Raw genomic sequence first — 57,671 nt, 5'->3', positions numbered from 1 at the left:
GTTATCTGGGCCTGCTGATGTTCGTGGCCGCGCCGCTGCGCCGATCCGGCGCCTACACCGTGCCGGACTTCGCCGAATTCCGGTTGGGTTCGATTCGATTGCGGCGCATGGCCGCCGGTCTCGTCGTCTTGGTCTGCGCGGTGTATCTGATTCCGCAGTTCCAAGGAGCCGGACTCACGCTGCACATTCTGCTCGGAGTACCCGCCTGGGTAGGTGCGGTCTCGGTCGGCGCGATCGTATCGGCGAATGTGATCGGCGGCGGAATGCGCTCTGTGACCTTGGTGCAGGCCTTCCAGTACTGGCTGAAGTTGACGGCGGTGGCGGTGCCCGCGCTGGTGCTCGGAATGCATTTCCTCGGCGACGAACGACCGGTCGCCACCCCGGTACCGCCCACGGTCGACGCGCGCACCACCGTCGACATCTCCACCGATGTCGTCGTGCACCTGGATGTTTCACAACAGGTCACGATCACCGGAACACTCGACGGGCAACCCAGCGCGGGACCGGTGGTGCTGACACCGGGCGATCACACCCTCACCGAAGGCAGCGAACTGGTCCTCGCGCCGGGCTCGGCCGTTCCGGTGGTGGCCGGAGCACCGGCCGACGGCGCGAGCTGGGTGGCGCCCGGCGGCGGCTTCGGCGGACAACATCCGCAGTACCAGGTGTTCTCGCTGATCGTGGCGACCTTCCTCGGCACCATGGGACTGCCGCATGTGCTCGTTCGCTTCTATACCAATCGTGACGGCCCGTCCGCGCGGCGGACCGCGCTCACCGTGATCGGGCTGGTCGGCGTCTTCTACCTGTTCCCGATCCTGCTCGGCGTCTTCGCCCGCCTCTACGTGCCCCAATTGCTGATCACCGGCGCCTCCGACGCGGCGGTGGTGCTGCTACCGGGCGCGGTGCTCGGCGGACTCGGCGGACAACTGCTGGCCGCGCTGGCGGCCGCCGGGGCGATCGCGGCATTCCTGTCCACCTCGTCGGGGCTGCTGGTCAGCTTGGCGGGTGTGCTCAGTACCGACGTGCTGCGCGGCCGGATCCGGGACTTCCGCCTCGCCGCCCTGGTCGCGGGCCTGGTCCCGCTGACCCTCGCGGTCACCGTGGCGTCCCTGGATCTGTCGCGCACCGTCGCCCTGGCCTTCTCGGTGGCCGCGTCGACGCTGTGCCCGCTGCTCGTGCTCGGCATCTGGTGGCGCGGACTCACCGCGACCGGTGCGGCCGCGGGCATGCTCACCGGCGGCGTCACCGCCGGCGGAGCGACCGTGCTGGCGGTGCTCGGTGGCGTCTCCCCCGACCTGGCGAACGGGTGGCCCGCCGCGATCGTCGACTATCCGGGCGCGGTGAGCGTACCGCTGGCCTTCGCGGTGACCATCCTGGTCAGCCTCGCCACCGCGGGTCAGGATCCCCGGGCGGTGGCGGGGGTGTTCCTGCGCATGCACGCCCCCGAACGGCTCGGGATGAGTGCGGATCGCGACCCCGAAACCGCCACTCGCCGGTGATCTCGCACCGACCGTTCGTCGCACCACACCGACCGCTCACCGCACGGGCGGCCACCTTCACCGAGTGACCCACACCACACCACCATGCGCTCGCGTCCGGGGACCTACCGTCATCTCCACGCACGACCCCCCTTCACGCTAGGACGACCGGCATGACCCAAACCGACACCGAGGCGCCAGATCCGCGCACGCCGAGTGCCGACGAATGGCTCGCGGTACAAGCGAGTCCGCAGTTCCAAGATCTGCGAAACCGGCTGCGCCGCTTCATCTTCCCGATGACCGCGCTGTTCCTGGTGTGGTATCTGAGCTATGTGCTGCTCGGCGCGTACGCGCACGACTTCATGGCGCAGAAGGTCTTCGGCAACATCAACGTGGGCCTGCTGCTCGGCCTCGGGCAGTTCGTCTCCACGTTCCTCATCACCGGGCTCTATGTCCGATTCGCCAACCGTGAACTGGACCCGCGCGCCGCGGCCATCCGCGACGAACTCGAAGGGGGCCAGGCATGAGCGTCACCCTTGCCGCGTCTTCGACGGTGGGCAATCCCATCGCCAATATCGCCATTTTCCTGCTGTTCGTCGCGGTCACCATGGTCGTGGTGATCCGGGCCAGCCGCAACAACGCCAGCGCCGCGGACTATTTCACCGGCGGACGCGGCTTCTCCGGCCCGCAGAACGGCATCGCCATCGCCGGTGACTACCTGTCGGCCGCGAGCTTCCTCGGCATCGCGGGCGCGATCGCCGTCTACGGCTACGACGGGTTCCTGTATTCGATCGGGTTCCTCGTCGCCTGGCTCGTCGCGCTGCTGCTGGTGGCCGAAATGCTGCGCAACACCGGCAAATTCACCATGGCCGACGTACTCAGCTTCCGGCTGAAGGAAGGCCCGGTGCGCACCGCGGCCGCGCTGACCACCCTCACCGTCTCGCTGTTCTATCTGCTCGCGCAGATGGCGGGCGCCGGCGGCCTGGTCGCGCTGCTGCTCGATATCTCCAGCCGCACCGGGCAATCCATCGTCATCGCGGCCGTCGGTGTGCTGATGATCGTGTATGTGCTGGTCGGTGGCATGAAGGGCACCACCTGGGTACAGATCATCAAGGCGGTGCTGCTGATCGCCGGTGCCGGTCTGATGACGGTGATGGTGCTGTCGAAATACGGGTTCAATTTCTCCGACATCCTCGGTGCCGCACAGGAATCGGTGAGCGAGTCCACCAGCAAGGCGGTCGCCGCCCGCGACGTACTCGCTCCCGGCGCGCAATACGGCGGCAGCGAGATGTCGAAGCTGAACTTCCTGTCGCTGGGCCTGGCCCTGGTACTCGGCACCGCGGGTCTGCCGCACGTGCTGATGCGCTTCTACACGGTCCCGACCGCGAAAGAGGCTCGGCGCTCGGTGGTGTGGGCGATCGGCCTGATCGGCGCCTTCTACCTGTTCACCCTGGTGCTCGGTTACGGCGCGGCGGCCATCGTGGGCCCGGACAAGATCCTCGCCGCGGCGGGTGGCCAGAACTCGGCGGCGCCGCTGCTGGCGTTCGAACTCGGCGGGGTGATCCTGCTCGGGGTGATCTCGGCGGTCGCGTTCGCGACGATCCTCGCGGTCGTGGCCGGACTCACCATCACCGCATCGGCCTCGTTCGCCCACGACATCTACGCCAGTGTGATCAAGAAGGGCAAGGTCGACGAGGTCAAGCAGGTGCGGGTCTCGCGGATCACCGCGGTGGTGATCGGTGTGCTCGCGATCGGTCTCGGCATCCTCGCCAACGGCCAGAACATCGCGTTCCTGGTGGCGCTGGCGTTCGCGGTGGCGGCGGCGGCGAACCTGCCGACAATCCTGTATTCGCTGTTCTGGAAGCGCTTCAACACCACCGGCGCGCTGTGGTCGATGTACGGCGGCCTGATCTCGACCATCGTGCTCATCGTGTTCTCGCCCGCGGTATCGGGCAACAAGACCGCGATGATCAAGGATGCGGATTTCGACTGGTTCCCGCTGTCCAACCCGGGCATCGTGTCCATTCCGCTGGCGTTCGCGCTCGGTGTACTGGGCACCTTCCTGGGTGGCCGTGGCGAGCAGGTCGACCAGGCCAAGGCCGCGGAGATGGAAGTCCGGTCCCTGACCGGCGTCGGTGCGGAGAAGGCGATCTCGCACTGACGCCCACCCTGCCCGTGCCGGTGGTTCGCCCCACCGGCACGGGTTGTACCCCCATGCTTTTCGAAGGAGAGATTCTTGTGACCAGTTACCCGCCCGCCCCGGAGTTCGTCGCGCAGGCCAATGCCGATGCCACGCTGTACGAGCGGGCGCGCACCGACCGCGACGGTTTCTGGGCAGAGCAGGCCAACCGGCTGCACTGGCACAAGCCCTTCACCGAGGTACTCGACTGGACCGACGCACCGGTCGCGCGCTGGTTCGGCGACGGCGAGCTCAATGTCGCCTACAACTGCCTCGACCGCCACGTCATCGACGGCCACGGCGACCAGGTCGCCATCCACTGGGAGGGCGAACCCGGCGACTCCCGCGCGATCACCTACGCGGAGTTGCTCGATGAGGTGTGCCGGGCCGCGAACACTTTCACCGCGCTGGGACTCGCGGCGGGCGATCGCGTCGCGATCTACATGCCGATGGTGCCCGAAGCGATCGTGACGATGCTGGCGTGCGCGCGGCTCGGTCTCACCCACTCGGTGGTGTTCGCCGGGTTCTCCCCCACGGCGCTGCGCCAGCGGGTCGACGACGCCGAGGCCAAGCTGATCGTGACCACCGACGGGCAGTGGCGTCGCGGCAAGCCCGCCGCGCTGAAGTACGCCGTCGACGAGGCGCTGGGTTCGGATCCGTCGAGCGTCGAGCATGTGCTGGTGGTGCGCCGGGTCGGCCTGGACGTGCCGTGGACCGAGGTGCGCGATCTGTGGTGGGATGAAACCGTCGCTGTCGCTTCACCTTCGCACGAGGCACAGGCCTTCCCCGCCGAGCATCCACTGTTCATCCTCTACACCTCCGGCACCACCGGAAAGCCCAAGGGCATCCTGCACACGACCGGCGGCTACCTCACCCAAACCGCCTATACCCACCACAACGTGTTCGACCACAAAGCGGGACACGACATCTACTGGTGCACCGCCGACATCGGCTGGGTCACCGGGCACAGCTACATCGTCTACGGGCCGCTCGCTAACCGCGCGACGCAGATCGTGTACGAGGGCACGCCGAACTTTCCCGACCAGAATCGTCATTTCGAGATCATCGAGAAGTACGGCGTCACCATCTATTACACCGCGCCGACGTTGATCCGCACGTTCATGAAGTGGGGCCGCGAAATCCCCGACGCCCACGATCTGAGCACGCTGCGACTGCTGGGCTCCGTCGGCGAACCGATCAACCCCGAAGCCTGGCGCTGGTACCGGGAAGTCGTCGGCGCGAACAAGACTCCGATCGTCGACACCTGGTGGCAGACCGAGACCGGCGCCATCATGATCGCGCCGCTGCCCGGCATCACCGACACCAAGCCCGGCGCCGCGATGGGCCCGCTGCCGGGGATCTCCGCCAAGGTCGTAGACGACGACGGCACGCCACTGGGGCCCGATGAATCCGGGCTGCTCGTCCTCGATCAGCCGTGGCCGTCGATGCTGCGCGGCATCTGGAACGACATGGACCGCTACCGCGAAACCTATTGGCAGCGTTTCGCTTCCGACGGCTGGTACTTCGCCGGAGACGGGGCCAAGCTCGATGCCGACGGTGATCTGTGGATCCTGGGGCGCGTAGACGACGTCATGAATGTGTCCGGTCACCGCATCTCCACCGCCGAGGTGGAATCCGCGCTGGTCGGGCACCCGGCCGTCGCCGAGGCCGCGGTGGTCGGTGCCTCCGACGAGACGACCGGGCAGGGAATCGTCGCCTTCGTCATCCTCACCGGATCGGCGGCCACGGCCGACGCGCTCGTGTCCGAGCTCGAGGCAGCGGTGTCGCTCGAGATCAGTCCGATCGCGAGGCCGCGCGAGATCCACATCGTGCCGGAGCTGCCCAAGACCCGCAGCGGCAAGATCATGCGCAGGCTGTTGCGCGATGTCGCCGAGGGCCGAGAGCTCGGTGACACCTCGACACTGGTCGATCCGACGGTATTCGAGTCGATCGCCACCGCGTGAAGCAACGGCTGGCCCATGTCACCGTGGGCCGGACCCGAACCTGCCGAAAGGACACAGCGTGAGCGCGCCGGATGGGCACAGTAGGCGCGACACCGGGCATGCTGGGACGGTGGAGATACCTATGTTCCCGCTGGGAGCGGTGCTGCTACCCGGTGAGTCGTTGTCGTTGCAGATCTTCGAGCCGCGGTACGTGGCGCTGGTCGAGGACTGCATGGACGGTCGGCGGGAGCCGGAATTCGGTGTCGTGCTGATCGCGCGCGGGCACGAAGTGGGCGGCGGTGAGGTACGCACGGAGGTGGGCACCGTCGCCCGGATCACCGAGGTCATCGAACTGCCCGGCTCGCGATACCGGCTGCGCTGCAAGGGAACCGACCGCATTCGCATCGAGAAGTGGCTCGTCGACGCGCCGTATCCGCAGGCGGAAGCCGAAACATGGCCGGACGACCCCGGCAGCGACGACAGCGCGTTGCTGGCGGGTTTGCGTGAACGCGCGGACCGCTTGCACACCCTCACGGCGCAGTTCGCGCGACGCAACGGCATCCGCCGTCCGCCGCCGTCCGCCTCGCTGGACGATCTGTCCGACGATCCGACCACGCGGTCCTACGAGCTCGCGGCTCGCCTGCCGATCGGCCCGACCGATCGCCAGGCGGCCCTGTCCGCGCCGAACGCGCACAGTCGGCTGAAGACCCTGTCCGCCTCCGTCGACGACGCGATCGCGATGATGGAGTTTCGCCTGCTGTGACGTCAGCCCGCCGGCGCGATGGTGATCACGATCTTCGCGCGGGCGTGTTCGGTCTCCATGTACTCGATGGCGGCGGGCGTATCCGCCAGTGGGTCGGTCCGGTCGATGGCCGGGCGGAGCAGACCCGACTCGATCAGTTCGCGGAGCTCGGTGAGCGACTCCGGCGTCTGCTGCGCCAGCGGAGCACGGATGGCCGGTTTCACGAACGGTCGAGCCAGCTGACCGCGCGCGAGCAGGCCGACCGGGCCGAACCAGCTGCCGCCGTCGAAGTTGCCACCACCGGACAGGACCAGCGTGCCGGTGGGTTCGACCAGTCGGAGCAGTTCCCGCAGCGACCGCGTTCCGGCCAGGTCGAGGACAGTGTCGTAGCGGCCGGTCAGAGTATCGCGGGTGTAGTCGACGACGCGTTCGGCGCCGAGTGCGCGCGCCGCCTCGACATTGCGGGTGCTGCACACCGCGCTGACCCGCGCACCCCGTGCCCGGGCGATCTGGACCGCGAAAGTGCCGACGCCACCGGACGCGCCGATGATCAGCACCCGCTCGCCGTCGACGACGTGACGCAGGCAGGTCAGGGCGGTATTGGCGGCCAACGGCACCGCCGCCGCCTCCTCGAAACTCAGGTTCGCCGGCTTCCGGTCGAGCAGCCCCCGGGGCACCGCGACGTATTCCGCGAACGCACCGCTGACCGCCTCCCCGAAGACTTCGTCGCCCACCGCCAGATCCGTGACACCGTCCCCCACCTGCTCGACCGTCCCCGCGAAATCACCGCCCTGCACCGGATTCGCCGGTCCCCGGCGGCCGAAGACCGACCGATCCATCCACCGCGCGATCTTCGGATCTCCCCGCATCACATGCCAATCCCGCGCATTCACCGACGCGGCGTGAACGCGGACCAGCACCTCCCCCGCTCCCACTGAGGGCCGCCCGACCTCCGCGGTCGCCAACATCGCCGATGACCCGTATACCTGCTGCACAATCGCCCGCACACCGAGAACGCTAGGCGCCCTGACCGCCCACCCACATCAGGGAATCCCCCGATACGTCCGGAGATTTCACGCCGGGTCACCGGCTCGACATCGGAATCGGTCGAACCGGGAGGGAGTGTGGGCCGTTGACAGGGAAGGAGCCGGTGGGCGTGAGAAGCGGGCCGGCAGCCTCATCAACGGAAGCGGAGAACGACCGATGACCATCAACGATTTCTCGCTGAACCGCCGCACCGTCGTGGTGGGTGTCGGCGCCTTGGCCGCCGCGGCGACGTTGACCGCGTGCGGTGGCGACGACAACACCGAGTCGGCAGCCGCTGCTCCACCCGAACCGGGGGCGCCGGCGGGGGCGCTGACCACGGTGGCCGATGTTCCGGTGGGTGGTGGTGTGATCGTCGGCGACACCGTCGTCACGCAGCCGACCGCGGGCACTTTCGTCGGGCTGTCATCGACCTGCACGCACGCTGGATGCAAGGTCGCCACCGTGGCCAGAGGCACGATCAACTGCCCGTGCCACGGCAGCCGATTCGAGCTCGACGGCGCGGTACGCGGCGGCCCGGCGACCGCGCCGCTGCCCGCCAAACCTGTTCGCGTCGAGGGGAACTCGATCGTTCCCGCGTAACGCGCGGCACGCCCGCACCGCGGCCTTCGCGCACGGTGCGGGCGTGCCGATCCGATCAGCCCGCGTTCATCATGTCGGACATGCGCCGTTCCATTTCCTCCGGCGAGACGTCCTCGATGTGGGTGGCCACGGTCCAGCGGTGACCCCACGGGTCCTCGAAGGCGCCGCTGCGGTCGCCGTAGAACTGGTCGGTCATGGGAGTGATGGCGGTAGCGCCCGCGTCGAGGGCCGCGCCGAAGGCGGCGTCGGCGTCGGCGACGTAGACCATCAGGTTCACCGGCGAACCGCCGACGGCCTTCGGGTCACTGAAGCCGATCTCGGGGACCGGATCGCCCACCATCAGCACCGAATCGCCGACGAGCAGTTCACTGTGGACGATGGTGCCGCCGGGGCCGTCCATCTTCATGCGCACGGTGGCGCCGAAGACCGCGGTGTAGAAGTCGATCGCGGCGGCCGCTCCCACGCACGCCAGGCCGGGACAGATCCGCGGATAACCTTCAGGAAAAGGGGAAACATCAGACATCGGATACCTCCGTGTCGAGAGTGATGCTCGGACGACCACCAGCGTATTCCCCTCGCCTGATCGGGAAAAGGGCGTCGCCGTTTCGGCCATCCGCTGAGATCAGGACTAGTAGAACTCGTTTTACTCCTGTAGAACTTGTCTCAGGTTTAGAACCTGTTTCAGTTTTGCTGCCGAAGTCGGAGGGCCGGGACGTGCGCTACGGGGTTGTCTTGTTCACCAGTGACCGGGGCATCGCGCCCGCCGATGCGGCCAAGGCCGCCGAGGACGCCGGATTCGACGCGTTCTACGTCCCCGAGCACACCCATATCCCGGTCGTGCGGGCCGCGGCCCATCCGCAGACCGGCGACTCCTCGCTACCCGACGACCGGTATCTGCGCACGCTCGACCCGTGGGTCGCGCTGGCCACCGCCGCCGCGGTCACCGAGCGGATCACCCTGTCGACAGCGGTCGCGCTGCCCGCCGAACACCACCCGATCACCCTCGCCAAGACCATCGCCTCGCTCGATCACCTGTCCGGTGGGCGGGTGGAGCTGGGTGTGGGATTCGGCTGGAACACCGACGAACTCGCCCATCACGGCGTTCCGGCGAACAAGCGACGCACGGTGTTGCGCGAGAACCTCGACGCGATGCGGGCACTGTGGTCGCAGGAGGAAGCCGAATTCGCCGGCGACTTCGTGAAGTTCGGCCCGAGCTGGTCCTGGCCGAAGCCGGTGCGCGCCGGGGTTCCGGTGCTGCTCGGAGCGGGCGGTACCGAGAAATCGTTCGGATGGCTGGCCGCCAACGCGGACGGTTGGATCACCACCCCGACCGAAGGCGACCTGGGCGCCAAAGTCGAGCTCCTGCACCGGGTCTGGAAGGAAGCGGGCCGCGACGGCACCCCACGGGTGATCGCGCTGGCCGGTCGTCACAACGCCGAGCAGCTCGCGAGCTGGGCCGATCAGGGCGTCACCGAGGTGGTCTTCGGGCTTCCCGACAAGAGTGCCGACGAGGTCCGTGGCTACCTCGGGCACCTCGGCGGGAAACTCGCAGTCTCGGCGTGAACTCGAGCCGGTCTCAGCCGCGGAGTTTGCGCACTTGCGCCGCGGTGAGATCGGCGAGCACACCGGGATCGACGACTTCCGGTGCCGTGACGACAACCTGAACCAGCGTGTTCCCCACTTGGACAAGCGATGTTGCCGACGTGAGGGTGAGCCCCTCGCTCGTGGCGGTCAGGGTGAACGCCGAGCCCGCGTCGCCCGCGGGCGGCTGCGCGAGCGCGCTGGTTCGATACTCGATCCGCACGCCCGCATCGTCGCCGGAGTAGCTGGTGCAGCGCCGGGGCTGCGCCTGGAGCGCGTCGAAGGCCGGCACCAGCGCCGCGTCCGGGTAGCTGGCGGCGTCGATGTCGATGGTGGCGAAGCTGGGCCCCGCGAACTGCACCGACGCGGCGGCAGCCGACCCCGGCCACTGCTGCGCGATCGGCGAGAGCAGCCGTCCGCAGTCCGGCGGATCCGTCAGCGCCGCGGGCGGCACCGCGGGCTCGTCGGACTCACCGCGCGACGGTACGACCGCGAAATCACCGGGCAGATCGGTAGCGGCGAGCAGACCGGCCGACAACTGCGCCGCATCGCGGATCACGGCCCCGGTTCCCGGTGCGGCCGTGACGGCGGCGGAGAACGGACCCGATCCCGGCGAGTCCACCGCGTCGTCGGCCCCACAGCCCGCGACGCCGACCAACCCGACACACGCCGAAACAGCCGCGCCTACGCGCAGCGAATCCACCCGCATCATTCCGTCCAGGAGACGCGGGTCGACTGCGTCTGCACCAGGGTGCTCACACTGCGCGCGTCGCGGTAGGTCTGCTGCCCACCGATCTCGATGGAACCCGAAACCGGCAGCGGCATACCGAGATCGATGGTGATCGAGCCGACGCCCTCCATGACGTAGCCGTCGATGTCGAGCTCACCGGCGTCGTTGGGCAACTCCCACACGTTGTCGGTGGGCGTCTGATTCACCTGGAGATCGATGGTGAGCCGATCGCCCTCGCGGCTGGTGAGCGTGGCGGTGGTGATCTGGTCCAGGGTGACCCCGCCGGTGATCTGCTGGTGCACCGTCCACACCGCGCCGACGCCGACGGGCTGGTCCGGGAACGCGATCGACTGGTACACAGCCTGATAGAAGGCCTGTTCGAGCGCGGCCCGCGCGGTGTTCGGGGTGTCCGGCGACGGCGCCATGCGCAGCTCGGTGATCGCACCGAAGTCGCTCATCCCCAAACCGGCGTGTGAACCGTCGGCGGAGGTGAACGCCTTGTTGAGCGCGGGGTCGGGAGTGGTGACCGCACCGACGGTGAGATCGACGCCGTCGGCGCCCGTGCGCGCGGTCATCGGGATGGTCAGCGCGGCAGGCGAGAAGTCGCGAGCGGGCTGATCGTTGACCTGCTGCTGGATCCGGTAGTCGGTGCGCAGCGTCACCTCCTGCGTGGTGCCCGCGGCATAGCGCGGCCGCAGCAGATCGCGCGGCTCCTCGCCGGGCGAGACCATCGTGGTGACCGCGGCCGAGATCGGCACGGTGACTTCCTTGCCGATGCCGAGCGGCTCGGTGCCGTCCACCTCCGCGGCAGGGGCCGAGCGATCGGCGCAGCCGGCGCCGAAGGTCGCGAACCCGAGCACGAGCGCCACCAGTAACACCCCGGGGCGCGCGATGCGGGGTAAGCGAGATCTAGACAACACCGTCACAGCCATCAGGGTACGACCGCTTCCTGAGTAACACCTGGGACTCCTCGGCACCGCGGCGCGGGCCGGATCGCCACTAGGGAATGATGGACGCGTGAGTGAAGACCGGCCAACCGACAACGCTGCTGTCCCCGAGACCGGCGACGACTCAGCCACACCGTCGGCGGCTGCCGTGCCCGAGACGGCCGAGACGGCGAAACCCGCTGGTCGCGGTCGTTTGACGACGTTGCTGATCATCGCCGTCGTGCTGTTCGGGCTCGACCTGCTGACCAAGTGCCTCGCGGTCGCCTTCATCGACCCGGGCGAATCGGTGCCGATCGTCGGCGATTTCGCGCGGTTCACCCTGGTCCGCAACCCGGGCGCGGCGTTCTCGATGGCGACCGGCATGACCTGGCTGCTCACCCTGATCGCCGCCGCGGTGGTGATCGGTGTGATCCGGATCGGACGCACCCTGCGATCACTGTGGTGGGCCATCGGCCTCGGCATGGTCCTGGGTGGCGCGCTGGGCAACCTGGTCGACCGGCTCTTCCGATACCCAGGCCCGCTGCAGGGCCATGTGGTCGACTTCGTCGCCGTCGGCTGGTGGCCGGTCTTCAACGTCGCCGACTCGGCCATCGTGTGCGGGGCGATCCTGCTGGTCGCGCTCACCGTGTTCGGTTTCGAACCGGACGGCACCCGCAGCGGTCGCAAACACACCGAGGAGACCGCATGAGAGAAACCAGGACAATGCCCGTTCCCGACGGACTGGACGGGATGCGGGTGGACGCGGGACTCGCCCGCCTGCTCGGCCTCTCGCGGACCGCGGTCGTGGCGCTCACCGAGGACGGCTCGGTGCAGATCGACGGAGTCGCCGCGGGCAAGTCCGACCGGCTGACCGCGGGCGCGTGGCTGGAAGTGATCTTCCCCGAACCCAAGCGCGAGCTCACGGTCGAGGCCGCCCCGGTCGACGGGATGAACATTCTCTACGCCGACGACGACATCGTCGCCGTGGACAAGCCGATCGGGGTCGCCGCGCACTCCGGCGTCGGCTGGACCGGTCCGACCGTGGTCGGCGGCCTGGCGGCGATGGGCTACCGCATCTCCACCTCGGGCGCGCACGAACGCCAGGGCATCGTGCACCGGCTCGACGTGGGCACCTCCGGGGTGATGGTGGTGGCACAATCCGAACACGCTTATACGATGCTCAAGCGCGCCTTCAAGGAACGCACGGTCGACAAGCAATACCATGCACTCGTGCAGGGACACCCGGATCCGAGCAGCGGCACCATCGACGCGCCGATCGGGCGCGCGCGGGGCAATGCCTGGAAGTTCGCGGTGACCGGCGACGGCAGGCCCAGCGTCACCCACTACGACACCATCGAGGCGTTCCAGGCGGCCAGTCTGCTCGACGTGCACCTCGAGACCGGTCGCACGCACCAGATCCGGGTGCACTTCTCCGCGGTCCGCCACCCCTGCGCCGGCGACCTCACCTACGGCGCCGACCCGACGCTGGCCAAACGCCTCGGCCTGGAACGGCAGTGGTTGCACGCGCGCCAGCTCGGCTTCCACCATCCCGCCGACGGTCGCTGGCTGGAGATCACCAGCGAGTACCCCGCCGATCTGGCGGGCGCCTTGGACGTACTACGCAATGCCTGACGACCCGCGGTCGTCCGAACCGGCGCCGGAGACGGCGCCGGACGACCGCGGGGATTCATCGGCCGGGCAGGCGCCGCGCGACGGTGGCCCGGGTTCGACCGCCGAGGATCTCGGGAACATGCCCGCCGAATCGACTGCCGCCGACGATGATTCGGCCACCCGGCGGATATCGCTGCGCAACTCGGTGATCTTCGGGATCGCCGCTGTCGGCGCGGTGATCCTGTTGGTGATCGCCTTCCGTGAGCCGCCGCCCGCGTCGGCGGTGGCCACCGATCGACTGGGGCCCGCGCCCGGCGAGCAGGTCGAGCACTACCTGGTCGACGCGAAGGCTTCCCTCGACGGTGCCGATACCGACCAGCACTGGGCGCTCGTGTCGTTCACCGAATACATCGCACCCCAACAGCTTCCGGCCGCGGCCGACGGCTTGCGGATCTCCGGGGTGATCCAGCACGTACCGGTCGACCGGGTGCAGACGCCGGTGATCACCGTCGCGACGCCGGGTGGTGACGAACCCGCGGTGAAGTCCGGCGAGGCGGCGGCGGGGCTGGTCGCGGCCCAGCAGTTCCGCGACGAGCGCAGCGCCGCTGTCGCTCACGTCACCGAGAGCCGCCTGCGTGCGGGCTGCGCGTGCACGGCGGGCCTCGTGGTGCGCGGCACCCTGCCCCAATTACGTGACCTCGCAACACAACCCGGCGTCAGAGCGGTGCAGGCGCTGCCGGCCGACGCCGTCGCGGGACGGTTCGCGGTGAGTCCCCTACTGCCCGGCAGCAGCGACACCGTCACATCGAGTCCCGACGACGGCCCGGTTCCCACCGAGTAGGTCCGCGCCGCTCGATCGCGTCGAGCCGCTGCGGCTACGGCCGATCACTGCCGCGACGTGTCTCGGCCAGCACCCACAGCTCGCGGGCCCGGTCGACATCTCCGGCCTGGTCATACGCGGCTGCCATCAATTCCAGCGCATCGACGTCGAGCCGATCCAACTGCCCGATGAGGTCGGCGAACAGATCGTCCAATTCGTCGGGGGTCACCGGGTGGTCCCGAGACGGTGCGACAGCGGCAGCAATACCTCCATAACCGGCAAAGGTACTCCAACACCGAATGTTCGTCCGGCACAAGGGTTCTCGAAACCACCCGACCCGGGTCAGCGGTCGGTCACGCCCCCTGCGCGCCCACCGGGGGAAAGAGCTTGCCCGCGCCGCCCGAGCGCCGCGCCTGCACCCACCATGCCAGCTCGACCAGCACGATGCCGATCACACCGCAGACCACCGCCGCCAGCGTCAGGCGCGGATTGGACGGGTCGAGTTTGAAGAACTCGCGGGTGAACGGGATCGTGAACAGTGCGACATAGGCCAGCACGGACACCGCGATCAGCACCACCTTCCACCACACGTAGGGCCGCGCGACCAGCACGAGCACCCACACCGCGATCATGATCAGCGTGATCAGCGCGGTGGTGCCCGCCTGCACCTTCTGCGTTTCCGTGGCTTCCGGCCCGGCGTAGGCGATGAGGTAGGCCACGAATGTCGCCACGCCGATCACCACGCCCGAGGGCACGGCCAGGCGCATCACCCGGCCGACGAAGCCGGTGCGTGCGCGCTCGTTGTTGGGCGCGAGCGAGAGCACGAACGCGGGGATGCCGATGGTGAACCAGGCCGCGATGGTGACATGACGCGGCAGGAACGGATACCCGATGGGGTCGTAGCCGAAGATCTGCGATCCGACACCGGCCAGGCCGACGAGGAAGGCCAGCAGCACCGAGTACACGGTCTTGGTGAGGAACAGGTTCGAGACGCGTTCGATATTGCCGATCACCCGGCGCCCCTCCCCCACCACATACGGCAGGGTCGCGAACTTGTTGTCCAGCAACACGATCTGCGCCACCGCGCGGGTGGCCGGGCTACCGGCGCCCATCGCGACACCGATATCGGCGTCCTTGAGCGCCAGCACGTCGTTGACACCGTCCCCGGTCATGGCGACGGTGTGCCCGCGCGATTGCAGAGCACCGACCATGGCGCGCTTCTGGTCGGGACGCACCCGGCCGAAGGTGGTTTCGTGATCGAGCACGTCGGCGAGCGCGGCCGGATCGTCGGGCAGGGTGCGCGCGTCGACGGCGTGGTCACCGCCGGGCAGGTCGAGCGAGGAGGCGACCGCGCCGACCGATACGGCGTTGTCGCCGGAGATCACCTTGATCGACACCTGCTGGCTCGCGAAATACTCCAGGGTCGCCTTGGCGTCGGGACGCACCTTCTGCTCGAGCACCACCAGCGCGGCCGGCTCGACCCGGCCGGGCGCGTCGTCGGCGTCGACCGAACGGTCGCTGCGCGCCAGCAGCAGCACGCGCAGGCCCGACGAGCCGAGCTGCTCGGCGTGGGCGGCGTCCTCGGAGGCGGGGTCGAGCAGCACGTCGGCGGCGCCGAGCAGCCAATCACCGTGGGCGCCATAGGAAATGCCGCTCCACTTCTTGGCCGAGGAGAAGGGTGCGACGGCGGTCTGCGACCAGCCGGGCGAGTCGGGCAGCGCTTCGGCGATGGCCTGGACGCTGGCATTGGGCCGCGGGTCGTCGCTCGCGAGCGCGGCCAGCGCGGCCTTCACCTGCGCCTCGTCGAACGCACCGAGCGGTTCGACCTGCGCCAGGCGCATGCCGTTCTCGGTAAGGGTGCCGGTCTTGTCGGCGCACACCACGTCGACCCTGGCCAGGCCCTCGATCGCGGGCAATTCCTGCACCAGGCACTGGCGTTTACCCAGGCGGACCACACCGACCGCGAAGGCGATCGACGTCATCAGGACCAGGCCCTCGGGGACCATCGGCACCAACGCCGCGACCATGCCGGTAACGGCCGGGCGCCACGATTCCCCACTCGAGACCAGCTGGTTGTAGATGCTGAGCAGGCCGGCGGGAATGAGCAGGTAGGTGATGAATTTCAGGATCTTGTCGATGCCCGAGCGCAATTCGGAGTGCACCAGCGTGAACTTGCTGGCCTCCTCGGCCAGTTTCGCCGCGTAGGCGTCTTTGCCGACCTTGGTCGCGCGGTAGGCGCCCGAACCCGACACCACGAAACTGCCCGACATCACCGGCGCGCCGACGCCCTTGTCGATCGGGTCGGCCTCGCCGGTCAGCAACGATTCGTCGACCTCGAGCGCGGCGGCCTCCTCGACCTCACCGTCGACCACGATCTGGTCGCCGGGGCCGAGCTCGATCAGATCGTCGAGCACCACCTCGCCGGGGGCGATCTGCTGGGCGACGCCGTCGCGGCGCACCGTCGGCTTGGCCTGGCTGACGATCGCCAGCTCGTCCAGGGTCCGCTTCGCCCTGACCTCCTGGATGATGCCGACCGCGCTGTTGGCCACGATGAGCAGCCCGAACATGCCGTCGATGATCGAGCCCGTCGACAGCACCAGCAGGAACAGCACACCGAGAATGGCATTGATGCGGGTGAACACATTCGCGCGGACGATCTCGCCGACCGACCGGCTCGCCCTGGCGGGGACATCGTTGGTGCGCCCGTCGCGGCGGCGCTCGTCGACCTGTGCGGCGGTGAGCCCGGCAGCCGCCGGTTCCTGCACGGAAATGGACATGCTCGCCAGATTAGCCGGTCGTAACATGGGATGAATGCAGCGCAGCTCATCCCCGCCCGGTGTCGTTTTCGGGGCGGGGGCCTACCTCATCTGGGGTTCGTTCGCCGCCTTCTTCGGGCTGTTGTCGTTCGCCTCCCCCGCCGAGGTGGTGGCGCAGCGGATCGTGTGGACGCTGGTCGTGGTCCTGCTGGTGCTCACGCTGACGGGACGGCTGGGGAACCTGCGCGGCATCGATGCCAGAACCTGGCGCCTGGCAGCCGCGGCCTCGGCGGCCTTGTCGCTGAACTGGGGCGTGTACGTCTTCGGCGTCACCACCGGGCACATCGTCGAATGCGCGCTCGGCTACTTCATCAATCCGCTGGTCACCGTCGCGATCGGCGTGTTGCTGTTCCGGGAGCGGCTCACCAGGGCGCAGTGGGTGGCGTTGGGGCTGGGCGCGCTGGCGGTGGTGGTGCTGACCGTCGACTACGGCAGGCCGCCGGTGATCGCACTGATCCTGGCCTGCTCGTTCGCCGCCTACGGGCTGGTGAAGAAGGTGATCCGGCTCGACGCGCTCCCCGGCATCGCGGCCGAGGGGATTGTCGCCGTGCCGTTCGCCCTGGCCTTTCTGATCGTCTTGATCGCCACCGGCCGCAGTGAGATGACCTCCAGCCCCGCTCATTTCGGTCTCATGCTGGCGACCGGGCCGGTCACGCTGCTGCCCCTGCTGCTGTTCGCCGTGGCGGCCAAACGGGTCCCGCTCTCGACCATGGGCATCCTGCAATACCTCACCCCCGCCCTGCAGATGGCCTGGGGCGTGGCGGTCATGCACGAACCCATGCCCGTGTCGCGCTGGGCCGGATTCGCCCTGATCTGGACGGCGCTGGCGGTGTTCACCACCGACGCCCTGCTGCGTGCGCGCCGCACCAGGCAGCTCTCGGTGGCCGAGACGGCGGACGCGGCCACGCACTAGCCCGTTCGGTGTCACACCCGAAGCTCGATTCGGTGTCACACCGGCATGAATCGCCGGTGGACCACAAGCCGACCGGTAGGCTTGCCCATCGGACAATCGGATAGTGGGCACACCCGAGAGGGGTGGATTCTGTGCACGATGCGGGGTACTCGGATCGGGTCGCCGGCGTGCTGGTCGGTACCGCCGCCGGCGACGCGCTGGGGGCAGGCTACGAGTTCACACATCCCGGACCGGACACGGTGATCGACATGATCGGCGGCGGGGTATTCGACTGGGCGCCGGGCGAGTGGACCGACGATACGTCGATGTCGGTCGCCGTGGCGGTAGCCGCGTCCAGTGGGCCGGGCATCGATCTCGACGCGGTCGCGGCCGGGTTCGTCTCCTGGTACGACTCGAAGCCGCCGGACATCGGGAACCAGACGCGAAACGTGTTGTCCGCCAGACCTTCCTCCGCACTGGACATGCAGGCGGTGGCGATGTCGCTCACCGGCCGAACCGGCGGCAACGGCTCGCTGATGCGGACCGCCCCGGTCGCGCTGGCCTATCTCGACGACGCCGCCGAATGCGTCGCGGCGGCGGGCCGGGTCGGGTTGCTCACGCACTACGACGACAACGCTGTCGAGGCGTGCAAGATGTGGACCTACGCGATCCGCCATGCGGTACTGAACGCCGATTTCGACGGCGTTCGCGAATACGTCAGCGGCTCACCGCAGTCCGCCTATTGGACCGACCGTCTCGACGAAGCGGAGAAGGGCACGCCCGCCGACTTCCCGAACAACGGCTGGGTCGTGCACGCCCTCCAGACCGCGTGGTGGGCGATCACGACCACCGATCAGTCGACGCCGGAGCACCTTCCGCTCGCCCTGGAGGCGTGTGTCCGTGCCGGAAACGACACCGACACCACCGCGGCCATCGCGGGGGGCCTCCTCGGCGCCCGCTGGGGCGCCTCGGCGGTCCCCGCCCGCTGGCGCGCCATCCTCCACGGCTACCCCGGCCTCACCGGCGCCGACCTCCCCGATCTGGCCCTGCGCATCGCCACCAACTCCCGCTGAAGGTGGGCAGCCGATCACCACACCGTGGTGGCGGACCGCGCTCGGCGATGCTCCCCTGACAGCGTGGTGATCAGCTGTCCACCGGTATGACTACCAGGCGGTGATGATCGGGCCGGGGGTCCAGGTGCCCCAGCGGTTTTCGGAGTCGACGGTGACCTTCGCGGGGCCGGCGGTGGCGTCGAGGGGAAGGTACTGCTCGAGGGAGCCCCAGTCCCTGTCCCAGTCGTTGTTCAGGTACGTCGGCAGGGTGCGGGCGGTGAAGAGGAGCTGGGTCCAGCCGAGCGGGCCACCACCGTCGTGGCCCTGCCAGAGGTTGGTGATGGTGGCGCCGTTGCGGTCGGGCAGGATGCGGTATTCGGGGAGCTCGGCGATGCCGTTGTAGGTGGGCATCTGGTTCTGGCACGGGAAGTGCAGTCCCACAGCCCAATCCAGCAGCACCGGCGCCTCACGGCCGACCAGCGAGCTGAGCGTGGTGGTCTGCGGCATGCGCGGCGGGGTGAGCGCGAGCCACTGGTCGGGGCCGAGGTCCTTGTCGGCGGCGACCAAGCGGACCACGCTGGTCTCGGACGGCAGCTGGTCCATCGGGACACGCAGATTGCGCCACATCGGCGCCGGGCCGATATCGGTCGGCGCGATCTGGCCGGTCACGGTGACAGTGCCGTCGGCTGCGGCGGTGCCGTATTCGAGGGCCAGTTCCTGGCCGGGGTGGACGATGCCGTCGGCGTCGACCGAGCGGATCCGGCCTGCCACCGACATCGCCAGCAGCGGGCCGCGCGGGCCGTCGGGCAGCCGGAACCAGCCGGTGGTCAGCGCCGCGGGCTCCTGGGTGCCGGGGCGGTAGCTGCCGAGAACCGGGGTCGCGGGGTCGAGACCGAAGGGCAGTTGCAGCGAGCCCTGTCGTGATTCCGAGCCCGCCGAGGTGGAGGCGTCGCGCAGCTTGTCGGGGTCGTCGGATACCGAATTCGCTTGGCCGGTGGTCGATTCCACCTCGTCGGAGGTGAGCACCGGCGCGACACCGCCGGCCCGGAAGCCGGTCGAGTCGGTGCCGTTCATCGTGCTGGTCAGGTCGCCGGACAGCGGCGCGAGCATCGAGGCGTTCGGGTCTGTTTCGACGAGCACCTCGTCGGCCATCCCACACCCACCGGCGAAGGCGGCGGAGAGGTTGGAACCGGCGAGGGAGTACGCGGGGTACTGGGCGACAGTGGCCTTGGCGAAGGACGCCACCTCGAACAGCACCATCAGCGCGGCGGCGACAGCGAGAACGGGTGCCCCCGCGAACCAGCCGACCTCGGCCTTCGGGTTCAGGTTCGGATGGACGTGGTACCACGCCGCCGCGGCGAGCGCGAGCAGGGTCAGACCGACGAACAAGGTCGAGACGCCGTATCCGGCGACGGTCGGCGGCTTGTCCCACCAGGGGATCCCCCACGAGGAGACATACCAGTAGCCGTTGGCGCCGACCCAGGTCATGGCGAGGGCGAAGAAGACACCCGCGGCGAACAGCGCGCGATTGCGCATCGGCCGCAGGACGTGCGCGCTCACCGCGACCGCCGTCACCGCGGCGACACAGGTGGCCAGGCCCGCGAACACGCCGAACTGGTGGGTCCACTTGGTGGGCGAGAACATCATCAGCACCATAGCGGCGAGGGTGATGCCGAGCATGCGCCGAGTCGGGCCGACGGCGATGCCGGGGATATGGCCGCCGCGCCGCAGCATGACGGCAGTGCACACGATCAGGCCGATCAGCATCGCGAAGACACCGAATCGCCTGGTCAGCCAGCCATCAGCATTGAGCTGCAGAAGATATTGATAACGCAGGAACTCGAAGAACCAGGACTCCCCCGGCCCGATCACGCTGTGCACGGCGAACATCTCCCGCACCCCGGCGAACGTCCGGTCGGCGAAGACGACGGTGAGCACCACCGTGCCCGCGGCCAGGATCGGCAGCAGTTGCGCGAGGTAGCCCACCGACTTCGACCGCGTCACGATCATCGCGGTGACGACGCGCGCACCGGCCACCAGCGCGCCGAGGCAGATCAGGCCCGAGGGTGCGCCGGTGAGGGTGAAGGCGGCCACGATCACCGCGACGGCGAACGGCACGAGCCGCCGGGTCGCGATCGCTCGTTCGACCGATACCCAGGTGACCAGAACGCCCAGCGCGACAACGAATTCCGCACGCAGCCCGTTGTTGTAGGGCAGCCAGAAGGCCAGGAAGACGAAGGCCGCGGTCCAGGTGGCGATGCGTTCACGGCGCACCGCGACGCCGAGGCGGGGCAGCACTTCGCGGCTGATCAACCACCAGGTGAGCACGCCCGCACCGAGGGCTGGCAGCCGGACCAGCGGGCTGACCGCGGAGATGTGGGTGAGCCAGCCGATGATGTCGACGTACGGGGTGTAGAACGGGCCCTCGTCGACGCTGAACCAGCGGTAGTAGTTGGACATGTTGCCCGAACTGCGCGCACCCCTCGCCATTCCGAGGATGTAGCCGTCGTCGGAGGTGTTGGCGCCGATGAAATGCCAGACGAGCAGCACCGCGAACACCAGCCAGTCGACCGGGCGCAGCCGCCACCAGCGTTGCGGCAGGAACCGGCGCGCGGAGCGGCCGTCGAGGGCGTCGAGACGGTGCAGGGCGAACAACGACACCGCGGTGGCCAGCAGGCACAGCACGATGGCGGCCAGTTTGAGCCAGGTCGGCGACGACGTGTAGCGGGCGTCGACATCGACGCGCACCGCGAGGTCGGCGGGGGCGGCGCCGGTGAGTTCACTGAAAACGCCCACGACCTGGGGACGCAGATCGGCGGCCACGGCGGCGCCCGCACCGAGACCTGTTGTGGTGACCGTGGATTCCTGCGGAGTGATCGCGATCGTCAGCGCGCAGGACCGGTCGAGCACGTCGGCGAGCGGTGCCGTCCACACCAGGGTCGAGCGCGAGACCACGTCCACCCGGCCGGGGCGTTCGGCGGTGTCGGCGACCACCTTCACGACGAAGCCGTACTTCTCCATATCGGCCGATTGCCGCGGCACAGTCGAGACCGCGACACCGCCGGTCGCGGCCAGCGAACTCAGCGCGGCACACGGCACCGTCGCCGAGAGGGCGGCGGGCGCGTAGGCGACGAGCGGCGATTCGACCGCGGCGGGCGACCCCTGCTGGGGCCAGGACACCGTCGCGGCGTCGACCCGCACGGGCAGGAACGGGATCACCGCGGCGCTGAGAATGCCGATCAGTCCCGCGACGATCGCGACGATGCGCGCCCACCCCGGGCGATCACGTCGCGCCGGCTCCGACACATCCTTGGGCGGATGCCCCTGCCGCACGATCGTCTCTACCACGGGGCCCGATAGTAGCCGCGCCACCGGCAGCAGGCGAAACACCGTCGCGACTCACACGCGAAAGCCCCGCCCGGAGACATCCGAACGGGGCTCGAGCGTGGCAGATCAGGGGCAGGCGACCGAGGTCTGGCCCAGGTTGGTCATCATGCCGCAGGCCCACGACTTCTGGACCTTCCACTTGCCGTCTTCGGCCACGAACGGCACGTCGACGACGTTGGTCTGGCCGTTGACGGTGAAGTTGGCCTTGGCGTTGACGCTGTCACCGAAGGAGGTCACCTCGGTGACCTGCACCTGGACATTGGCGTCCGAGGCGGCCTGGGCCAAGCGGTTCGGCAGCTCGGGGTCGGCCTCGCCGCCCTGCACGAAGTCCAGCTTCTGGTCGTTGGGGACCGAGGGATCCAGCGCGGTGGTGAGCTGCTGGTTGAGTTGTTCCACGGTCGGCACGGGGGGCAGGTCCGCGGCCGCCGAAGCCGAAGCCTTCGCGCTCGTGGTGGCTTTGGCGGCGGGCTTGTCACCCTTGTCGTCGCTGCACGCGCTCAGGCCGAGGGCGGCGACCACGGCCAGTCCGGCGATCGCTACACGTCCGGTCGTACGAAGCTTCAACTGCTCGTCCTTTGCGTTCGAGGTGGGAGTCGTTCCATCGCGGTAGCCGAGGCTACTCTTCACGCGAGACTGGCGAGCGGATCGGCCCGTGTCAGCCCCGTGTCGTCGGCTGGAAAGGTACGCGCCGCACCGGGACCTGTCGAGCTGGTCTCGAAACGCACGGTCACCACGCCGTAGCCCGCGCCCTGCACCCAGCCGTGCCCGAATTCCGGATGATGCACATCCATGCCTGGAAACCACAATCCCGCAGGCAGATTCGGCTCGTCCGGCGACGGCGGCGGCGGATCCTCGACGGTGCCGAGATCGGCGGGTACCGCCTGATCCAGTTCGGGGAACAGCGATTCCTGGCGCACCAGCGACAATCCCCCGTACCCGACGCCGACGAGCCGGATCGGGCCCAGCTCCGCGGGATCGATCGCCGAACGCTGCGCGGCCGCGGCCAGGGTGGTCAGGTCGGCTGTGGCGTACGGCAGAGTGAAGGACCTGGTCACGATGCCCATATCGGACTTCTTGAGCTTGAGGACCACGGTGCGGGCGGCACGGCCGTCGCGTTCGAGTCTGCGATGCGCCGACGCGGCCATCGCGGTGACGGCGGCCCGCAGGTCGGCCATCGTGACGATGTCGCGCTCGTAGGTGTTCTCGGCGCTGATCTGCTTGGCCTCGGCGCGTTCGGTGACCGGCCGGTCGTCGATCCCGCGCGCGAGCCGGTGCAGGGCGGCGCCCATGCTGCCCCCGAGGGTCGAGACCGCCTCCGATTCCGGCAGCGCGGCGAACGCGCCGACCGTCTCGATGCCGAGGCTGCGCAGCCTCGACTCGGCTACCGGGCCGATCCCCCACAGCTTGCGCACCGGCAGCGAGGCGAGCAGCTCGCCCTGTTCCGAGGGCGAGATGACCCGCATCCCGTCGGGTTTGGCGAGACCGGAGCCGATCTTGGCGAGTTGTTTCCCGGTCGCCGCGCCGATCGAGGCGGTGAGCCCGGTCTGCGCTCGGACGAGCGCACGCAGCATCGCGCAGTAGTCCTCGACCTGCGCGACACTCGCTCCCGCCAACTCGGCCGGTTCGGCGAAGGCCTCGTCGAACGACAGCGTCTCCAGCACCGGGACACAGCTGCGCAACGCGTCGAACACCTGCCCGCTCAGCACCGAGTACAGCGCGCCACGCGGCGGGACGACCACCGCCGACACGCCGATGAGCCGCCGGGCCTGGTGCATCGGCATGGCCGAACGCGCGCCGTAGACCCGAGCCTCGTAGCTGGCCCCCGCGACGACGCCACGCTGGCTCGCCCCACCCACGAGGACCGGACGGCCGCGCAGCGTGGGTCTGGTCAATTGTTCGACCGAGGCGAAGAAAGCGTCCATATCGATGTGCAGCACCCAGCGACGGGCGGTGACCGCCGCATCTGGCCTGGCCGGAGCCCCGGCGGCAGGAGTGTGAGTGCTCACGAGCGCAATCTACGCCGGGTCACCGACAATTCCTCGAGCCCGTTGCCAGCCGTCGCACACCGATCACACAGCCGAATATGTGATGATCGGGAGATGAAGATCCGCAAGGCTGTCATTCCGGCGGCGGGAATCGGCTCCCGGCTGCTTCCGCTGACCAAGGCGACGCCGAAGGAGATGCTGCCGGTCGGGGACAAACCGGTCATCGAGCACACCGTGCGTGAGTTGGTGGCCTCCGGGATCACCGACATCACCATCGTCGTGAGCAGCGGCAAGTCGTTGATCCAGGATCACTTCCGGCCGAATCCGGCACTGGTCGCGCAGCTGCGCGCCGACGGCAAGTCCGCCTACGCCGACGCCGTGGAGGAGGTCGGCGAGCTCTCCCGCGAGGGCCACATCACCTACCTCGACCAGCACGGCCCGTACGGCAACGGCACGCCGGTGCTCAACGCCGCACGTCATCTGGGCGACGAACCGATGCTGGTGCTGTGGCCCGACGACGTGTTCGTCGCCGAGGTACCGCGCGCTCAGCAGCTGATCACCGCCTACGAATCCACCGGATGCCCGGTGTTGGCGCTGCTGCCGATGTCGCCGGGCGAATCGCAGCGCTACGGCGTGCCCGTGGTGCGTGAGGACCTCGACGACGGGCTGCTGCGCATCTCCGGCCTGATGGAGAAGCCCAAGCCCGAAGACGCGCCGTCGGCCTTCGCGGCGATCGGTGGCTACGTGGTGACGCCGGGCATCATCGACGAGCTGCGCATCCAGACCGAGAACTGGTACACCCACCAGACCGGCGAGGTGTACCTGACCGACGCGATCAACAACTACGCCGCCGAGCACGCGGTGTACGGCCAGGTCATCCAGGGCCGCTGGTACGACACCGGCAACCCCGCCGACTACCTGGTGGCCCAGTTCGCCTCCGCACTGGCCCATCCCGAATACGGCCCGCTGTTGCGTCAGCTGGTGGACGAGAACTAGAACCGGCGAATCGCGAAGATATCGAATTCGCGCAACGGGTGCAGGCCGACCGGGACGCCCCAGTCGTGGGCGTCGAGCAGCTGGCCCATGCCCGCGTAGATGCCGACGTGGGAGCCGTCGCCGTTGAGGATGACGACATCGCCGGGTGCCAGGCCGCCGAAGGTCACCGGGAGGCCGACCTTCGCCTGCTCCCACGTGGTACGTGGCAAGGTGACGCCGACCTGCCGGAACGCCCATTGCACCAGCGCCGAGCAGTCCCAGGAGTGCGGCCCCATGGCGCCCCACTCGTAGGGTTTGCCGAGCTGGGTCATGGCGGCGGTGAGCGCGCCGATGCCGGTGGCGCTGGGCAGCGGAATCATGCCGGAGCCACTGGAACTACCCGATGAGGAACCTGACGTCCCCGAGCCCGACGAGCTGCCCGGCTGCGACCACGCGGGCCCAGCGAGGACGATGGTGGTGGTGACGGTGGCGACGAAGCCGAAGGCCAACCGTCCCAGGAGTTCTCGCTTCATGTGCGCGCCCTTCCTCACGGCCGGGAGCTGAGCTTCCGGCTGGTCGGCTATCGGGCGGCATCGCCTGATCCGGGTGAGCCACCCACTGATCCGGTGTCGCGCCGGGATGTCGCCATCATCGGCGCGGCACCGTTTCCACAGGACAAACGTCACGAGCAGTCACTGTCGCCTCAGCGGTTCCATGCGCATCAGCAGTAACGCCACAATTCTGCACGACTGTGCGGCCTCTCCCCGACTTCCGCCGGTCGTGACGGCGTGGCCAGGAGGTAGCCGGGCCGTATGGGCGCACCCGGCGAGTTCCCCGTCTTCTCGCGTGATCAGCCGATGAGTTTCAGCGCCGCCTCGATGCCGGCGCGCACGGTGTCGTTGTCGCCTACGCCGCCGCTGATGGTGACGCCGTCGCGGGTGAGCAGCAGGGCGCGGGCCGCGTCGTCGGGGGCGGAGTGACCGCCGGCGCGGAGGTGTTCGGCCATGAGTTCACGGAACCAGGTGCGGTAGTCGTCGACGACGCGGCGGACCGGGTGTTGCGGGTCGGTGAATTCGACGGCGGCGTTGAGGAAAGGGCAGCCACGGAAGCCGGGGCCGCAACTGATGTCACGGAGCGCGTCGAAGATGGTGGTGACCGCGGCGATGCCTTCACCCTCGACCGATTCCAGCGCCTCGCGCTGGCGCGCGTATTCGCGCTGCAAATAGGCGACTACCAGGTCGTCTTTGCTCTTGAAGTGCCGGTAGAACGTGGCCTTGGCGATGCCGGCCTCGGCGATGATCCGGTCGATGCCCACCGTGTGGACACCCTCGGTATAGAACAACCGGGTTGCCGTATCGAGCAGACGTTCACGAGCCGCACTCATCGCCTGACCTGTGTCCTTTCCGGGATTCAGCGCTTTCCCTTGACGATACCAGACAGGTCTGTCTACTCTGAGTACACAAGCGAACAGACAAGTCTGTCTAGGAGGACACCATGGCACCCATCTACACCGCAGTAGCCACCTCGGTCGGCCGCGACGGCCGTTCCTACACCGACGACGGCGTGCTCGATCTGACGCTCGCCCGCCCCAAGGCGATGGGCGGCGACGGCGCGGGCACCAACCCGGAGCAACTCTTCGCGGCGGGCTATTCGGCCTGTTTCGCCAGTGCCCTGCAGTTGGTCTCCAAGCGGATGAAGCTGGACGCCGACGACGCGTCGGTGACCGCCGAAGTCGGCCTGAACCCCCTCGACGGCGGCCGGTTCGGACTCTCGGTCGTGCTGCGCGTGGAACTGCCCGAGCACCTGCACAACGAGCAGGGGCAGCAGCTCATCGAGGCGACCCACCAGGTGTGCCCGTACTCCAACGCCACTCGGGGCAACATCCCGGTGGAACTGGTTGTCGAGTAACCGCATTCACGCGAAAAAGGGCGGGACCGGCAGGTCCCGCCCTTTCGCTGTCTCGAAGTACTAGACCTTCGTGACCGACACCTTCACGCCGCCCGTGATCTCGGCGGCATCGGCACCGGCATCACCGAAAGTCAGTGCGGTGGCGAGGATTTCCCCGGCGATCAGGTCGCGGTGGGTCGCGGCCCACTCGGCCCGCTCGGCGGGCACCTCCAGCACCACACTGATCCGGTCGGACACCTCCAGCCCCTGCGACTTGCGGGTTTCCTGCAGGTCGCGGATCAGGTCGCGGGCCCAGCCCTCGGCCTCCAGCTCCTCGGTGACCACCGAGTTCAGCACCACCAGGCCGGCATTGCCGGGCAGGGCGGCGGTGGACTCGGGTTCGGCGGCCACCAGACGCTGGGTGTACTCCTCGGGCAGCAGGGTGATCCCCGCGGCGGTGACGACACCGTCGGCGGACTCGCTCCACTCCCCCGCCTTCACGGCCTTGATCACCGTCTGGACCTGCTTGCCGATGCGCGGGCCCGCGGCGCGCGCGTTCACGACCAGCTCGAACCTGCCGTGCGCGGAGACGTCGGTGGTCAGGTCGACCTTCTTGACGTTGACCTCGTCGGCGATCAGCTCGGTGAACGGCGCGAGCCGCTCGGCATCGGCCGCGGCGATGGTGACCTCGGCCAGGGGCAACCGCACCCGCAGGTTCTGCGCCTTGCGCAGGCTCAGCACCGTCGAGCACACGACCCGCACCTCGTCCATGGCGGCGACGAGGTCGGGATCGTGCGGCAGCTCGGTCTCGGTCGGCCAGTCGGTGAGGTGCACCGAACGCTCGCCGGTGAGCCCCCGCCAGATCACCTCGGTGATCAGCGGCAGCAGCGGCGCGGCGAGACGGGTGACCACCTCCAGCACCGTGTGCAGGGTGTCGACCGCGTCGCGATCCTCGGACCAGAACCGCGAACGCGACCGGCGCACATACCAATTGGTGAGCGCGTCGGCGAACCCACGCAACTCGTCGGCGGCACCGGCGATGTCGTAGGTCTCCAGTGCCTCGGTGACCACGTCGCGGGTGACCGCGAGCTTGGCCAGGATGTAGCGATCGAGCACATTCGGCGAATCCGTGCGCCACACACCGGGCTTCGAGGCGTAGAGCTGCAGGAAGGTCCACGCGTTCCACAGCGGCCGCATCGCATGGCTCACGCCCTCGCGGATGCCACGCTCGGTGACGATGAGATTGCCACCGCGCAGGATGGGCGAGCTCATCAGGAACCAGCGCATGGCGTCGGAACCGTCGCGGTCGAAGACCTCGTTGACGTCGGGGTAGTTGCCCTTCGACTTCGACATCTTCAGGCCGTCCTCACCGAGCACGATGCCGTGCGCGGCCACGGTTTTGAACGACGGCGAGTCGAACAGCGCGGTCGAGAGCACGTGCAGCGTGTAGAACCAGCCGCGAGTCTGCCCGTTGTACTCGACGATGAAATCGCCGGGGAAGTGGCTGTCGAACCACTCCTTGTTCTCGAACGGGTAGTGCACCTGGGCGTAGGGCATCGAGCCCGACTCGAACCAGCAGTCGAGCACCTCGGGGACCCGGCGCATCGTCGAATTCCCGGTCGGGTCATCGGGATTGGGCCGGGTGAGGTCGTCGATGTGCGGGCGGTGCAGGTCGGTGGGGCGCACGCCGAAGTCGGCTTCGAGCTGGTCCAGCGAACCGTAGACGTCCACGCGCGGGTAGGCCGGATCGTCGGAGACCCAGACCGGGATCGGGCTGCCCCAGTAGCGATTTCGGCTGATGTTCCAGTCGCGCGCGCCTTCGAGCCACTTGCCGAACTGTCCGTCGCGGATGTGCTCGGGCACCCAGCTGATCTGCTGGTTGAGCTCCACCATCCGGTCGCGGAACTTGGTGACCGCGACGAACCAGGACGGCACGGCCATATAGATCAGCGGCTGACCGGAGCGCCAGCTGTGCGGGTACGAGTGCTCGATCGTCTCGTGCCGCAACAGCTTTCCGGCGGCCTTGAGGTCCTTGATGATCACCGGGTTGGCGTCGAAGACCATCAGGCCCTCGTACGGCGGCACCATCGAGGTGAACTTGCCCGCCGGGTCCAGTGGCTGGACGATCTCGATGCCGTTGGCCGAGGCCACGTCCATGTCCTCTTCACCGAAAGCCGGCGCGAGGTGGACGATGCCGGTGCCGGAGTCGGTGGTGACGTAGTCGGCGGTGAGCACGCGGTGCGAGTTCGGGTGGCCGACGAAGAAGTCGAACGGCGGGGCGTAGGACAGGTCGGCCAGGGCCGCACCGTCGTACTCGCCGAGCACCTCCGGCTCCTCGCCCAGTTCGCGGCTGTAGTGCGACAGACGTTCGGCGGCGAGCAGGTAGCGCTTGTCGTCGGCGCCGCGCACGTGCACATAGCGCACGTCGGGGTGCACCGCGATCGCGAGGTTGGACGGCAGGGTCCACGGCGTGGTGGTCCAGATCAGCGCGTTCGCGCCGTCCAGCGCGGCGAACGGGTGCTCGGCGGAGACGGACAGGCGCATGTCGACGGTGACCGCGGGGTCCTGGCGCATCTTGTACGCGTCGTCGAGGCGGGTCTCCTGGTTCGACAGCGGCGTCTGCTCGTACCAGCTGTAGGGCAGCACGCGGAAGCCCTGGTAGATCAGGCCCTTCTCGTGCAGTGACTTGAACGCCCACATGACCGACTCCATGAAGTCGAGGTCGAGGGTCTTGTAGTCGTTGTCGAAGTCGACCCAGCGGGCCTGCCGGGTGACGTAATCGCGCCACTCACCGGTGTAGCGCAGCACCGACGACTTACAGGCGGCGTTGAACTCGGCCAGCCCCATCTCGTCGATCTGGGCCTTGTCGGTGATGCCGAGCTGCTTCTCGGCTTCGATCTCGGCGGGCAGACCGTGGGTGTCCCAGCCGAAGCGGCGGTCGACCTTCTTGCCGCGCATGGTCTGGAAGCGCGGGATCAGGTCCTTGACGTAGCCGGTCAGCAGGTGCCCGTAGTGCGGCAGGCCGTTGGCGAACGGGGGCCCGTCGTAGAAGACGAACTCACCCTCACCGTCGCGATTGTCGATGCTGGCGCGGAAGGTGTCGTCGCGAGCCCAGTAGTCGAGCACCTGGGTTTCGAGCTCCGGGAACGTCGCGCCCGCAGCCGCGCCGAAATCGACCCGGGGGTATGCGCTACCGGTAGTTGTCTCGTCCGCCATCGCGGATCTGCTCCTCGTGCCGCCGCGCCGTGAGCGCGAGATGTGGGCACGGGGACGATGTCGGCGCCGGTGCGCCGTACCGCGGTACCACCCCGTTTGCCTGATCCACTCCCTGCGAAGGGTTCAGGCCTCTCGTTGTGTGAGCTGTGACGGGCTCACCCGTTCGGTTCTACTGAGCGCTGCGCGCCGTTCTTCCGAAAGCTCCCCGGTGATAGCCGGATCAGCGCTATGTGTAGTTCGATTCTAACCGGGCGCGTCCAGTGGATATTCCGCGCCCGTTCAGTTCCGCCGGGCGTGTCGGCCGGGTGAGGCCGGTTCGCTCTCGGGTTTTCGGGTGGCCAGCGCGCTCACGAGCAAACTCGCGGCACCGACTACGCAGATCAGAATGCATCCCCACGCCCACACCACCGAACCGGTGGCGAGCGCCGCGACGAGCAGTCCGAAGCCGATCGCCGCTAGAACAAGCGTCAAGACGAGCATGGTGACTCCCAAGCCAACCGAGCAGCCCGACGATAACTGGGCATTCCCGAATCACGCGACGCGCTGCGTCGCGCGACTCGGGAACCAGTTTACTTGCCGCCCTTGGCGAAGGAAGCCGGAGCCAGACTGTTGGCCGAACCGTTGGTTTCGCCCGCGAACTCGCCGCCGTCGACCGGCACGGCCGACCCACGGTTCTCGAGCTCTTCCAGCTGCGATTCCAGGTAGGACTTCAGGCGCACGCGGTACTCGCGCTCGAAGGTCTTCAGCTGCTCGATGCGGCTTTCCAGCACCGTGCGCTGCTGAGTGATCGTGGCCATGATCTCGGCGTGCTGACGCTCGGCGTCGGCGGTGAGCGCCTCTGCCTTGTCCTTGGCCTGCCGGATCTGGGTGTCGGAGCGGTTCTGCGCGTCGGCCAGCATCGCGTCGGACTTCTGACGCGCGTCGGCGATCATCGCTTCCGAACGGGTGCGGGCGTCGCCGACCAGTCGCTCGGAGTTTGCTCGCGCGTTCGAGAGCAGCCCCTCGGCCTCGGTCTTGGCGTCGGTGGTCAGGCGGTCGGCCATCTCCTGCGCCAGGGTGAGCACCTTCGCGGCCTGCATGTTCGCGTCCGGGCCGTTGTTCTGCGCCGGCGCCGCGACGGGCATCGGAGCGGGCGGCGCGACGGGAACCGGCTGCGGAACAGGTTCCGGCGCGGGAGGAGGTGCCTGCTGCACGGGCGCCTTCACGGCGCTGACCGGGGCAGGACCACGGTTCTTCTTGGCGTCGGCCAGCTCGGTGTCGAGTTCGGCGACCCGCTGACGCAGGTCGGCGTTCTCCTCGATCAGGCGCGAAAGCTCCTGTTCGACGAGATCCAGGAAGGCATCGACCTCGTCCTCGTTGTAGCCGCGCTTACCGATCGGCGGTTTGCTGAACGCGACGTTGTGCACATCGGCAGGAGTCAGCGGCATCGAAGGATCCCTTCACGCGTCTTTTGGAGAACTAGCAAGCGGTCTTCTCGATTCATTGTGTCACACGGAGGTCACGGGCTGACCGAGCCTACCCACGATCGACATCAGGATGAAGACGAGGAAGAGCAGGACCATTATCGAAAGATCGAGACGAATCCCCCCAAGATTCACAGGAGGTATCAACCGCCTCAGCAGTTTCACCGGGGGGTCGGTAACGGTGAAGATCACCTCGAGGACGATCACCACCACACCGGTCGGGCGCCAGTCGCGCGCGAAACTGCGAATGAACTCGACGATCACCCGACTGATGAGCAACAGCCAGAAGATGAAAAGCACGAGGTACAGAACCGCGAACAGGGCCACGGCTTCACTCTGCCGCAAAATCGGCATGGTGCAAAATGGCCGCGCCGCGCAGTGCGCGGGCGGCCATCTCGGTATCCGGTGTGCGTTCTCTATTTCTGGTTGTAGAAGCCGTTTTCGGCGATGCGGCGGCGTTCTTCCGCTGATACGTCGACATCGGCCGGTGAGAGCAGGAACACCTTCGTCGCCACCTTGTCGAACGAACCACGCAGCGCGAAAGCGAGTCCGGCCGCGAAATCGACCAGCCTTTTGGCATCGGCATTGCTCAGGTCGACCAGGTCCATGATGACCGGATTCCCTTCGCGGAACCGTTCACCGATGATCCTGGCCTCGCTGTAATCGCGCGGACGCAGCGTGGTGATCTTGGACAAGGGACCTCCGTCCTCGAAGATCCCAGGACGCCGCGCGGGGGCGGGCTCGGGGCGCAAGCGCTCCTCCAGCCTGCGCTCCTCGGCGTCGGGATCGACCGCGAGCGCACCACGAGTGGAGCCGCGCATACCGGGTGCGACACCGCCTGCCCGGAAGGACCGGCCCGACGACGGCGCCGTTTCGATCCTGGTGGGGCGACGCGGCGTCTCGTAGCGATCGTCGGCGTAGGTGTCGGCGACATAGTCGTCGCGACGCGCCTGGTAGGCCGACTTGTACGCCGGCTGCGGGAAGTCGTCGGCCTCGTCCTCGAAACGGTCGGCGCCGTAGCGGTCTTCGGCATAACGGTCGTAGCTGCGCGGACGAACGCGACCCGCGCGCTCCTCGACGCCGCGAGGGGCATGATCGTCGACGTAGTCGTCTTCGTACTCATCGAGCGGAACCATGCCGAAGTACGCCTTGAACTTATGCAGGGTACTCATCTGGTCGACCTTCCTTCGGCCCCGGTGGCGGCCGGGTGTTGAAGTTCTTGCTCAGCGCCTCTTCAGCCCAATCGTATGTGTCGAATGTGACTGGTGAGGTTTCTTTGCTACGCCGAGGTTATCGGTCGCGCGCCCATCAGGGCGGTTCCGACACGCACACACGTCGAACCGTGTTCGACCGCAATCTCCAAATCACCCGACATACCTGCAGAAAGCTCGGTGGCTTCGGCGTGTTGCGCGAGCAGCGAAGTGTGCAATGTCGCAAGATTCGCAAACGACACATCACTCGGGGCGTCAAGGGGCGGAATCGCCATCAGACCGGCCAGATGCAGCCCGGGCGCCTTCGCTACCAGGTCGGCCAGGGCGAGCAGATCGGCCGGTGCGACACCCCCGCGTCCGGGGTCGGCGTCGAGGCTCACCTGTAGCAGCACCCGCAGCGGCGCGATACGCTCGCCGGCTGCGAGCGCGTCCTGCGCAGCCCTGTCCAGGGCGTTTGCCAGACGTTCGCTGTCAACCGAGGCCACGGTGTGCGCCCATCGCGCGACCGAGCGCGCCTTGTTGCGTTGTAAACGGCCGATCATGTGCCATTCGACATCGTCGTAGCCCAGCTTCTCGACCTTCGCCGAGGCTTCCTGCTCGCGCGACTCGCCGAATTCACGGCGGCCGAGCGCGTGCAGGATGGCGACATCGGTGGCGGGGAAGAACTTGGTCACCGGGAGCAAGCGGACCGAACCCGCCGGCCGTCGCGCGGCTTCGACGGCGGCGTCTACGCGCGCGAGCAAGCCGTCGAGGCGGGCCGAGAGCTCCGCGGTGCGGTCTGTGGCGGTATCCGTCGTCATGCGGCGGGGTCCATCCAGATCACGCCGGCGATGCGGCCGGTGGGGGCGCCGCGACGGTGGCTGAACAGGGTTTTGTCCTCGATGGTGCACCGTGGGTCAACGGCGATTCCGGCGACACCGGCTTCGGTGAGCTGGCGGCGGATACCCGCGCGCAGGTCGAGGCCGGGGGTTTTCCGGACGGTGGTGGTCGCGCTGCCGGGCAGGTGCGCTTCGACGTCGGCGCGCATCGCGGCGGGGACCTCGTACTGGCGGCCCGAGGCGGCGGGGCCGAGGAAAGCGCCGATGCGGTCGACGCGGGCGCCGACCGACACCATCGCCTCCAGCACGCGCGGCACGATGCCGATCCGGGCGCCGATGCGGCCCGCGTGCACGGCGGCGATGACGCCGGCCTCGTCGTCGGAGAGCAGGATCGGCACGCAGTCGGCGGTGAGCACCACCAGCGCCAGGCCCGGCACGGTCGTGACCAGCGCGTCGGTCACCGGCACCGGTTCGGCGCGCGGTCCGTCGACGATCTCGACGGTGCGCCCGTGCACCTGCTCCATCCACACCAGCCGGTCGGGAGTGAGGCCGATGCCCTCGGCCAGCCGAATCCTGTTACGGCGCACAGCTTCCGGATCGTCACCGACGTGGTCACCCAGGTTGAACGAGTCGTAGGGCGCGGCGGAGAAGCCACCGGCGCGGGTGGTGGTCACCCGGCGAACGGTCACGGTAGGAGGTGCGGAAGTCATGTGTTCGAGCGTAGTGCGGTCACCGGGTCGGGCGGTCATCGCGCGTAGTGACGTCGGTCAAGCCCGAAACGACAGGGCGGACAGGTGCCCGACCGCACCGAACGGACCGCCGCCGTCGACCGCTACGGCGATGAACGCGCGCCCGGTCACGCGGTGGACTCCGCGATGTCGAGCTCGCCGAGTTTGCGCGCGATGCCCGCGCGGCCGGCCAGACCCAGTTTGCGCAGCACTCGGCTGAGGTGGTCTTCGACGGTGCGGGGGCTGAGGCAGAGGTGCTCGGCGATGGCCTTGTTGGTGTGGCCGTTGGCGGCCAGGTCGGCGACTTCGCGTTCGCGCCTGGTCAGCGCGGCCGGGTGGCCGACCCGCTGGGCGCCTGCGAGACGACGTTGTTCGGTGGTCACCTCGTCGAGCAGCCGGGTGGCACCGGTGGCGAGGAAGACCGCGCGTGCGGAGGCGAATCGACTGGTCGCGCGACCGAAATCACCACCTCTGCCCGCGACGACACCGGCGATCAACTCGGCCTGTGCCCGGTTCACCACCATTCCGGCACGCGCGAACGCCGCGACCGCTATCTCGGCAGCCGCTGCCGCGACGGCCAGCTCGCCCGTGGTCGCGGCGTAGTCGGCCCGCGCCAGCGCGGCCGCGCCCACCTGACTGCCGAGGTCACCGCCCGGGGTGATCTGCACGGTCGCGACGGAATGCTCGCCGAGGTGGACGGCGTGCCTGGTCGCCGCGGCGGCCGCTTCGGCACGCGTGATCAGGTCCGCGGCGGCGGTGAGGTCGCCGGTGGCTATCGCGGCGCGGGCGGCCCTGGACAGGTGCGTCGGGGTGAGCGGGCCGGGGCGGCCGTTCGGGGGTGGGGGTGCGCAGGCGGGCAGATCCAGGGTGCGGGCGACTTCGGTGAGGGTTGTCTCCACAACCTGGCGCCACCAGCGCACGGTGGGGCGCGCGAGCGCGGAAACGGTGTGCCACTGGGTGGTTACCGCCGCCGGCGGGGCCGTCAGTTGGAGAGTGCGCAGTTTCAGCGCGCCCGCGAAGGAGAGCAGGTCGGGATAGCCGAAGGTGGTCGCGGCGTCGGTGGCTTCATCGGCGGCGGCGATGGCGTCGTGGAGACGGCCGAGTTTGGCCAGCGAGTAGGCGCGGACCGTGTGGAGCTCGGCGAGAGCGTAGGTGCGGCCGAAGCGGCGGCTCACCGCGATCGCGCGGTCCAGGTGGTGCAGACCGTCGGCGTCGCGGTCGAGGAAGTACGCGCACCAGCCGAACGCGGGGGCGGCGTGGACCACTTCACGCAGGACTGTGTCGGTGAGCACGCCGAACGCTCGGCCACAGGGGTCGTAGAGCTGGGCGGCCTCGGCGATGCGCGCGTCGGCCAGGAGACCGAGACAGCGCAGGGCCGTCGCGGCGGCGCGGACGGCCGGGTCGTCGATGGCGTCGGAGTCGAACAGCGCGGTGAGGCGGGCCTGGCCCTCGGAGTCCTGGCGGTCCTGCATTTCCAGGATCGCGAGTTCCAGTTGCACCGGTCCGTCGCCCGGGCGGCGCGGCAGCGTCGCACCGTGCGCGAGCAGCGTGCGCGCCTGGTCGATGCGACCGAGCATGCGCGCGCAACGGGCCGACAGCAGCAGCGCCTCCAACTGGTGCCGACCCGTGGTCGCGGCAGCCGGTTCGAGGGTCTCCACCGCGTGTGCGGCCGCACCGGACAGCAATTGCGCCCGGCCCAGCGCCAAGGCGTCGGCGAGCGGGTCGTCGGTCGCGGGCGCGATCCGCACGGCGGCCGAAAGCCAGCGGGCGCTCGCCGCCGGGGCGTCGGCGAGCACCTGTTCGGCGGCCAGTCGCAGTTCCGCGCCCGCGATCTCGTCGGCGCCGAGGAGCGTGTGCTCGAGATGACGTGCGCGCGAGGGCATCGACGCACCGCGTGCGCGCAGTGCGAGCGCGGCCCTGCGGTGCGCCATCGCTCGCCAGCCGTGGCCGGACAGCCGGTAGGCGGCCGTGCGAATCAGCGGATGCGCGAACGTCACCGCGCCGTCGCCGATGCTGACCACTCCGCGCCGAACCAGCCCATCCACCGCCGCGACCACCGCACCCTCCGCGAGATCGGCCGTCGAGCACAACAGTTCGAGGTCAGGGGGCAGTCCGCACACCGCGACGGCCTGCGCCACGAGCCGCTCGGTATCCGGAAGCTGGGCCAGTTCGGCGCGGATCGTCCGGTCCAGCGCCGCGAAATCGTTCGACGCGGGGTCGGGTTCCTCCCCGTGCAATGCCCGGTCCAATTCGCGGTCGGGCAGATCGGCGAGCAGCGTCAGGTACAGCGGATTGCCATGGGACGCGGCGAACAATCTGGCCCGCCGACCCGGGTCCTCCCCCGGCAGCAACCCGTCGACATCGGCCTCGGTGAACGGTGGAACCCGCACGTGCACCGTCCGCACCTGCGGCGCGCGCACCGATCGGGCGATCGACGGTGGGCAACCGCCGTCGCGGAAGGAGAGCAGCAGGCGGAATCCTCGCGCGGGCCGGTTCCGGATCAGAAAGGCCAGCAGCCGCACCGATTCCAGGTCTGCCCACTGCGCGTCGTCGACAACGAGCAGGGTCTCGACCGCGCCGAGCGCACGCCGCACGTGGCGAACCAGGTCGGCATGGTCGCGTGAATCCGGCGTCACTCCCGAGTCCTTCGGTGCCGCCACGGACGCATCGCCCGCGCCCCCGCCCACCTGTTCGACGATGTCATCGGCGAGATAGTGCGGCTGCGACTGGGCGTCCTCGGCGCTGGTGACCACCAGGACCCGGCAGCGGGCCGCGCCGACGAACTCGGCGATCAAGCGGGACTTGCCGATTCCGGCCGGTCCGTCGACCAGCAGCAACCAGGGCGCGTCCGGGCCGGTGAAAGTCGTGGTCAGCGCGGCGAGTTCGGCGGTGCGGCCGACGAATGCGCGTTCGAACATGACACTCCGTACCTCACTGGCGAGATCGGCCGTGGACGGCCGGATCAGAGCATAACGGTGCCACCGCGGCGGAATTACCGTGGTTTCCCGGATGCTCGCCGGCGCCGGGTGAGGTTGGGTGATCGGGGCCTACACCGCCGAAGGGTCCGCGGTGAGGTTCTGCAGAAAGAAGGTTCGCATGACGTTCACCGGCAAGGGAATGGTTTCGCGGTTCTCGCTCGCACTGCTGGCGGTCGCGGCACTCGGTGCCGCGAGTTGCTCGGCCGTCGACAAGGTCACCGAGGTCGCCAAGGACGCGAGCAAGTCCGACACCGCCCGTTCGAAGGTCGGTGAGTGCATCAACGTGATCTCGGCGTCGGTGATCGACTCCAAGACCGAGCCGGTCCCGTGCTCGGCCGAGAACGCCGTCTACCAGGTCGTGCAGGTCCACGACAAGAAGGTCGAGTGCCACGAGGACTACACGTCCTACGAGGAGACCTTCGGCAGCGGCGGTACGGTCGCGTTCCTCTGTCTGGCCCCGAATTTCAAGGAGGGCAGCTGCTACAACGAGGGCATGATGACCGGCTACAAGTTCGTGCCGTGCACCGCGTCCGACGCCAGCTTCAAGGTCGTCACCCGCGTCGACGGTCAGGTCGACGAGCAGCTGTGCGGCGAGGACGCCGACCAGGTGCTCGTGGTCAATGATCCGAAGATCACTTACTGCCTCGGCAGCGCCAAGGGCTGATCCCCTCCCACCACGCGAAAGCGCCCGAACTCGACAGGAGTTCGGGCGCTTTTTCGTGTCTGCGAACGCTTACCGACGCATGAAGTCCGGGACGTTGATCTCGTCGTCGTCGTCGCCTTCGCGCACTTCCGGGTTGTTGACCTGGTTCATCGCGCGTTCGGTGACCCGCTGACGTTCCGACTCCCGGTACCGCTCGGTATCGCGGTAGTTCGGCGCGGCGGCCCGGCCACCGGACACCCCGGCCGTGGCGGGCTCGGTGGGACGTGACGGCGCCTCCGACGGACGTCCCTGGCCGATCTCCCCCGCGCGGCCGGAACCGATCGGGTTCGTCCCGGTCCGGCTGGTCGTGACCGCGCTGGGCTCCGAACTCCGCCGAGACGGGCCGCCACCGTCGAATCCCGCGGCGATGACGGTGACCCGCACCTCGTCGCCGAGCGAATCGTCGATGACCGTACCGAAGATGATGTTGGCCTCGATGTGGGCCGCCTCCTGCACCAGCGAGGCCGCCTCGTTGATCTCGAACAGCCCGAGGTCGGAACCGCCCGCGATCGAGAGCAGCACACCGTGCGCGCCGTCCATGGAGGCTTCGAGCAGCGGCGAGTTGATCGCCGTCTCGGCCGCCTTCACCGAACGACCCTCGCCCCGCGCCGAGCCGATGCCCATGAGTGCCGAGCCGGCACCCGACATCACGCTCTTGACGTCGGCGAAGTCGACGTTGATCAGGCCGGGGGTGGTGATCAGGTCGGTAATACCCTGAACACCGTTGAGTAGCACCTCATCCGCGGAGCGGAAGGCGTCCATCAGACTCACCGCGGCGTCGCCCAGCTGCAGCAACCGGTCGTTCGGAATGACGATGAGGGTGTCGCACGACTCGCGAAGCAGGTTGATCCCTACTTCGGCCTGGTTCCCGCGCCGTTTTCCTTCGAAGGAGAACGGCCGGGTGACGACCCCTATAGTCAGGGCGCCCAACTTGCGGGCGATGCTGGCGACGACAGGGGCGCCACCGGTACCGGTGCCACCACCCTCGCCCGCCGTGACGAAGACCATGTCGGCGCCCTTGAGCACCTCTTCGATCTCGTCCTTGTGGTCCTCTGCGGCCTTGCGGCCGACTTCCGGATCGGCTCCGGCACCGAGGCCTCGGGTGAGCTCACGACCGACATCGAGTTTGACGTCGGCATCACTCATCAGCAGGGCTTGCGCGTCGGTATTGACCGCGATGAACTCGACTCCCTTGAGTCCCTGTTCGATCATTCGGTTGACGGCGTTCACGCCGCCGCCGCCGATACCGACGACCTTGATCACTGCAAGGTAGTTGTGCGGGGGCGTCATGGGCTCTCGCCTTCCTTCGATCTTAAACCCTCAACCTCAACCATAGGGTTGGCGTTATGTCAAGTATCCGACTGCTGCGGAACGCTATTCGCAGCCACTGCGATCCCGGCGCAGGCGCGCCGAGATGAGAGCCAGAATCTTGTGCCACAAAGAATGTCGCTCACTTTACCGTGGCCAGATTCGGACTCGAAACGTCGAACACGGTCCCCTCACGGGTCAGTAGTGGCAACACGACAGCAGCTTTGCGCTCACCGTCGCCCGTGCCGCCCCACACTACCTTCCTGCCATCACGAAGGCTCAGCGAGACGTCCGAAATCGACCGTGCGACAACCTCGCCCACCTGCACCGACAAGGCGGGTGGCAGGGTGACCAGCACATCCACCGCAGCCCTGGCCGCCGCCAGCCCGGTGAACGAGCCCTCGGTGAGCAGTTTCGGCACCCCGATGGGTGGTTCGGGCTCGATCGCGAATTCGACGCTCTCGGCGTCGACCAGATGGGCGCCGTCCGGAGCGTCGAAGTACACCACCGGTGTTCGCTCCACGACGGTGACCAGCACTGTCGAGGGGAATTTACGCTGCACCCGGACCGAACGTACCTTCGGGATCGCAGCGACGCGCTGGGCGATCGCGGTGGTATCGATCCGTAACATCGAACGCCCGTCCGGAATTTCGAGCCGACCACGCACGTCGGCCTCCGGTACCGCCGTCAGCCCGTCGATGCGTACCGTGCGCACCGACAACGCCGGGGTGAACCAGGCCAGCACCACCAGCAAACTCACCACGACCACCCCGACCACCGTCCAGAGACGGTAGCCGTGCCACCCGCGCGCGGCGGGCATCGGCAATCTCACCGGCCGCCCTGCTGCGGCCTGGCCCGCAGGCCGTCGAGGATCTGGCTGCCGAGCATCGTCACATCGCCCGCGCCCATGGTGATCACGACGTCACCGTCGCCCGCGAGCGCGGCAACCTGCTTGCCGACCTTGGACATATCCGGCTGGTAGTGCACGGGTGTGGTCACCGACTGGGCGACCAGCGCGCCGTTGACGCCGGGCAGCGGGTCTTCCCTCGCGCCGTAGACGTCGAGGACGACCACCTCGTCGGCCAGGCTCAACGCGGTGCCGAACTCCGTGGCGAAAGTGGCGGTGCGGCTGTACAGATGCGGCTGGAACACCACGATCACCCGGCCGCGCTGCGGGCGAGCGCCGTCCCGCGCTTCCTGGGCGACCAGTTGCGCGGCGGCTTCCAGCACCGCACGGACCTCGGTGGGGTGGTGGGCGTAATCGTCGAAGACGCGCACCCCGTTCTCCCGGCCGGTGAACTGGAACCGGCGGTGCACGCCGCCGAATCCCTCCAGACCCTGCACGATCTCGTCGATGTCGGCGCCGGTGGCACGGGCGGCGAGCAGCGCGGCCAGCGCGTTGAGGGCCATGTGCCTGCCGGGCACCGACAGGCGCAACGACCGCGGGATCGTCTCGCCGTCGAGCTGGAACTCCACGATGCCGCCGACATCGCGAGGCTGCCAGTCGAGCAGCCGCGCGCCGACGGGCACGGGCGCGTCATCGAGATCGCCCGATCCGTAACCGAGGACCTCGATCCCGCGTTCGGCCATGCGCGGTGCGACGCGCTGGGCCAAGGCGAGCGAACCGGGATCGTCGAGACACACCACCAGCAGGCCGCCGGGGGCGAGCCGGTCGGCGAAGTCGTCGAAGACCTGGATGTAGGCCTCGTCGGTGCCGAAGTAGTCCAGATGGTCGGATTCGATATTGGTGACCACCGCGACGTCCGGGTCGTATTGCAGCAGTGAGCCGTCGGACTCGTCGGCTTCGGCGACGAAGATGTCACCGCTGCCGTGGTGGGCGTTGGTGCCCGCCTCGTTGAGCTCTCCACCGACCGCGAACGACGGGTCGGCACCGCAGTGCTGCAGCGTGACGATGAGCATCGAGGTAGTCGAGGTCTTGCCGTGGGTGCCCGAGACCAGCAGGGTCCTGTGCCCGCGCATCAGCGCGGCGAGCACGGTCGGGCGCATCAGCACGGGGATGTCGCGCCGATTCGCTTCGACCAGTTCGGGATTGGTCTTCGGAATGGCGGCGTAGGTGGTGACCACGACCGTCGGGCCGCCGGGCAGCAGGTCGAGCGCGTCGGCGGCGTGCCCGATGCGCACCTCGGCGCCACGGGCCCGCAGCGACAGCACGCCACGGCTCTCGCGGGCATCGGAGCCGGAGACCTTGCCCCCGCGCGAGAGCAGGATGCGCGCGATACCGGACATGCCCGCACCGCCGATGCCGACCATGTGCACGCGTTCGAGTTCGGGTGGCAGTGCCGCGCCCGCGGACTCCCCGATCTGCTGGTCCGGCTCGCTCATCGGGCGACCTCGGTGACGATCCTGGCCACCGTGTCGGCAGCGTCGCGATGGCCTGCGCCTGCGGCGGCGCGGCTCATCTGCGCGAGTCGAGCGGGGTCGAGCAGCAGCGGAATCACCTCATCGATCACGTATTTCGGGGTCAGCTCGGCGTCGGCCACAATTGTGCCACCACCGTGCGCGACCACTGGTCGGGCGTTGAATTCCTGTTCACCGTTGCCGTGCGGCAGCGGTACGTAGAAGGCGGGCAGGCCGACCGCCGACACCTCGGCCACGGTCATCGCACCGGATCGGCACACCACCGCGTCGGCGGCGGCGTAGGCCAGGTCCATCCGCGACAGGTAGGGCACCGCCACATAGGGGGCGGGCGCGTCGGCGGTGCTCACCTCGACGCTGTTCTTGGGGCCGTGCGCGTGCAGCACCGAGACGCCCGCGGCCGCGAGTTGCGGTGCGGCGCCGGAGACTGCCTCGTTGAGGCTGCGCGCACCCTGCGAACCACCGAACACCAGCAGCACCGGCCCCTCGGCGGGCAGGCCGAAGTGCGCGCGAGCTTCCGCGCGCAAGGCCGCCCGGTCGAGTTCGGTGATGGACGCACGCACCGGAATGCCGACGACCTGCGCGCCCGCCAGTCCGGAATCCGGAACGGCGGCGAGCACTTTCGCCGCGAGTTTCGCGCCGACCTTGTTGGCGATACCGGCCTTCGCGTTGGCCTCGTGCACGATCACCGGCACCTTGCGCTTGCGACCGAACAGCCCGCCGCGCGCGGCGAGATACGCGGGCAGCGCGACGTAGCCGCCGAACCCGATGATCACGTCGGCCTGCACGTCGTCGATCACCGCCCTGGTCGCCTTGACCGAGGCGAGCACCCGGCCGGGCAGCCGCAGCAGGTCGGCGGAGGGCTTGCGCGGCAACGGCACCGGCGGGATCAGCTCCAGGGGGTACCCACGTTCGGGCACCAGTTTCGTCTCGAGTCCACGCTCGGTACCCAAGGCGGTCACCCGGATCGAGTCGTCGAGTCTGCGCAGCGCGTCGGCGACAGCCAGCGCGGGTTCGATGTGGCCTGCGGTTCCTCCGCCTGCGACGATCACCGACAACCCGGATCGCGGGTTACTCACCTGGATCTACCTCGTTCTCTCTGTATCGAATTCGATCTCGCGAAAGCCTGCGTGGTCATGCGCCGCCGCCTCCGCCGGTCCGCCGTTTCACCGGGCGGTGTGGCATCGGGTAGGTCGGCTCCCATGCTCTTGTCGACCGTAGCGAACTCGTGCCGCGGCTTTCCGGCACCCGTCGCCTGCGGTCGGCGGGCGGCTGGCGGCGAGGGGCCTGACGTGGTCGTTCGGTGCGGGCGCGCGGCGCGACTTTGCGTGGCGCCGGCGGGGTGTACAGCTCGGGCACCGGTAGTCGGAGCAGCCTGCTGAGCCTGCCGTCCTGACCTGCCTTCAACGCCGACACCGCTTCGGGTTCGTGCCGGGCGGCGCTGGCGATGATGCCGAACATGAACAGCGTGATCGCCAGCGACGAACCACCGGCCGAGACGAGCGGCAACTGCAGACCGGTCACCGGCAGCAGCCCGACGACATAGCCGATGTTGATCAGCGCCTGCGCGGTGATCCAGGTGGTGGCGGTAGCGGTGAGCAGGCGCAGGAACGGGTCGACCGAGCGCAGTGCGATGCGGATACCCGCGTAGACGAACAGGGCGAGCAGCGCCAAGACCAGCATGCAGCCCAGGAAGCCGAGTTCCTCGCCGATGATGGCGAAGATGAAGTCGTTGTGCGAGTTGGGCAGGTAGCTCCACTTCGCGCGGCTCTGCCCGAGGCCGCGGCCCCAGATACCGCCGTCGGCGAGGGAGTACTTGGCTTGACGCGCCTGGTAGTTGACCCCCTGCGGATCGTCACCGGGATTGAAGAACGCGCGCACACGGTCGGAGCGGTACCCGGCCGAGAGTGCCAGCACGGAAGCGGCGACCAGGCCGGTCACCATGATCCCGACGAACAGTCGCGCCGGCAGCCCGCCGAACCACAGCAGCGCCATCAGCACGATGCCGAGGGCGATGGTGGTCGACAGGTTCGGCTCGAGCACCACCAGCAGGCACACCAGCAGACCGGCGGGCACCAGCGGCACCAGGATGTCCTTGAGCTGGGCGCCCCGGCGCGAGGCGAGCAGATGCGCACCCCACACGATCAGGGTCACCTTGACGACCTCGGAGGGCTGGATCGACAGCGGGCCGATGTCGAACCAGCGTCGCGCGCCGCCGTGGATCGAGCCGATGCCCGGGATGAGCACCAGCACCAACGCGAGCACCGAGATGCTGAAGATCGGGAACGACCACTGGCGCAGGAACCGCAGCGGCAACCGCAACGCCACATAGAAGGCGATGGCACCGAGCCCGGCGAACATGGCCTGCTGGATGAACAATGCGTAGGCCGAACCACCACCGGCGTAGGCCTCGACGCTCGACGCCGACAGCACCATCACCAGACCCAGGACGGTGAGCAGGGTCGCGATGGTGACGATCAGATGGAACGACGCGAGCGGCCGGGCCAACCACGCGCCGAAGCGCTCCCCCGCCCAATTCGGCTGCCCCGAACTCTTCCGGCGAGTACTCGCGCCCGCCTGGCCCTTACCGACCCGGCTGTCGTCCACGCTGCCCCGGCTCTTAACCACGCTGCCCCCTCTTGGGCGGTGACTGTTCGGCCGGGCGCGCCTTCGTCACAGCGCCCGCCCGATGTCACCATCTTCCAGTGCCGTCACCGCATCCACGAAACAGCGTCCGCGATGGGTGTAGTCGTCGTACATGTCGAGGGAAGCGGCCGCGGGCGCGAGCAGGACAGTGTCTCCGGCGCGAGCCAGACCCGCCGCGGCGCGCACCGCGCGGCCCATGACCGCCTCGGCTCGCTGCGATCTCGACGACTCCATGTCTGCATCGTCTCCCGCATCCAGCTCGATGACCGGGACTTCGGGTGCGTGTCGCGTCATCGCGGCGGCGATCACCGGCGCGTCGGCCCCGAACAGCACCGCGCCGACCAGCCGGTCACCGATCTCTTCGATCAGATCGTCGACACTTGCGCCCTTGAGCAGACCGCCCGCCACCCAGACCACCTGCGGGTGCGCCATGATCGCGGCGCGCGCGGCGTGCGGGTTGGTGGCCTTGGAGTCGTCGATGAACTCCACACCGCCGAGTTCGCGTACGAACGCGGTGCGGTGCGGGCCCACCTTGTGCTCGGCGAGACCTTCCTTGACGAACTGCGGCGCCACGTCGATGGCCCTGGTCAGCGCGGACGCGGCCAGCGCGTCGGCGATGCCCGCGGGTCCCGGCGGGCTGATGTCGCTGGTCTCGGCGAGGATCGCGGCCTTGGTGAAGGCGCGGTCGAGGAGCTTGCCGTCGACCACACCCAGCTCACCGTCGGCGGGGACACCGATCCGGAAGCCGACGGTGCGCCGCGCCTTGGCCTTGCGGGCCAGTGCGCCGGCGACCGGGTCGTCGAGGCCGACGACGCCGACACGACCGGTCAGCGCGCGGGCCTTCGCGGCGGCGTAGGCATCGAGACCGCCGTGCCAGTCCAGGTGATCCTCGGCGACATTGAGCACGACGCCCGCCTCGGGCCGCACCGACGGCGCCCAGTGCAGCTGGAACGAGGACAGCTCGACGGCGAGAACCTGCGGGCCGGGGTTGCGGCGCAGTGCGTCCAGGATCGGCAGGCCGATATTGCCGCAGGCCACGCTGGAGATGCCGGCGGCGCGCAGGATCGAGTGCGTCATCTGGGTGGTGGTGGTCTTGCCGTTGGTGCCGGTGATCACCAGCCATTTGCGGACCGGGCCGTAGATGCGGGCCTGATCGACCCACCAGGCGAATTCGACGTCGCCCCAGACGGGCACGCCCTCGGTGACCGCCGAGACCAGCACCGGCGAATCCGGCCGCCAGCCCGGGCTGGTGATCACGAGCGCGAACCGGCTCAGGTCGGCGCTTTCGAGTTCGACGCTGGTGGCGATCTCGAGGCCGAGTTCGGCGGCCTCGGCGAGCGCCTTCGCGCCGTTGTCGGTGACGACGGGGTGGGCGCCGATATCGCGCAGCGGTTCGATCAGCGAGCGCCCGGAGACGCCCCAGCCGGCGACGAGAACGTCACGGCCACGCAGGAATTCGAGCATGGGGCCCGGGGAACGCAGGGCGCGGGGCGAGTGTTCGACCATGTCTCTACTCACCCGACCTGTGACAGATATTCGCTGTAGAACAGGCCGAGGCCCACTGCGGCGGAGATGCCCGCCAAAATCCAGAACCGGATGATCACCGTGGTTTCGGCCCACTTACTCAACTCGAAGTGATGGTGGAACGGCGCCATCTTGAACAACCGATTGCGCGTGGTGCGGTACACCGCCACCTGCAGCATGACCGATGCCGCCTCGGCGACGAACAGCGCGCCGATCACGGCCATCAGCAGCTCGGTGCGGGTGGTGATCGACAGACCGGCGATCAGGCCGCCGAGTGCCAGCGAACCGGTGTCGCCCATGAAGATTCGCGCGGGCGCGGCGTTCCACCACAGGAATCCGATACACGCGGCGGCCGCGGCGGCACAGACCAAGGCCAGGTCCAGCGGGTCACGCACGTTGTAGCACCCGGCTTCGGGGCTGGTGGAGCAGGAGTTGCGGTACTGCCAGAAGGTGATGATCACGTACGCGCCGAGCAGCAGGCTCATCGAACCGGCCGCGAGACCGTCGAGGCCGTCGGTCAGGTTGACCGCGTTGGACCAGGCCACGACCAGGAACAGCACCCAGACGACGAAGATGATCGCGCCCATCGACACCGTGTTCCAGTCGCGCACGTACGACAGGTGCTTGCTGGCGGGGCTGAGCCCGTCGGTGCTGCGGAACTGCAGGGCCAGCACCGCGAAGATGACCGCCGCGGCGGTCTGCCCGATGTACTTGCCCGCGGCCGAGAGCCCGAGGTTGCGCTGCTTGCGCAGCTTGATGAAGTCGTCGAGGAAACCGACGACGCCGAGCGCGGTGGTGAGCCCGAGCACGAGCAGACCCGACGCCGTCGGGCCCTCCGCGTCGTAGCCGATGCCGATCAGGTGCGAGCCGAGATAACCCGCCCACATGCCGATCAGGATCGCGACACCGCCCATGGTCGGGGTGCCGCGCTTGGCCTGGTGACTGGCCGGGCCGTCGACCCGGATCTCCTGGCCGAAGCCCTGTCTGGCGAACACCCGAACCAGCAACGGCGTCAGCAGGATCGACACCGCCAGTGCGATCCCCGCCGCGAACAGAATTTGCCTCATCGAGCTGTATTACCTTCCGCTGCCCCGGTCAGGTGCTCGGCGACGGCCCACAGGCCCACCGCCTTCGACGCCTTGACCAGTACCACATCGCCTGCGGCGATCTCGTCGTCGAGCAGCGCGATCGCCGCGTCGATATCGGGAACGAGGATCGATTCCTCGCCCCATGAGCCTTCCATCACCGCTCCCTGGTGCATGCCGTGGGAGGGTCGTCCGGTGCCGACCACGATCAACCGGTCGACGTCGAGGCGCACGGCCAGGCGTCCGATCGCGTCGTGTTCGATCACCGAGGTGTCGCCGAGTTCGCCCATTTCACCGAGCACGGCCCAGCTGCGCCGGGGCTCGTCGGCCGATTTCGCCAGGGTGACCAGCGCTTTGAGCGCCGCGCGCACCGAGTCGGGGTTGGCGTTGTAGGAGTCGTTGATCACGGTGACGCCCGCGGGGGTGGTGGTCACGTCCATCCGGCGGACCGAGGCCGCGGTGGCGCCGGACAGCGCCTGGGCGACGGTGGCCAGATCGGCGCCGCATTCGAGAGCGACGGCAGCGGCGGCCAGGGCGTTGCCGACCTGGTGTTCGCCGTGCACAGCGAGTCGCACCGGGATCGATTCGCCGCCCACGCGCAGGGTGAAGTGGGCGCGGGCCTGGTCGTCGGTGACCACGTCGGTGGCGCGGATGTCGGCGTCACCGGACAGGCCGACCTTCACGACGCGCGCCTTGGTTCGCGACGCCATGGCCGCGACATTGGGGTCGTCGGCGTTGAGCACGGCCAGCCCCTCGGCGGGCAGTGCCTCGACGAGCTCGCCCTTGGCTTGCGCGATCGCCTCGCGGCTACCGAATTCGCCGAGATGGGCGGTGCCGACATTGAGCACGACACCGATCCGCGGCGGCGCGATGCGGGCCGCGGCGGCGATGTGGCCGACACCGCGAGCCGACAGTTCGAGCGCGAGGAACTTGGTGTCCAGGCCGGCGCGCAGAGCCGTCCACGGGTGGCCGAGTTCGCTGTTGAACGAGCCGGGCGGGGCGATGACCGAACCCAGCGGCGCCAGCACGGCGGCCAGCAGATCCTTGGTCGAGGTCTTGCCGGAGGACCCGGTGACGCCGATGACGGTGAGACCGGTGCGCTCGGCCAGCCTCTCGGTGCTGACCCGCGCCAGCTCGGCCAGCGCGGCCAGCACGGCCGCGCCGGAACCGACGCTGTCATCGTGGCTCAGCGCCACCGACGTCCCCGGAACCGCACCGAGGTCGGGGGCCACCACAATGGCGGGCACGCCGACCGGGCGGGCAGCGAGTACCGCGACCGCCCCGGCGGCGACCGCCTTCGCGGCGAAGTCGTGTCCGTCGGAGTTGGCGCCGGGTAGGGCGAGGAACAGATCGCCGGAACCGATTCGGCGCGAATCGAATTCGACCGAACCGGTCACCAGTGCCTGGGGGTCGGGTACGTCGTGCAGCTCGCCGCCGACGACGTCCGCGATCTCCCGCAGTGTCATCTCGATCATGAAACTGTCAAGTCCTCCGAGTCCGTGTGCGGACTGTGTCGTATCCGCAGGGCATCCAGCGCCGCCGCGACCACCTCGCGGTCGTCGAAGGGATGCTTGACGCCCTTGATCTCCTGGCCCGCCTCGTGGCCCTTGCCCGCGACGAGCACCACATCGCCCGCGCGCGCCCAGGCGATGGCCGCGGCGATGGCCGCCGCGCGGTCACCGATCTCACGGATCTCGCCGCGGTCGGTGGCCGGGAGTTCGTGCGCACCGGCCACCACGGCGGACCTGATGGCCGCCGGGTCCTCGGTGCGTGGGTTGTCGTCGGTGACGATCACCAGGTCGGCGCGGGCCGCCGCGGCGCCCATGAGCGGGCGTTTGGCCACGTCACGGTCGCCACCGGCGCCGAGCACGACAGCCAGCCTGCCCGTACCCGCTTCGACGAGGTGGCCGCGCAGGGTGGTGACCACGGACTCGATGGCGGCGGGCTTGTGCGCGTAGTCGACGACGGCGAGGAAGTCCTGGCCGCGCTCGACGCGCTGCATCCGGCCCGGCACGTCCACGACGGCCAGCGCCGGAGCTGCGATCGCCGGATCGACGCCTGCCGCGGCGCACGTGGCGACGGCCAGCAGCGCGTTGGCGACGTTGTAGCGGCCGGGCAGGCGCAGGGACACCGTCAGTTCGCCGTCGGGTCCGGCAGCGGTGAATTCCTGCTCGCCACCGGTGGTCTTGATGTCACCGCTGACCTGCCAGGTCGCCGCGCCGGTGGTCGACACGGTGACCGGCTCGACCAGATCACCGGCCAGGCGGGTGCCCCATTCGTCGTCGACGCAGATCACCGCGGTGCGCGCGGCAACCGGCGAATCCGCGTCGAACAGCCGACGTTTCGCGGCGAAGTAGTCCTCGAAGTCCTTGTGGAAGTCGAGATGGTCCTGCGACAGGTTGGTGAACGCGCCGACCGCGAACCGCACGCCGTCGACCCGGCCCAGCGCGAGCGCGTGGCTCGACACCTCCATCACGACCGCGTCGACACCCTGCTCGACCATCGCGGCGAACATCGCGTGCAGCTGCGGCGCCTCGGGCGTGGTGAGCGCACTCGGCACCCGCTGCCCGCCGATCCGCGTTTCGATGGTGCCGATCAGCCCGGTGGACAGTCCGGCCGCGGCCAGACCGGCTTCCACCAGATACGAAGTGGTCGTCTTACCCGAGGTGCCGGTGATGCCGACGATGCGCAGCCGATCGCTGGGGTGGCCGTAGATTTCGGCGGACAGCTCGCCGAGTACCGCACGGGGCTGCTCGCGCACCAGCACAGGCACCGCGACGTCACCGATCAGCTCGGCGCCCGCGGCATCGGTGAACACGGCGACCGCGCCGTTCGCGATCGCGTCGGCGGCGAATCGGGCGCCGTGCGAGTTCGCGCCGGGGAGCGCGGCGAACAGGTCTCCGGCGCGCACCGCGTTGGATCGTTGCTCGATGCCGGTGACCATCACCTCGGCGGACGCCGGGGGCACCGACGTGGCACCGGTGAGGTCCGCCACGGCCTGCAGCGACGTCGACAGCGGAGTGGTTGGCCGGAGCGCGTGCGGGCTGGACTGCGCGGGCACAAGGCTCCTCTCTGAGAGTGATCGAGCGCGTGGGCGAGACGAGCAGTCAGGTTACCGACGCGCGGTGTCGGTCGGACAACGCGGGTTGAGTTAATCGGTGTTCTCGGCCCGCCCGCCGCCGGACTGAGCGGAAGGTGCGACGAAGGGGCCGAGAACTGCGGCACCAGCCGTTATGACACCGCCTCCAGCACCAGTCGCTTGGCCTCCGGGGAGGGCGGCACCCGGTCGCGCTGCAACGCCCAGGAGGCGATGCTGTGGAACAGCGGTGCGGCCGAGCCGCCCCCGGTGCCGTCGGAGCTGCGCACGGGCGCGTCGAGCATCATGCCGATCACGTAACGGGGGTTGTCGGCGGGCGCCATCCCGGCGAACGTGCTGTAGAACGACGAGGTCGAATAGCAACGGCACGCGGGGTCGACCTTCTGCGCGGTGCCGGTCTTGCCCGCCACCTGGTACCCCTCGATCGAGGCGGGCGCGCCGGTGCCCATCTGGACGCCCATCGGGTCCTTCTGCACGGTCGCCTGGAACAGCTCACGCAGGGTGTGCGCGGTCTGCGGGCTGACCACGCGCACGCCGTCGGGCTGCAACTCCTCGGTGCGGGTGCCGTCGGGGGCGACCTTGGCCTTGACGATGCGCGGCGGGATCCGCAGGCCGTCGTTGGCGATGGCCTGGTACATGGCCGTCATCTGCAGGGTCGTCATCGAGAGCCCCTGACCGATGGGCAGATTCGCGAAGGAACCGCCGGACCACTGGTCGCGGGCGGGTACCTGGCCGCCGCTCTCGCCGGGCAGGCCGACGCCGGTGCGCTGGCCGAGCCCGAAGCGGGTGACCATGTCGGCGAAGCGGTCCTCGCCCACGCGCTGGGCCAGCATGAGAGTGCCGACGTTGGAGGACTTTCCGAAGATGCCGGTGGTCGTATAGGGCGCGACGTCGTGCTGCCACGCGTCGTTCACCGTGACGCCCGACATCCGGATCGAGCCCGGCACCTGGAGTACTTCGTCAGGGGTGGTCACGCCGTATTCGATGGCGGCCGCCGCGGTGATGATCTTGTTCACCGAGCCGGGTTCGAAGGGTTCGGAGACCGAGGGGTTGCCCATCTTGCCCGAGGCCCAATGGTTCGGGCCCAGTGCGGGGTTGAAGGTACCGTCGTTGGCCATCGCGAGCACCTGGCCGGTCTTGGCGTCGAGCACAACGGCCGAGGCGGAGGACGCGCCGGACACCTGTTTGGCCTGTTGCACCTGCTGCTGCACGTAGTACTGCAGGTCCGCGTCGAGAGTCAGCTCGACGCCGTAGCCGTTCACCGCCGGCTGCAGATCCCGGTAACTGCCGGGGATCACCGCACCGTCGGAACCCTGGTCGTAGGTGCGCGAACCGTCGGTACCCGACAGCACCGAGTCCAGCGCCGATTCCAGCCCCATCTGACCGTGCCGATCGCCGCCGATCGCGCCGACGACATTGGACGCCAGCGAGCCACCCGGGTACTCGCGCAGGTCCTGCCGTTCGGCACCGACCTCCGGGAACTTGGCGGTGATCTCGGCAGCCACGCGCGGATCGACGTTCTTGGCCAGATAGTGGAACTTCTTGTCGCTCTTGAGCTTGTCGAGCAGTTCCTGCTCGGTGGGCGCGCCGAGCTTCTCGTGGATGAACTTCGCGATGTCCTTCAGCCGCTGTTCGGGGTCCGGCGCACTGGGCTTCAGCTTCTTGGCTTCGACCATTTTCTCGCGCTCCGTCACCGGCTGGAAGGTCAGAGCTTTCACGGTGAGGGTGAAGGCGAGCTGGTTGCCGTGCCGGTCGGTAATGGGGCCGCGCACGGCCGCCTCGGTGGCCTTGATGGTGCGCTGCGAGGCCGCCTGCGCCGACAGCGCGGGAGCGGCGAGACTCTGAATGTAGAGCAGCTGCAACGCGACCACGGCCAACGTGGCCAGCAGGGTGACCCGGCCGACGCCGAGGCGCAGGCGGATCGGCCGGTCCGGCGAGAGCGAGCCTGCGCGGCGGGCCCTCGACGAGACCGGCCCGCGTCGCTGCTGCGACGCGGGCCCGCTCTGCTTCATCGAGGACCATCCTGCGATTCGACAACCTGCGGCTGTTCACTAGGCGGTCCGGCCGAAGGGGCCCGTAGTCCGGGGGCCGGAGCCACCGCACCCGGTAACGGCGCACCGGCGGGAATCGGCGGGTCGGCCACGACACCCGGTGCGAGCGCGGGCGTGTCGGCCGAGACCAGTGGTTCACCCTGACCCGCGACGTCGATGCGATCGGGCACCGTCGCCGGGGCGAGCGGGGCCGGGGCAGCGCCGTCCACCGGAGCGGGGGCTTCACCGTTCGCCGCCGGTGCCTGACCGTTCGCCGGAGCGGGGACGGCCGCGTCGACCGGGGCCGGAGCGACCGCGGGCTGCGGCGCGTTCACGGTGGGGGCCGTCGGCGCGGGCGGAGACGCGAGCACGTTCGCCGGAACGCTGTTGGGCGCGGCACCGTTGGGCGCGCTCGGACTCGCGGTGGCCGCACCCGGCTGCACCGGGACGACCCGCTCGCCCTGCGCCTGGGCGTGTCCCGGCGCCGGGGTGTTCGGGGCGGTGGTGGGCGGACCGTTGAGCGGCGGCACCGGCGCACCCTGCGCGGGCGTCGGGTTACCGATCACGGTGACCTCGCCGTCGGCGCCGATCACCAGCCGGGCCGGATCCTTCGCGGGGATCATGCCGAGCTCACGTGCACGGGCGGCCAATTCGGGAGCGGAGTCGGCGGCGGCGACCTCGCGCTGCAGCGCGGCCCGCTCGTCGTCGAGCTTGCGGTTGACCGCCCTGGCGTCACCGAGCTGGTAGCTGTCCTCGGCGGCACGGGTGGTGAGCAACAGGGTCAGGGCGAGGCCGCAGCCGAGCAGTCCGATGATCGCGGTGACGAACGGGATCCGCCCCGCCATCGTCGAGGACGGTTCGGGCAGTTCGATGCCGTCGAGCAGCTGTTCCCTGGTGCGCTTGCGGGCATAGGCCCGCTGTGCCGCACCGGACTTCACCCGTTCGGCCGCCTCCACGCGCCGGGCCGCTTTGCTCGGCACCGCGACTGTGCTCGTCCGCACGCTCATCGTGTCCCCTCCTGTGTCCTCCCTGACCTCTCCGCGATTCGTTCGGCCGCGCGCATCCGCACCGGCGCGGATCGCGGATTGACCTCGATCTCGGACTCGGTCGCTTTTTCCGCTCCACGGGTCAGCATCCGGAATTCCGGTCCCATGCCGGGCAGTTCGACCGGCAGGTCCATCGGCGACCGGGACACGATCCGTGGCGCGAGTTCGTGCTTGACCAGCCGGTCTTCGAGCGACTGGTACGACATGACGCAGATCCGTCCGCCCACACGCAGTGAATCCAGTGCCGCGGGCAGGGCCGCCCGCAGCGAGTCGAGCTCACCGTTGACCTCCACCCGCAGCGCCTGGAACGAGCGCTTGGCCGGATGCCCGCCGGTGCGGCGCGCCGCGGCCGGAATGGTCGCGTAGAGCACCTCGACGAGTTCGGCGCTGGTGGCGAACGGCTTGACCGCCCGCCTGCGCAGCACCTCCGAGGCGATCTTGCCCGCGAACCGTTCGTCGCCATAGGTTTTCAGCACCCTGGCCAGGTCGCCGTGGCTGTAGGTGTTGAGCACGTCGGCCGCGGTGATCCCGGTGGTCGGGTCCATGCGCATGTCCAGCGGTGCGTCGACGGAGTACGCGAAGCCGCGTTCGGCCTCGTCGAGCTGCATCGAGGACACGCCCAAATCCATGAGGATGGCTGAGACGGAACCGGTTTCGTCGAGCCCCGCTTCGGCCAGGGCCGCGGGGATGCCGTCGTATCGGGTGTGTACCAGCGTGATCCGGTCGGCGTAGGGCGCCAGGCGCTCGCCTGCCATGCGCAACGCGGTGGTGTCGCGGTCGAGACCGACCAGCCGCGCTTGCGGGTAGGTGCGCAGGAAATGCTCGGCGTGCCCGCCCAATCCGAGGGTCGCGTCGATGTAGACGGCGCCCGGTTCGCTCAGCGCGGGGCCGAGCAGATCGTCGGCGCGCTCGAGCAGAACCGGCACATGACGGGGGTTCTCGGCGTCATGGTTCACCTCGACCTCCCGGGATACTGCCTCGCGTCGCAGACGGATCGCCGTGCCACACAGTGCTTTTCGAATGAGTGCTTGTCGAACGAGTTGATGCGAATGCTTCGAGGTCTCTGACCGGGGCAAGGCACCTGGCGTCGGGGAAGTACGTCAGGGTCCACGCCCGGGCAGAGGCCTCGCAGCACTCGCGTGCTCCGGGTCAGAAGATTCCGCCCAGCGACTCGTCTCCGGCTTGCGCGTAGTCCTCCTCGTGTTCTTCGAGGTAGGTCTCCCACGCCTGCTTATCCCATATTTCGAGGAAGTCGACCGAACCGATCACCACGCAATCCCGCGAGAGGTTCGCATAGCGCCGATGGTCCGGCGACAGCGTGATCCGGCCCTGCGCGTCCGGACGTTGCTCGTCGGTGCCCGCCGCCAGCGCTCGGACGAAAGCCCTTGCCTGCGGGTTACTTCGGGACGCCGACGCGGCTCGCCGCGCGAGCGCGGTGAACTCGTCTTTCGGATACACGGCCAGGCTGTGGTCTTGGCCTTTCGTGACCATCAACCCTCCCGCCAGATCGTCTCGAAACTTCGCAGGCAACGTCAGCCGCCCTTTGTCGTCCAATCGGGGGGTGTAGGTACCGAGGAACATCTCGGCCACCTCCCTACTGGATTCACCTCGCCGTACGGCCTCTCCTGTAGTGCGCGACCCACATTACCCCACTTTCCCCCACTTTCAATCGAAACCCTGAGTGATCCTGCTCCCCGCCAACACAATTCCGCAGGTCATCCCAGCTATCACTGAGATTCGCGGTTATCCCGTGTTCGGGCAACCCGCGCGGGTCGGCAACCCCTCGTTCCGACAACGTTCAGCAAACATCGCAGGTGCGACGTCGGCCGAGTGACCGGGTGGGGGAAGTGTGGGGAGCGGTGGGGAAGGTGGGGGAACCGCCCTGGCCTGCCGTTCTGACAGTCAGCACGCCCGTAGACGCACGAAAGCGGCGCCACACCCGTACTGGATGTGGCGCCGCCAACGTAGTCGGCTAGGTCTGAGCTATTCCTGCTCGAACCGTCGCCGGAATCGGTCTTCCATTCGCTCGGAGAAGCCGCCGGACTTGCGCTGGCGACCACCACGGGCCGGGTGCCCCGTGGTCGGGCCGCTGCCCGCCGCGGGAGGCTCGGTCGCGTCCGGTCGGGCGGCGCGACGCGAGTTGCCGATCATCAACAGGACACCAGCGCCGAACATGGCGATGAATCCGACGAGACTGATGATCGGGAAACCGCCCGGCTTGAACGGGGCGGCGATGCCGGCGACGAGCAGAAAAAGGCCGACGGCGAACAACGCCGCAGCTTGGAGTCTGCGTCGACTCGACGTGGAGCGAAGACGTCCGCCGCGGACGGACGAGGCGAACTTCGGATCCTCAGCATAGAGAGCGCTCTCGATCTGTTCGAGCATGCGCTGCTCGTGCTCGGAGAGTGGCACGGTACCTCCCCCGGCACTAGGCGTGGCTGGTCGCCTCCGGGTAGGCGACGGGTAGCCGACCTTGGCGGCTATCTGCTCCCCATGATACGAGTTCGATCGGTGGCGTACCACCTACTCGGTCATAACTAAGCGGTCATGTCGCGGCCACGACTCGGCTGCGGGAGGCTCTTAGCCGCGGCTACCAGCGCATCGTCGACGTCGTAGAGGAATGCGCCCACCCGTGAGCAGAACTCGTCAGCTTGTGTGTCGGTGATCGCTCGGTCCAATCCGGCCTCCAACGCGGCCCGTAATTGCGAGTGCGCCTCGAAGTAGTCGGCCCACATCACGAACTCCGGGCTGGCGCGTCTCAGTAACACCCAGGCGCTACGCGACCGTGCTCGCGGCGCGCGATCGGCGCCGGTGAGCGCGATCATCGAGCCGGCGCCGCGCAGCGCGGCCAGGTACGCGGTACGGAACCGCTCCCCCGGTTCGTGCTCCCAGGCGGAATCGGTGAGCAGCGCATCGGCCTGGCGTAGTAGTCCGCCGGCGCGCCCGTCGTGGCCCGCGCGCGCTCGACCATCGTTGTGACCAGCCATCTGCTGCCCCTTTCGCCCCTCGCACTGATCGAACTAACATTCGAACGTTTGAATTGAGATTGAATATAGGGACACCCACCGACAACTTTCCGCGTCCGCGCGCCATCGACGAGAGCCATGACAGCCGTCAAGCCGAATCACACCCCCGCACCCGTCATCGTCGACCTCAGCGTCGCCGCCCTGCGCGCACGCCTGCACGACGCCCTGTCGGTCTATGTCGCCGCCATGGACTACCCCCGTGGCACCGAACATCACCGCGCCCCGATGTGGACCGAACACACCACCAGGGCCGGCTGGCGGGCGGTGGCCGCGGTGCTGCCCGACGACGCGGGCGGCGTCGACCTGCGCACCGCGCCGATCCTGGCGATCGCCTACGGGTACAGCGGTGCGCCGCGGCAGTGGTGGCACCAGCAGGTACAGACCGGCATGCGGCGCTGCGGATGGCCCGATGCCGCAGCCCGTGACCTGCTCGCCGACTATTTCGAACTCACCGAGCTGCACGTCCACCCGGCGGCGCAGGGCCGTGGGATCGGCGCGCGCCTGCTCGAGCGGCTGCTGGCCGACCGCGCCGAGGCCGCGGTGCTGCTGTCGACCCCGGAAGTCCCGGAGGAGGCGAACCGGGCCTGGAAGTTGTACCGGCGGGCCGGATTCACCGATGTGATCCGCAATTTCGTGTTCGCGGGCGATACCCGGCCGTTCGCCATCCTCGGGCGCAGGCTGCCGATGCCGCCCACGCGCCCATGACGACGGTGGTGGTCGGATCCGGCCACAACGCGCTGGTCGCGGCCTGTTATCTGGCCCGGGCCGGGCACCGGGTGCAGGTGCTGGAGCGCGACGAGGTGCCCGGTGGCGCGGTGTCGACGGTGGCACGATTCCCCGGCCATCTCGTTGATCGTGGATCTTCGGCGCACATCATGATCCGGCACACCGGGATCATCGAGGAGCTCGAGCTCGAACGGTTCGGGTTGCGCTATCTCGACTGTGATCCATGGGGCTTCACACCGTCCGACGGTGCGCGCCCGCCGATCGTGTTCCACCGTGATCTCGACGAGACGTGCGCCTCGATCGCGGCCGCCTGCGGTGTCAAGGACGCTGACGCATATCGCCGCTTCGTCGAGGTGTGGGGCGAGCGCAGCGCACGGGTGATGCGGTCGTTCGGCGGGCCGCCGACGCCGGGCAGGCTCGTTCGCTCGTTCTGGGGGCTGGACGCGCGGGCCGGCGGATCGGCGTTGTCACGGGAGTTCCTGCAGTCCGGTGACGCGCTACTGGACTTCTGGTTCGACGACGAACGGCTCAAGGCGTCGCTCGCGTGGTTCGGCGCGCAGTCGGGTCCGCCGATGTCGGAGCCGGGGACGGCGCCGATGGCCGGGTTCGCCGCGCTCATGCACACACTGCCGCCCGGGCGTGCGGTGGGTGGGAGTGGGGCGCTCAGCGCGGCGTTGATCGCGCGCCTGCGGGCCGACGGTGGCGAGCTGCACACCGGCGACGCCGTCACCTCGCTGCGCCGATCCGGCACCGGGTGGCAGGTGACGACCGAATCGGGCCGGACACTGCACGCCGACACGGTGATCGCGGGCTCCCATATCCTGTCCACGCTCGACCTGTTGCGCGCGGGCGATTTCGACCCCCGGGTCCTCGACGACTGGCAGCGCCGCATCCGGGTCGGCCCCGGCATCGGCATGGTGGTGCGCCTGGCCACCGACCGGCTACCCGAATACCCCGGCGCCTCCCCCGCCGAATCCGCCCGTGGTCTGCAGTTTCTCGTCTCCGACCGCCGACAGCTTCGACTGGCTCACGGCGCCGCCATGGCCGGTTCGCTGCCGCCACG

Annotated in this window: 51 protein-coding genes (2 of these 51 cut by a window edge); 17 read left to right on the top strand and 34 right to left on the bottom strand. The window is 68.9% G+C overall.

The features are described from left to right. From ACFULV_RS24605 to ACFULV_RS24585, 5 genes are all read left to right on the top strand, one after another. Nucleotides 1-1,496, top strand: partial view of a cation acetate symporter gene (locus tag ACFULV_RS24605; RefSeq protein ID WP_378660530.1) — the 3' portion only. The gene continues 259 nt to the left of window position 1, outside the view; 1,496 of the gene's 1,755 nt are visible here — the last part of the coding sequence; its start codon lies off the left edge, out of view; its stop codon occupies nt 1,494-1,496. Nucleotides 1,497-1,648: 152 nt separating this feature from the next. Next, the gene (locus ACFULV_RS24600; protein WP_378636758.1) at nt 1,649-2,002 is read left to right on the top strand and encodes a DUF485 domain-containing protein; all 354 of its coding nucleotides are present in this window, start codon (nt 1,649-1,651) and stop codon (nt 2,000-2,002) included. After that, the gene (locus ACFULV_RS24595; protein WP_378636756.1) at nt 1,999-3,636 is read left to right on the top strand and encodes a cation acetate symporter; all 1,638 of its coding nucleotides are present in this window, start codon (nt 1,999-2,001) and stop codon (nt 3,634-3,636) included. Before ACFULV_RS24600 ends, ACFULV_RS24595 begins: the two co-directional genes overlap by 4 nt. Before the next feature lie 77 nt (nt 3,637-3,713). Continuing rightward, a complete protein-coding gene (gene acs, locus ACFULV_RS24590) occupies nt 3,714-5,618 on the top strand; it encodes an acetate--CoA ligase (protein WP_378660527.1) in 1,905 nt (634 codons plus the stop codon). 121 nt (nt 5,619-5,739) lie between these two features. Next, entirely contained in the window at nt 5,740-6,360 is a 621-nt protein-coding gene (locus ACFULV_RS24585; protein ID WP_378660525.1) for an LON peptidase substrate-binding domain-containing protein, read from the top strand. Between the two features lie 2 nt (nt 6,361-6,362). On the opposite strand, the gene ACFULV_RS24580 is transcribed toward ACFULV_RS24585, so the two are convergent. Continuing rightward, nucleotides 6,363-7,346, bottom strand: a complete 984-nt coding sequence (locus tag ACFULV_RS24580; RefSeq protein WP_378660522.1) for an NAD(P)-dependent alcohol dehydrogenase — start codon at nt 7,344-7,346, stop codon at nt 6,363-6,365. A 196-nt stretch (nt 7,347-7,542) separates the two neighbouring features. Here ACFULV_RS24580 and ACFULV_RS24575 point away from each other — a divergent pair, with 196 nt between their 5' ends. Further along, nucleotides 7,543-7,965, top strand: coding sequence for a ubiquinol-cytochrome c reductase iron-sulfur subunit (locus ACFULV_RS24575; protein WP_378660520.1), 423 nt, complete (start codon nt 7,543-7,545; stop codon nt 7,963-7,965). A gap of 55 nt (nt 7,966-8,020) precedes the next feature. Here the strand turns inward: ACFULV_RS24575 and ACFULV_RS24570 are convergent, their stop codons facing one another. Then, nucleotides 8,021-8,488, bottom strand: a complete 468-nt coding sequence (locus ACFULV_RS24570) for a VOC family protein (protein WP_378636744.1) — start codon at nt 8,486-8,488, stop codon at nt 8,021-8,023. Between the two features lie 191 nt (nt 8,489-8,679). Here ACFULV_RS24570 and ACFULV_RS24565 point away from each other — a divergent pair, with 191 nt between their 5' ends. After that, on the top strand, nt 8,680-9,528 hold the full coding sequence (locus ACFULV_RS24565) for a TIGR03619 family F420-dependent LLM class oxidoreductase (protein WP_378660517.1): 849 nt from the start codon (nt 8,680-8,682) through the stop codon (nt 9,526-9,528). Between the two features lie 13 nt (nt 9,529-9,541). On the opposite strand, the gene ACFULV_RS24560 is transcribed toward ACFULV_RS24565, so the two are convergent. Together ACFULV_RS24560 and ACFULV_RS24555 are read right to left on the bottom strand one after the other, a co-directional pair. Beyond that, a complete protein-coding gene (locus ACFULV_RS24560) occupies nt 9,542-10,249 on the bottom strand; it encodes a hypothetical protein (protein ID WP_378660514.1) in 708 nt (235 codons plus the stop codon). Nucleotides 10,250-10,254: 5 nt separating this feature from the next. Beyond that, nucleotides 10,255-11,145, bottom strand: a complete 891-nt coding sequence (locus tag ACFULV_RS24555; RefSeq protein WP_378636737.1) for a hypothetical protein — start codon at nt 11,143-11,145, stop codon at nt 10,255-10,257. 148 nt (nt 11,146-11,293) lie between these two features. On the opposite strand from ACFULV_RS24555, the gene lspA reads away from it, so the two are divergent. Genes lspA through ACFULV_RS24540 form a run of 3 tightly spaced genes read left to right on the top strand, consistent with a single transcriptional unit; the run spans nt 11,294 to nt 13,654 of the window. After that, nucleotides 11,294-11,911 carry a signal peptidase II gene (lspA, locus tag ACFULV_RS24550; RefSeq protein WP_378660512.1) on the top strand — a complete coding sequence of 206 codons (618 nt, stop codon included), beginning with the start codon at nt 11,294-11,296 and terminating at the stop codon, nt 11,909-11,911. Further along, a complete protein-coding gene (locus ACFULV_RS24545; protein WP_062988582.1) occupies nt 11,908-12,834 on the top strand; it encodes an RluA family pseudouridine synthase in 927 nt (308 codons plus the stop codon). Before lspA ends, ACFULV_RS24545 begins: the two co-directional genes overlap by 4 nt. Continuing rightward, on the top strand, nt 12,827-13,654 hold the full coding sequence (locus tag ACFULV_RS24540; protein WP_378660510.1) for a hypothetical protein: 828 nt from the start codon (nt 12,827-12,829) through the stop codon (nt 13,652-13,654). Before ACFULV_RS24545 ends, ACFULV_RS24540 begins: the two co-directional genes overlap by 8 nt. Before the next feature lie 34 nt (nt 13,655-13,688). Here the strand turns inward: ACFULV_RS24540 and ACFULV_RS24535 are convergent, their stop codons facing one another. Together ACFULV_RS24535 and ACFULV_RS24530 are read right to left on the bottom strand one after the other, a co-directional pair. Next, nucleotides 13,689-13,862 (bottom strand): hypothetical protein, encoded by a 174-nt coding sequence (locus tag ACFULV_RS24535; RefSeq protein ID WP_378636730.1) that lies wholly within the window; start codon nt 13,860-13,862, stop codon nt 13,689-13,691. Between the two features lie 124 nt (nt 13,863-13,986). Then, nucleotides 13,987-16,410 (bottom strand): cation-translocating P-type ATPase, encoded by a 2,424-nt coding sequence (locus ACFULV_RS24530; RefSeq protein WP_378660507.1) that lies wholly within the window; start codon nt 16,408-16,410, stop codon nt 13,987-13,989. Nucleotides 16,411-16,444: 34 nt separating this feature from the next. Between ACFULV_RS24530 and rarD the strand changes: the two genes are divergently transcribed. Together rarD and ACFULV_RS24520 are read left to right on the top strand one after the other, a co-directional pair. Further along, nucleotides 16,445-17,362, top strand: coding sequence for an EamA family transporter RarD (gene rarD, locus ACFULV_RS24525; RefSeq protein ID WP_378660504.1), 918 nt, complete (start codon nt 16,445-16,447; stop codon nt 17,360-17,362). A 122-nt stretch (nt 17,363-17,484) separates the two neighbouring features. Beyond that, a complete protein-coding gene (locus ACFULV_RS24520; RefSeq protein ID WP_378636724.1) occupies nt 17,485-18,414 on the top strand; it encodes an ADP-ribosylglycohydrolase family protein in 930 nt (309 codons plus the stop codon). A gap of 90 nt (nt 18,415-18,504) precedes the next feature. On the opposite strand, the gene ACFULV_RS24515 is transcribed toward ACFULV_RS24520, so the two are convergent. The 3 genes from ACFULV_RS24515 to ACFULV_RS24505 all read right to left on the bottom strand — a co-directional run bounded on the left by ACFULV_RS24515 (nt 18,505) and on the right by ACFULV_RS24505 (nt 23,702). Further along, nucleotides 18,505-21,741, bottom strand: a complete 3,237-nt coding sequence (locus ACFULV_RS24515) for an arabinosyltransferase domain-containing protein (protein ID WP_378660501.1) — start codon at nt 21,739-21,741, stop codon at nt 18,505-18,507. Nucleotides 21,742-21,846: 105 nt separating this feature from the next. After that, on the bottom strand, nt 21,847-22,344 hold the full coding sequence (locus tag ACFULV_RS24510) for a hypothetical protein (RefSeq protein WP_378636720.1): 498 nt from the start codon (nt 22,342-22,344) through the stop codon (nt 21,847-21,849). Between the two features lie 59 nt (nt 22,345-22,403). Continuing rightward, on the bottom strand, nt 22,404-23,702 hold the full coding sequence (locus ACFULV_RS24505) for a DNA polymerase IV (protein ID WP_378636840.1): 1,299 nt from the start codon (nt 23,700-23,702) through the stop codon (nt 22,404-22,406). A gap of 177 nt (nt 23,703-23,879) precedes the next feature. On the opposite strand from ACFULV_RS24505, the gene ACFULV_RS24500 reads away from it, so the two are divergent. Beyond that, entirely contained in the window at nt 23,880-24,761 is an 882-nt protein-coding gene (locus tag ACFULV_RS24500) for a UTP--glucose-1-phosphate uridylyltransferase (protein ID WP_056816413.1), read from the top strand. On the opposite strand, the gene ACFULV_RS24495 is transcribed toward ACFULV_RS24500, so the two are convergent. Both ACFULV_RS24495 and ACFULV_RS24490 read right to left on the bottom strand, forming a co-directional pair. Continuing rightward, on the bottom strand, nt 24,758-25,273 hold the full coding sequence (locus ACFULV_RS24495; protein WP_378636717.1) for an NlpC/P60 family protein: 516 nt from the start codon (nt 25,271-25,273) through the stop codon (nt 24,758-24,760). The genes ACFULV_RS24500 and ACFULV_RS24495 overlap by 4 nt on opposite strands. A 317-nt stretch (nt 25,274-25,590) precedes the next feature. Then, a complete protein-coding gene (locus ACFULV_RS24490; RefSeq protein WP_378660499.1) occupies nt 25,591-26,124 on the bottom strand; it encodes a TetR/AcrR family transcriptional regulator in 534 nt (177 codons plus the stop codon). Nucleotides 26,125-26,234: 110 nt separating this feature from the next. Here ACFULV_RS24490 and ACFULV_RS24485 point away from each other — a divergent pair, with 110 nt between their 5' ends. Next, the gene (locus tag ACFULV_RS24485; RefSeq protein ID WP_378636713.1) at nt 26,235-26,648 is read left to right on the top strand and encodes an organic hydroperoxide resistance protein; all 414 of its coding nucleotides are present in this window, start codon (nt 26,235-26,237) and stop codon (nt 26,646-26,648) included. Nucleotides 26,649-26,708: 60 nt separating this feature from the next. Here ACFULV_RS24485 and ileS read toward each other — a convergent pair whose 3' ends face one another. From ileS to ACFULV_RS24445, 8 genes are all read right to left on the bottom strand, one after another. After that, complete coding sequence (gene ileS / locus ACFULV_RS24480; protein ID WP_378660496.1) at nt 26,709-29,843, bottom strand: isoleucine--tRNA ligase; 3,135 nt, start codon at nt 29,841-29,843, stop codon at nt 26,709-26,711. Nucleotides 29,844-30,122: 279 nt separating this feature from the next. Continuing rightward, entirely contained in the window at nt 30,123-30,323 is a 201-nt protein-coding gene (locus tag ACFULV_RS24475) for a hypothetical protein (RefSeq protein WP_378636709.1), read from the bottom strand. Between the two features lie 89 nt (nt 30,324-30,412). Next, a complete protein-coding gene (locus ACFULV_RS24470) occupies nt 30,413-31,270 on the bottom strand; it encodes a DivIVA domain-containing protein (protein WP_101463560.1) in 858 nt (285 codons plus the stop codon). 60 nt (nt 31,271-31,330) lie between these two features. Then, entirely contained in the window at nt 31,331-31,633 is a 303-nt protein-coding gene (locus ACFULV_RS24465; RefSeq protein WP_056816435.1) for a YggT family protein, read from the bottom strand. Nucleotides 31,634-31,722: 89 nt separating this feature from the next. After that, nucleotides 31,723-32,478, bottom strand: coding sequence for a cell division protein SepF (locus ACFULV_RS24460; RefSeq protein WP_378636706.1), 756 nt, complete (start codon nt 32,476-32,478; stop codon nt 31,723-31,725). A 107-nt stretch (nt 32,479-32,585) separates the two neighbouring features. Beyond that, nucleotides 32,586-33,317 (bottom strand): YggS family pyridoxal phosphate-dependent enzyme, encoded by a 732-nt coding sequence (locus ACFULV_RS24455; RefSeq protein ID WP_378660492.1) that lies wholly within the window; start codon nt 33,315-33,317, stop codon nt 32,586-32,588. After that, complete coding sequence (pgeF, locus tag ACFULV_RS24450) at nt 33,314-34,045, bottom strand: peptidoglycan editing factor PgeF (protein WP_378660489.1); 732 nt, start codon at nt 34,043-34,045, stop codon at nt 33,314-33,316. Before pgeF ends, ACFULV_RS24455 begins: the two co-directional genes overlap by 4 nt. Before the next feature lie 146 nt (nt 34,046-34,191). Further along, nucleotides 34,192-36,981, bottom strand: coding sequence for an AAA family ATPase (locus ACFULV_RS24445; protein ID WP_378660487.1), 2,790 nt, complete (start codon nt 36,979-36,981; stop codon nt 34,192-34,194). Between the two features lie 178 nt (nt 36,982-37,159). Between ACFULV_RS24445 and ACFULV_RS24440 the strand changes: the two genes are divergently transcribed. Next, the gene (locus ACFULV_RS24440) at nt 37,160-37,705 is read left to right on the top strand and encodes a hypothetical protein (protein ID WP_378636696.1); all 546 of its coding nucleotides are present in this window, start codon (nt 37,160-37,162) and stop codon (nt 37,703-37,705) included. A gap of 69 nt (nt 37,706-37,774) precedes the next feature. On the opposite strand, the gene ftsZ is transcribed toward ACFULV_RS24440, so the two are convergent. The 15 genes from ftsZ to ACFULV_RS24365 form a co-directional block, all read right to left on the bottom strand. Beyond that, nucleotides 37,775-39,034 (bottom strand): cell division protein FtsZ, encoded by a 1,260-nt coding sequence (ftsZ, locus tag ACFULV_RS24435; protein ID WP_378636693.1) that lies wholly within the window; start codon nt 39,032-39,034, stop codon nt 37,775-37,777. A 160-nt stretch (nt 39,035-39,194) separates the two neighbouring features. Then, nucleotides 39,195-39,872 (bottom strand): cell division protein FtsQ/DivIB, encoded by a 678-nt coding sequence (locus tag ACFULV_RS24430; protein ID WP_378660583.1) that lies wholly within the window; start codon nt 39,870-39,872, stop codon nt 39,195-39,197. Between the two features lie 8 nt (nt 39,873-39,880). Next, a complete protein-coding gene (gene murC / locus ACFULV_RS24425; RefSeq protein WP_378660484.1) occupies nt 39,881-41,395 on the bottom strand; it encodes a UDP-N-acetylmuramate--L-alanine ligase in 1,515 nt (504 codons plus the stop codon). Beyond that, the gene (gene murG / locus ACFULV_RS24420; protein WP_378660481.1) at nt 41,392-42,507 is read right to left on the bottom strand and encodes an undecaprenyldiphospho-muramoylpentapeptide beta-N-acetylglucosaminyltransferase; all 1,116 of its coding nucleotides are present in this window, start codon (nt 42,505-42,507) and stop codon (nt 41,392-41,394) included. Before murG ends, murC begins: the two co-directional genes overlap by 4 nt. 55 nt (nt 42,508-42,562) lie before the next feature. Further along, a complete protein-coding gene (ftsW, locus tag ACFULV_RS24415) occupies nt 42,563-44,056 on the bottom strand; it encodes a putative lipid II flippase FtsW (protein WP_378636688.1) in 1,494 nt (497 codons plus the stop codon). A gap of 45 nt (nt 44,057-44,101) precedes the next feature. After that, complete coding sequence (gene murD / locus ACFULV_RS24410) at nt 44,102-45,538, bottom strand: UDP-N-acetylmuramoyl-L-alanine--D-glutamate ligase (RefSeq protein ID WP_378636836.1); 1,437 nt, start codon at nt 45,536-45,538, stop codon at nt 44,102-44,104. 50 nt (nt 45,539-45,588) lie between these two features. Then, entirely contained in the window at nt 45,589-46,665 is a 1,077-nt protein-coding gene (mraY, locus tag ACFULV_RS24405) for a phospho-N-acetylmuramoyl-pentapeptide-transferase (protein ID WP_101463569.1), read from the bottom strand. Continuing rightward, nucleotides 46,662-48,158 (bottom strand): UDP-N-acetylmuramoyl-tripeptide--D-alanyl-D-alanine ligase, encoded by a 1,497-nt coding sequence (murF, locus tag ACFULV_RS24400; RefSeq protein WP_378660479.1) that lies wholly within the window; start codon nt 48,156-48,158, stop codon nt 46,662-46,664. The genes mraY and murF overlap by 4 nt, the downstream gene beginning before the upstream one ends. After that, complete coding sequence (locus tag ACFULV_RS24395) at nt 48,155-49,744, bottom strand: UDP-N-acetylmuramoyl-L-alanyl-D-glutamate--2,6-diaminopimelate ligase (RefSeq protein WP_378660477.1); 1,590 nt, start codon at nt 49,742-49,744, stop codon at nt 48,155-48,157. Before ACFULV_RS24395 ends, murF begins: the two co-directional genes overlap by 4 nt. Before the next feature lie 170 nt (nt 49,745-49,914). After that, complete coding sequence (locus ACFULV_RS24390) at nt 49,915-51,792, bottom strand: peptidoglycan D,D-transpeptidase FtsI family protein (protein ID WP_378636680.1); 1,878 nt, start codon at nt 51,790-51,792, stop codon at nt 49,915-49,917. Next, nucleotides 51,789-52,817 (bottom strand): hypothetical protein, encoded by a 1,029-nt coding sequence (locus ACFULV_RS24385; protein ID WP_378660475.1) that lies wholly within the window; start codon nt 52,815-52,817, stop codon nt 51,789-51,791. The genes ACFULV_RS24390 and ACFULV_RS24385 overlap by 4 nt, the downstream gene beginning before the upstream one ends. After that, nucleotides 52,814-53,812 carry a 16S rRNA (cytosine(1402)-N(4))-methyltransferase RsmH gene (gene rsmH / locus ACFULV_RS24380; RefSeq protein WP_378636675.1) on the bottom strand — a complete coding sequence of 333 codons (999 nt, stop codon included), beginning with the start codon at nt 53,810-53,812 and terminating at the stop codon, nt 52,814-52,816. Before rsmH ends, ACFULV_RS24385 begins: the two co-directional genes overlap by 4 nt. A gap of 193 nt (nt 53,813-54,005) precedes the next feature. Then, nucleotides 54,006-54,437 carry a division/cell wall cluster transcriptional repressor MraZ gene (mraZ, locus tag ACFULV_RS24375; protein WP_056816815.1) on the bottom strand — a complete coding sequence of 144 codons (432 nt, stop codon included), beginning with the start codon at nt 54,435-54,437 and terminating at the stop codon, nt 54,006-54,008. 402 nt (nt 54,438-54,839) lie between these two features. After that, nucleotides 54,840-55,268 (bottom strand): DUF3040 domain-containing protein, encoded by a 429-nt coding sequence (locus ACFULV_RS24370; RefSeq protein WP_378636672.1) that lies wholly within the window; start codon nt 55,266-55,268, stop codon nt 54,840-54,842. A 125-nt stretch (nt 55,269-55,393) separates the two neighbouring features. Then, nucleotides 55,394-55,843, bottom strand: coding sequence for an SAV_6107 family HEPN domain-containing protein (locus tag ACFULV_RS24365; protein ID WP_378660473.1), 450 nt, complete (start codon nt 55,841-55,843; stop codon nt 55,394-55,396). A 117-nt stretch (nt 55,844-55,960) separates the two neighbouring features. On the opposite strand from ACFULV_RS24365, the gene ACFULV_RS24360 reads away from it, so the two are divergent. Further along, nucleotides 55,961-56,587, top strand: coding sequence for a GNAT family N-acetyltransferase (locus tag ACFULV_RS24360; protein ID WP_378636667.1), 627 nt, complete (start codon nt 55,961-55,963; stop codon nt 56,585-56,587). Further along, on the top strand, nt 56,584-57,671 hold the 5' portion of the coding sequence (locus ACFULV_RS24355) for a phytoene desaturase family protein (protein WP_378660470.1). The gene runs 478 nt beyond the window's last position; the window shows 1,088 of its 1,566 coding nt (coding positions 1-1,088); the start codon lies at nt 56,584-56,586; its stop codon lies beyond the right edge, outside the window. Before ACFULV_RS24360 ends, ACFULV_RS24355 begins: the two co-directional genes overlap by 4 nt.

The organism is Nocardia sp. NPDC057272, assembly GCF_042668615.1.
In the GTDB taxonomy this organism is placed as follows: domain Bacteria; phylum Actinomycetota; class Actinomycetes; order Mycobacteriales; family Mycobacteriaceae; genus Nocardia.
This window is presented reverse-complemented; position numbering and strand designations above follow the sequence as displayed.

Coding starts and splice junctions, on each gene's coding strand:
- ACFULV_RS24600 (WP_378636758.1), top strand. CDS start 1,649: ATGACCCAAACCGACACCGAGGCGCCAGATCCGCGCACGCCGAGTGCC.
- ACFULV_RS24595 (WP_378636756.1), top strand. CDS start 1,999: ATGAGCGTCACCCTTGCCGCGTCTTCGACGGTGGGCAATCCCATCGCC.
- ACFULV_RS24585 (WP_378660525.1), top strand. CDS start 5,740: ATGTTCCCGCTGGGAGCGGTGCTGCTACCCGGTGAGTCGTTGTCGTTG.
- ACFULV_RS24575 (WP_378660520.1), top strand. CDS start 7,543: ATGACCATCAACGATTTCTCGCTGAACCGCCGCACCGTCGTGGTGGGT.
- ACFULV_RS24570 (WP_378636744.1), bottom strand. CDS start 8,488: ATGTCTGATGTTTCCCCTTTTCCTGAAGGTTATCCGCGGATCTGTCCC.
- ACFULV_RS24545 (WP_062988582.1), top strand. CDS start 11,908: ATGAGAGAAACCAGGACAATGCCCGTTCCCGACGGACTGGACGGGATG.
- ACFULV_RS24540 (WP_378660510.1), top strand. CDS start 12,827: ATGCCTGACGACCCGCGGTCGTCCGAACCGGCGCCGGAGACGGCGCCG.
- ACFULV_RS24530 (WP_378660507.1), bottom strand. CDS start 16,410: ATGTCCATTTCCGTGCAGGAACCGGCGGCTGCCGGGCTCACCGCCGCA.
- rarD (WP_378660504.1), top strand. CDS start 16,445: ATGCAGCGCAGCTCATCCCCGCCCGGTGTCGTTTTCGGGGCGGGGGCC.
- ACFULV_RS24505 (WP_378636840.1), bottom strand. CDS start 23,702: ATGGACGCTTTCTTCGCCTCGGTCGAACAATTGACCAGACCCACGCTG.
- ACFULV_RS24500 (WP_056816413.1), top strand. CDS start 23,880: ATGAAGATCCGCAAGGCTGTCATTCCGGCGGCGGGAATCGGCTCCCGG.
- ACFULV_RS24495 (WP_378636717.1), bottom strand. CDS start 25,273: ATGAAGCGAGAACTCCTGGGACGGTTGGCCTTCGGCTTCGTCGCCACC.
- ACFULV_RS24490 (WP_378660499.1), bottom strand. CDS start 26,124: ATGAGTGCGGCTCGTGAACGTCTGCTCGATACGGCAACCCGGTTGTTC.
- ACFULV_RS24485 (WP_378636713.1), top strand. CDS start 26,235: ATGGCACCCATCTACACCGCAGTAGCCACCTCGGTCGGCCGCGACGGC.
- ileS (WP_378660496.1), bottom strand. CDS start 29,843: ATGGCGGACGAGACAACTACCGGTAGCGCATACCCCCGGGTCGATTTC.
- ACFULV_RS24475 (WP_378636709.1), bottom strand. CDS start 30,323: ATGCTCGTCTTGACGCTTGTTCTAGCGGCGATCGGCTTCGGACTGCTC.
- ACFULV_RS24470 (WP_101463560.1), bottom strand. CDS start 31,270: ATGCCGCTGACTCCTGCCGATGTGCACAACGTCGCGTTCAGCAAACCG.
- ACFULV_RS24460 (WP_378636706.1), bottom strand. CDS start 32,478: ATGAGTACCCTGCATAAGTTCAAGGCGTACTTCGGCATGGTTCCGCTC.
- ACFULV_RS24455 (WP_378660492.1), bottom strand. CDS start 33,317: ATGACGACGGATACCGCCACAGACCGCACCGCGGAGCTCTCGGCCCGC.
- pgeF (WP_378660489.1), bottom strand. CDS start 34,045: ATGACTTCCGCACCTCCTACCGTGACCGTTCGCCGGGTGACCACCACC.
- ACFULV_RS24445 (WP_378660487.1), bottom strand. CDS start 36,981: ATGTTCGAACGCGCATTCGTCGGCCGCACCGCCGAACTCGCCGCGCTG.
- ACFULV_RS24440 (WP_378636696.1), top strand. CDS start 37,160: ATGACGTTCACCGGCAAGGGAATGGTTTCGCGGTTCTCGCTCGCACTG.
- ftsZ (WP_378636693.1), bottom strand. CDS start 39,034: ATGACGCCCCCGCACAACTACCTTGCAGTGATCAAGGTCGTCGGTATC.
- ACFULV_RS24430 (WP_378660583.1), bottom strand. CDS start 39,872: ATGCCCGCCGCGCGCGGGTGGCACGGCTACCGTCTCTGGACGGTGGTC.
- murC (WP_378660484.1), bottom strand. CDS start 41,395: ATGAGCGAGCCGGACCAGCAGATCGGGGAGTCCGCGGGCGCGGCACTG.
- murD (WP_378636836.1), bottom strand. CDS start 45,538: ATGCTCGAATTCCTGCGTGGCCGTGACGTTCTCGTCGCCGGCTGGGGC.
- mraY (WP_101463569.1), bottom strand. CDS start 46,665: ATGAGGCAAATTCTGTTCGCGGCGGGGATCGCACTGGCGGTGTCGATC.
- murF (WP_378660479.1), bottom strand. CDS start 48,158: ATGATCGAGATGACACTGCGGGAGATCGCGGACGTCGTCGGCGGCGAG.
- ACFULV_RS24390 (WP_378636680.1), bottom strand. CDS start 51,792: ATGAAGCAGAGCGGGCCCGCGTCGCAGCAGCGACGCGGGCCGGTCTCG.
- ACFULV_RS24385 (WP_378660475.1), bottom strand. CDS start 52,817: ATGAGCGTGCGGACGAGCACAGTCGCGGTGCCGAGCAAAGCGGCCCGG.
- mraZ (WP_056816815.1), bottom strand. CDS start 54,437: ATGTTCCTCGGTACCTACACCCCCCGATTGGACGACAAAGGGCGGCTG.
- ACFULV_RS24365 (WP_378660473.1), bottom strand. CDS start 55,843: ATGGCTGGTCACAACGATGGTCGAGCGCGCGCGGGCCACGACGGGCGC.
- ACFULV_RS24360 (WP_378636667.1), top strand. CDS start 55,961: ATGACAGCCGTCAAGCCGAATCACACCCCCGCACCCGTCATCGTCGAC.